Origin of the sequence: Halomonas shengliensis (genome assembly GCF_900104135.1) — a bacterium.
Lineage (GTDB): Bacteria > Pseudomonadota > Gammaproteobacteria > Pseudomonadales > Halomonadaceae > Halomonas > Halomonas shengliensis.
The window spans coordinates 1-54,199 of the sequence record NZ_FNIV01000008.1 but is presented as its reverse complement, the minus strand read 5'-3'; the positions used below and the strand labels follow the sequence as shown (position 1 = coordinate 54,199).

55 protein-coding genes and 1 other RNA gene (1 of these 56 cut by a window edge) are annotated in these 54,199 nt (G+C 71.0%); 38 read left to right on the top strand and 18 right to left on the bottom strand.

What is annotated here, in order from left to right:
- Positions 1 to 3,478, top strand: the 3' portion of a protein-coding gene (locus tag BLP95_RS12205; protein WP_089679781.1) for a YhdP family protein. 347 nt of this gene lie to the left of the window's left edge; the window shows 3,478 of its 3,825 coding nt (coding positions 348–3,825); its start codon lies off the left edge, out of view; it ends in the stop codon at positions 3,476 to 3,478.
- Positions 3,475 to 4,923: a metalloprotease TldD gene (tldD, locus tag BLP95_RS12200; protein ID WP_023005910.1), complete on the top strand. Its 1,449-nt coding sequence runs from the start codon at positions 3,475 to 3,477 to the stop codon at positions 4,921 to 4,923. The genes BLP95_RS12205 and tldD overlap by 4 nt, the downstream gene beginning before the upstream one ends.
- A gap of 136 nt (positions 4,924 to 5,059) precedes the next feature.
- Here tldD and yjgA read toward each other — a convergent pair whose 3' ends face one another.
- A complete protein-coding gene (yjgA, locus tag BLP95_RS12195) occupies positions 5,060 to 5,596 on the bottom strand; it encodes a ribosome biogenesis factor YjgA (RefSeq protein ID WP_023005911.1) in 537 nt (178 codons plus the stop codon).
- A 110-nt stretch (positions 5,597 to 5,706) separates the two neighbouring features.
- Between yjgA and pmbA the strand changes: the two genes are divergently transcribed.
- Positions 5,707 to 7,047 (top strand): metalloprotease PmbA, encoded by a 1,341-nt coding sequence (gene pmbA / locus BLP95_RS12190; protein WP_023005912.1) that lies wholly within the window; start codon positions 5,707 to 5,709, stop codon positions 7,045 to 7,047.
- On the opposite strand, the gene BLP95_RS12185 is transcribed toward pmbA, so the two are convergent.
- The 11 genes from BLP95_RS12185 to BLP95_RS12135 form a co-directional block, all read right to left on the bottom strand.
- Positions 7,044 to 7,313, bottom strand: coding sequence for an HPr family phosphocarrier protein (locus BLP95_RS12185; protein WP_023005913.1), 270 nt, complete (start codon positions 7,311 to 7,313; stop codon positions 7,044 to 7,046). The genes pmbA and BLP95_RS12185 overlap by 4 nt on opposite strands.
- 2 nt (positions 7,314 to 7,315) lie before the next feature.
- Complete coding sequence (rapZ, locus tag BLP95_RS12180; RefSeq protein WP_089679779.1) at positions 7,316 to 8,212, bottom strand: RNase adapter RapZ; 897 nt, start codon at positions 8,210 to 8,212, stop codon at positions 7,316 to 7,318.
- Between the two features lie 25 nt (positions 8,213 to 8,237).
- On the bottom strand, positions 8,238 to 8,702 hold the full coding sequence (gene ptsN, locus BLP95_RS12175; RefSeq protein ID WP_089679777.1) for a PTS IIA-like nitrogen regulatory protein PtsN: 465 nt from the start codon (positions 8,700 to 8,702) through the stop codon (positions 8,238 to 8,240).
- 7 nt (positions 8,703 to 8,709) lie between these two features.
- The gene (gene hpf, locus BLP95_RS12170; protein WP_023005916.1) at positions 8,710 to 9,018 is read right to left on the bottom strand and encodes a ribosome hibernation-promoting factor, HPF/YfiA family; all 309 of its coding nucleotides are present in this window, start codon (positions 9,016 to 9,018) and stop codon (positions 8,710 to 8,712) included.
- Between the two features lie 287 nt (positions 9,019 to 9,305).
- Entirely contained in the window at positions 9,306 to 10,718 is a 1,413-nt protein-coding gene (locus tag BLP95_RS12165; RefSeq protein WP_089679775.1) for an RNA polymerase factor sigma-54, read from the bottom strand.
- 154 nt (positions 10,719 to 10,872) lie between these two features.
- Positions 10,873 to 11,598 (bottom strand): LPS export ABC transporter ATP-binding protein, encoded by a 726-nt coding sequence (lptB, locus tag BLP95_RS12160; protein WP_089679773.1) that lies wholly within the window; start codon positions 11,596 to 11,598, stop codon positions 10,873 to 10,875.
- 8 nt (positions 11,599 to 11,606) lie between these two features.
- Entirely contained in the window at positions 11,607 to 12,122 is a 516-nt protein-coding gene (gene lptA / locus BLP95_RS12155; protein WP_089679771.1) for a lipopolysaccharide transport periplasmic protein LptA, read from the bottom strand.
- On the bottom strand, positions 12,122 to 12,703 hold the full coding sequence (gene lptC, locus BLP95_RS12150; protein WP_089679769.1) for an LPS export ABC transporter periplasmic protein LptC: 582 nt from the start codon (positions 12,701 to 12,703) through the stop codon (positions 12,122 to 12,124). Before lptC ends, lptA begins: the two co-directional genes overlap by 1 nt.
- Positions 12,704 to 12,707: 4 nt before the next feature.
- On the bottom strand, positions 12,708 to 13,265 hold the full coding sequence (locus BLP95_RS12145; protein ID WP_089679767.1) for a KdsC family phosphatase: 558 nt from the start codon (positions 13,263 to 13,265) through the stop codon (positions 12,708 to 12,710).
- A 38-nt stretch (positions 13,266 to 13,303) separates the two neighbouring features.
- Complete coding sequence (locus BLP95_RS12140; protein ID WP_089679765.1) at positions 13,304 to 14,293, bottom strand: KpsF/GutQ family sugar-phosphate isomerase; 990 nt, start codon at positions 14,291 to 14,293, stop codon at positions 13,304 to 13,306.
- 32 nt (positions 14,294 to 14,325) lie between these two features.
- Positions 14,326 to 15,282: a calcium/sodium antiporter gene (locus BLP95_RS12135; RefSeq protein WP_089679763.1), complete on the bottom strand. Its 957-nt coding sequence runs from the start codon at positions 15,280 to 15,282 to the stop codon at positions 14,326 to 14,328.
- A gap of 153 nt (positions 15,283 to 15,435) precedes the next feature.
- Between BLP95_RS12135 and BLP95_RS12130 the strand changes: the two genes are divergently transcribed.
- The 9 genes from BLP95_RS12130 to hisD all read left to right on the top strand — a co-directional run bounded on the left by BLP95_RS12130 (position 15,436) and on the right by hisD (position 22,243).
- Positions 15,436 to 16,248, top strand: coding sequence for an ABC transporter ATP-binding protein (locus BLP95_RS12130; RefSeq protein ID WP_089679761.1), 813 nt, complete (start codon positions 15,436 to 15,438; stop codon positions 16,246 to 16,248).
- A complete protein-coding gene (gene mlaE / locus BLP95_RS12125) occupies positions 16,245 to 17,027 on the top strand; it encodes a lipid asymmetry maintenance ABC transporter permease subunit MlaE (RefSeq protein WP_089679760.1) in 783 nt (260 codons plus the stop codon). Before BLP95_RS12130 ends, mlaE begins: the two co-directional genes overlap by 4 nt.
- A 36-nt stretch (positions 17,028 to 17,063) precedes the next feature.
- Entirely contained in the window at positions 17,064 to 17,528 is a 465-nt protein-coding gene (mlaD, locus tag BLP95_RS12120; RefSeq protein WP_089679758.1) for an outer membrane lipid asymmetry maintenance protein MlaD, read from the top strand.
- Positions 17,529 to 17,634: 106 nt separating this feature from the next.
- The gene (locus BLP95_RS12115) at positions 17,635 to 18,228 is read left to right on the top strand and encodes an MlaC/ttg2D family ABC transporter substrate-binding protein (protein WP_425402564.1); all 594 of its coding nucleotides are present in this window, start codon (positions 17,635 to 17,637) and stop codon (positions 18,226 to 18,228) included.
- Positions 18,225 to 18,560: an STAS domain-containing protein gene (locus BLP95_RS12110; RefSeq protein ID WP_089679756.1), complete on the top strand. Its 336-nt coding sequence runs from the start codon at positions 18,225 to 18,227 to the stop codon at positions 18,558 to 18,560. The genes BLP95_RS12115 and BLP95_RS12110 overlap by 4 nt, the downstream gene beginning before the upstream one ends.
- A gap of 115 nt (positions 18,561 to 18,675) precedes the next feature.
- A complete protein-coding gene (locus BLP95_RS12105; RefSeq protein WP_023005929.1) occupies positions 18,676 to 18,930 on the top strand; it encodes a BolA family protein in 255 nt (84 codons plus the stop codon).
- Positions 18,931 to 18,943: 13 nt separating this feature from the next.
- Positions 18,944 to 20,206 carry a UDP-N-acetylglucosamine 1-carboxyvinyltransferase gene (gene murA, locus BLP95_RS12100; protein ID WP_089679754.1) on the top strand — a complete coding sequence of 421 codons (1,263 nt, stop codon included), beginning with the start codon at positions 18,944 to 18,946 and terminating at the stop codon, positions 20,204 to 20,206.
- 25 nt (positions 20,207 to 20,231) lie between these two features.
- The gene (gene hisG / locus BLP95_RS12095; protein WP_023005931.1) at positions 20,232 to 20,885 is read left to right on the top strand and encodes an ATP phosphoribosyltransferase; all 654 of its coding nucleotides are present in this window, start codon (positions 20,232 to 20,234) and stop codon (positions 20,883 to 20,885) included.
- Positions 20,886 to 20,923: 38 nt separating this feature from the next.
- The gene (hisD, locus tag BLP95_RS12090) at positions 20,924 to 22,243 is read left to right on the top strand and encodes a histidinol dehydrogenase (protein ID WP_176760284.1); all 1,320 of its coding nucleotides are present in this window, start codon (positions 20,924 to 20,926) and stop codon (positions 22,241 to 22,243) included.
- Between the two features lie 66 nt (positions 22,244 to 22,309).
- Here the strand turns inward: hisD and BLP95_RS12085 are convergent, their stop codons facing one another.
- Entirely contained in the window at positions 22,310 to 23,560 is a 1,251-nt protein-coding gene (locus tag BLP95_RS12085) for a Do family serine endopeptidase (RefSeq protein ID WP_089679750.1), read from the bottom strand.
- 113 nt (positions 23,561 to 23,673) lie between these two features.
- Here BLP95_RS12085 and BLP95_RS12080 point away from each other — a divergent pair, with 113 nt between their 5' ends.
- Positions 23,674 to 24,435: a Nif3-like dinuclear metal center hexameric protein gene (locus tag BLP95_RS12080; RefSeq protein ID WP_089679748.1), complete on the top strand. Its 762-nt coding sequence runs from the start codon at positions 23,674 to 23,676 to the stop codon at positions 24,433 to 24,435.
- Positions 24,436 to 24,523: 88 nt separating this feature from the next.
- On the opposite strand, the gene BLP95_RS12075 is transcribed toward BLP95_RS12080, so the two are convergent.
- Positions 24,524 to 24,985 (bottom strand): Z-ring associated ZapG family protein, encoded by a 462-nt coding sequence (locus BLP95_RS12075; protein ID WP_176760283.1) that lies wholly within the window; start codon positions 24,983 to 24,985, stop codon positions 24,524 to 24,526.
- A gap of 231 nt (positions 24,986 to 25,216) precedes the next feature.
- Between BLP95_RS12075 and zapE the strand changes: the two genes are divergently transcribed.
- The 8 genes from zapE to BLP95_RS12035 all read left to right on the top strand — a co-directional run bounded on the left by zapE (position 25,217) and on the right by BLP95_RS12035 (position 31,491).
- Entirely contained in the window at positions 25,217 to 26,350 is a 1,134-nt protein-coding gene (gene zapE, locus BLP95_RS12070) for a cell division protein ZapE (protein WP_176760282.1), read from the top strand.
- A 147-nt stretch (positions 26,351 to 26,497) separates the two neighbouring features.
- On the top strand, positions 26,498 to 26,926 hold the full coding sequence (gene rplM, locus BLP95_RS12065) for a 50S ribosomal protein L13 (protein ID WP_023005937.1): 429 nt from the start codon (positions 26,498 to 26,500) through the stop codon (positions 26,924 to 26,926).
- A gap of 13 nt (positions 26,927 to 26,939) precedes the next feature.
- Positions 26,940 to 27,329, top strand: coding sequence for a 30S ribosomal protein S9 (gene rpsI / locus BLP95_RS12060; protein WP_023005938.1), 390 nt, complete (start codon positions 26,940 to 26,942; stop codon positions 27,327 to 27,329).
- Between the two features lie 218 nt (positions 27,330 to 27,547).
- The gene (gene petA, locus BLP95_RS12055; protein ID WP_089679742.1) at positions 27,548 to 28,147 is read left to right on the top strand and encodes a ubiquinol-cytochrome c reductase iron-sulfur subunit; all 600 of its coding nucleotides are present in this window, start codon (positions 27,548 to 27,550) and stop codon (positions 28,145 to 28,147) included.
- The gene (locus BLP95_RS12050) at positions 28,147 to 29,406 is read left to right on the top strand and encodes a cytochrome b (RefSeq protein WP_023005940.1); all 1,260 of its coding nucleotides are present in this window, start codon (positions 28,147 to 28,149) and stop codon (positions 29,404 to 29,406) included. Before petA ends, BLP95_RS12050 begins: the two co-directional genes overlap by 1 nt.
- Positions 29,406 to 30,173: a cytochrome c1 gene (locus BLP95_RS12045; RefSeq protein WP_031218109.1), complete on the top strand. Its 768-nt coding sequence runs from the start codon at positions 29,406 to 29,408 to the stop codon at positions 30,171 to 30,173. Before BLP95_RS12050 ends, BLP95_RS12045 begins: the two co-directional genes overlap by 1 nt.
- A gap of 173 nt (positions 30,174 to 30,346) precedes the next feature.
- Positions 30,347 to 30,973 carry a stringent starvation protein SspA gene (gene sspA, locus BLP95_RS12040; RefSeq protein WP_031218110.1) on the top strand — a complete coding sequence of 209 codons (627 nt, stop codon included), beginning with the start codon at positions 30,347 to 30,349 and terminating at the stop codon, positions 30,971 to 30,973.
- A gap of 50 nt (positions 30,974 to 31,023) precedes the next feature.
- Positions 31,024 to 31,491: a ClpXP protease specificity-enhancing factor gene (locus BLP95_RS12035; protein WP_023005943.1), complete on the top strand. Its 468-nt coding sequence runs from the start codon at positions 31,024 to 31,026 to the stop codon at positions 31,489 to 31,491.
- Between the two features lie 109 nt (positions 31,492 to 31,600).
- On the opposite strand, the gene BLP95_RS12030 is transcribed toward BLP95_RS12035, so the two are convergent.
- From BLP95_RS12030 to BLP95_RS12015, 4 genes are read right to left on the bottom strand one after another with little or no spacing between them, the layout of a single operon-like run.
- Complete coding sequence (locus BLP95_RS12030; protein ID WP_023005944.1) at positions 31,601 to 32,179, bottom strand: BON domain-containing protein; 579 nt, start codon at positions 32,177 to 32,179, stop codon at positions 31,601 to 31,603.
- A 5-nt stretch (positions 32,180 to 32,184) separates the two neighbouring features.
- The gene (locus BLP95_RS12025; protein WP_023005945.1) at positions 32,185 to 32,778 is read right to left on the bottom strand and encodes a phosphoheptose isomerase; all 594 of its coding nucleotides are present in this window, start codon (positions 32,776 to 32,778) and stop codon (positions 32,185 to 32,187) included.
- A 25-nt stretch (positions 32,779 to 32,803) separates the two neighbouring features.
- Positions 32,804 to 33,172: a YraN family protein gene (locus BLP95_RS12020; RefSeq protein WP_089679740.1), complete on the bottom strand. Its 369-nt coding sequence runs from the start codon at positions 33,170 to 33,172 to the stop codon at positions 32,804 to 32,806.
- On the bottom strand, positions 33,156 to 34,910 hold the full coding sequence (locus tag BLP95_RS12015; RefSeq protein WP_089679738.1) for a penicillin-binding protein activator: 1,755 nt from the start codon (positions 34,908 to 34,910) through the stop codon (positions 33,156 to 33,158). Before BLP95_RS12015 ends, BLP95_RS12020 begins: the two co-directional genes overlap by 17 nt.
- Before the next feature lie 47 nt (positions 34,911 to 34,957).
- On the opposite strand from BLP95_RS12015, the gene rsmI reads away from it, so the two are divergent.
- The 17 genes from rsmI to lpxC all read left to right on the top strand — a co-directional run bounded on the left by rsmI (position 34,958) and on the right by lpxC (position 53,787).
- Entirely contained in the window at positions 34,958 to 35,815 is an 858-nt protein-coding gene (rsmI, locus tag BLP95_RS12010) for a 16S rRNA (cytidine(1402)-2'-O)-methyltransferase (protein WP_089679736.1), read from the top strand.
- A 48-nt stretch (positions 35,816 to 35,863) separates the two neighbouring features.
- An RNA gene (gene rnpB / locus BLP95_RS12005) (RNase P RNA component class A) lies at positions 35,864 to 36,216 on the top strand.
- Between the two features lie 54 nt (positions 36,217 to 36,270).
- On the top strand, positions 36,271 to 37,224 hold the full coding sequence (gene rsmH / locus BLP95_RS12000) for a 16S rRNA (cytosine(1402)-N(4))-methyltransferase RsmH (RefSeq protein WP_089679734.1): 954 nt from the start codon (positions 36,271 to 36,273) through the stop codon (positions 37,222 to 37,224).
- A gap of 11 nt (positions 37,225 to 37,235) precedes the next feature.
- A complete protein-coding gene (gene ftsL / locus BLP95_RS11995) occupies positions 37,236 to 37,559 on the top strand; it encodes a cell division protein FtsL (protein WP_089679733.1) in 324 nt (107 codons plus the stop codon).
- A complete protein-coding gene (locus BLP95_RS11990) occupies positions 37,556 to 39,277 on the top strand; it encodes a peptidoglycan D,D-transpeptidase FtsI family protein (RefSeq protein ID WP_089679731.1) in 1,722 nt (573 codons plus the stop codon). Before ftsL ends, BLP95_RS11990 begins: the two co-directional genes overlap by 4 nt.
- A gap of 11 nt (positions 39,278 to 39,288) precedes the next feature.
- Complete coding sequence (locus BLP95_RS11985) at positions 39,289 to 40,803, top strand: UDP-N-acetylmuramoyl-L-alanyl-D-glutamate--2,6-diaminopimelate ligase (RefSeq protein ID WP_089679729.1); 1,515 nt, start codon at positions 39,289 to 39,291, stop codon at positions 40,801 to 40,803.
- Positions 40,800 to 42,167: a UDP-N-acetylmuramoyl-tripeptide--D-alanyl-D-alanine ligase gene (locus BLP95_RS11980; RefSeq protein WP_089679727.1), complete on the top strand. Its 1,368-nt coding sequence runs from the start codon at positions 40,800 to 40,802 to the stop codon at positions 42,165 to 42,167. The genes BLP95_RS11985 and BLP95_RS11980 overlap by 4 nt, the downstream gene beginning before the upstream one ends.
- A gap of 9 nt (positions 42,168 to 42,176) precedes the next feature.
- A complete protein-coding gene (mraY, locus tag BLP95_RS11975; RefSeq protein ID WP_023005954.1) occupies positions 42,177 to 43,259 on the top strand; it encodes a phospho-N-acetylmuramoyl-pentapeptide-transferase in 1,083 nt (360 codons plus the stop codon).
- The gene (gene murD / locus BLP95_RS11970; RefSeq protein ID WP_089679725.1) at positions 43,259 to 44,665 is read left to right on the top strand and encodes a UDP-N-acetylmuramoyl-L-alanine--D-glutamate ligase; all 1,407 of its coding nucleotides are present in this window, start codon (positions 43,259 to 43,261) and stop codon (positions 44,663 to 44,665) included. Before mraY ends, murD begins: the two co-directional genes overlap by 1 nt.
- Positions 44,662 to 45,864: a putative lipid II flippase FtsW gene (gene ftsW / locus BLP95_RS11965; protein WP_089679723.1), complete on the top strand. Its 1,203-nt coding sequence runs from the start codon at positions 44,662 to 44,664 to the stop codon at positions 45,862 to 45,864. The genes murD and ftsW overlap by 4 nt, the downstream gene beginning before the upstream one ends.
- Complete coding sequence (gene murG, locus BLP95_RS11960) at positions 45,861 to 46,952, top strand: undecaprenyldiphospho-muramoylpentapeptide beta-N-acetylglucosaminyltransferase (RefSeq protein ID WP_089679721.1); 1,092 nt, start codon at positions 45,861 to 45,863, stop codon at positions 46,950 to 46,952. The genes ftsW and murG overlap by 4 nt, the downstream gene beginning before the upstream one ends.
- A 49-nt stretch (positions 46,953 to 47,001) precedes the next feature.
- A complete protein-coding gene (gene murC, locus BLP95_RS11955; RefSeq protein WP_089679930.1) occupies positions 47,002 to 48,414 on the top strand; it encodes a UDP-N-acetylmuramate--L-alanine ligase in 1,413 nt (470 codons plus the stop codon).
- A complete protein-coding gene (locus BLP95_RS11950) occupies positions 48,411 to 49,340 on the top strand; it encodes a D-alanine--D-alanine ligase (RefSeq protein ID WP_089679719.1) in 930 nt (309 codons plus the stop codon). The genes murC and BLP95_RS11950 overlap by 4 nt, the downstream gene beginning before the upstream one ends.
- Positions 49,337 to 50,062: a cell division protein FtsQ/DivIB gene (locus BLP95_RS11945; protein ID WP_089679716.1), complete on the top strand. Its 726-nt coding sequence runs from the start codon at positions 49,337 to 49,339 to the stop codon at positions 50,060 to 50,062. The genes BLP95_RS11950 and BLP95_RS11945 overlap by 4 nt, the downstream gene beginning before the upstream one ends.
- 194 nt (positions 50,063 to 50,256) lie before the next feature.
- Positions 50,257 to 51,546: a cell division protein FtsA gene (ftsA, locus tag BLP95_RS11940; protein ID WP_089679714.1), complete on the top strand. Its 1,290-nt coding sequence runs from the start codon at positions 50,257 to 50,259 to the stop codon at positions 51,544 to 51,546.
- Positions 51,547 to 51,581: 35 nt separating this feature from the next.
- Positions 51,582 to 52,763, top strand: a complete 1,182-nt coding sequence (gene ftsZ, locus BLP95_RS11935) for a cell division protein FtsZ (RefSeq protein ID WP_023005962.1) — start codon at positions 51,582 to 51,584, stop codon at positions 52,761 to 52,763.
- A 112-nt stretch (positions 52,764 to 52,875) separates the two neighbouring features.
- Positions 52,876 to 53,787: a UDP-3-O-acyl-N-acetylglucosamine deacetylase gene (gene lpxC / locus BLP95_RS11930; RefSeq protein WP_023005963.1), complete on the top strand. Its 912-nt coding sequence runs from the start codon at positions 52,876 to 52,878 to the stop codon at positions 53,785 to 53,787.
- Positions 53,788 to 54,199: the final 412 nt, after the last annotated feature.

The following is a 54,199-nucleotide window of genomic DNA, read 5'->3' as shown; positions in this document are numbered from 1 at the left end:
GGGGCTGACCCTGCACCTCTACCAGGCCGCCGATGGTGGCTGGCACTGGCCCCCACCCGCCGATCTGCCGCCCGTGCTGCAGCCCGACGAGCCCTTCGACCTGGAGCGGCTCGACTTCTGGGTCGGCGTGCTGCTGCGCCAGCGCGCCTGGGCCGAGGAGGTGCGGGTGGTACTCCACGGCCGCGACCGGGAGGTGGCCTTCGAGGCGCCGCGGCTGCTGATGACCGGGGATGCCCGCCGCGCCCATCTCGAGGGCACCCTGCGCCTGGTCGGCGACCGTGACATCGCCATGCAGGTGGTCCTGGAGGTGCTGCCGGGGCCCCGGGGGCTCGGCGACTTCAACGCCGCCCTGCAGGCCGACATGCGCCTCGATAGCCTGGTGGCGCTGGCCGCGGTGCTGGGGCGCGACCAGCCGCTGCGCCTCGACGAGGCCAGCGGCGAGGCGCGGCTGTGGGGGCGCTGGCATCGCGCCGCCCTGGAGGACGTGCGCCTGGCGCTGGACGTCGAGCGCCTGGCGGTGAGCCATGCCGACTCGGCCGGCGAGCGCCATGAGCTGGCCCTGGAGAGCGTCACCGCCCGTGGCCAGTGGCTGCGCCGCGAGACAGGCTGGGAGGCGTGGCTCGAGGGCGACGCCGAGAGCCGCGACGCCAGCGAGCCGGACGACCTGGCGGGACGCTGGGGGCCGGCGCTGCCCTATCGCTGGCACCTGCGCGGCGACGATGCCGGCTGGTGGCTGACCACCGGCGCCTTCGACCTCGGTTCCCTGGCCGCCTGGCGGGACCGGGTGCCGTTGCCCGAGGCGCTGGGCCGGGCCGTGGAGAGCCTCGACCCGCGCGGGCGGGTGATGGGCTTCGCGCTGGGGCGGCGCGACGGCGAGTGGGAGGCCCGGGCCGCGCTGCGCGGCGTGGCGGTATCCCCCTGGCAGCAGGCCCCGGGAGGTGGTCCCCTGGACATGTGGGTGGAGGCGCGCGGCGGCAACGGCCGGGTGCGCTTCGTCGGCGACGACGCCGCCACGCTGCATTTTCCCGAGGTCTTCGCCGGCCCCATGGCCCTCGAGCGCGCCTCGGGGGAGGTGCACTGGTCCTACGATGGCCCGCGCAGCATGGTCAGCGGCCGCGATCTCGAGGTGGTCTGGAACGGCGCCACGGTGCGCGGCGGCTTCGGCCTCTCCACCGGGCGCGGTGCCCGGGGCGGCTTCGGCCTGACCCTGGCCCTGGAAGAGGTGGACGCCGTGGCGACGCCGCTGGTCGAGTGGCTGCCGGTCAAGATCCTCGGCGACGAGCTGCGCGCCTGGCTCGCCGAGGGCGTGGCCGGCCGGGTCCCCGAGGGCTCGCTGCGCCTGCACGTGCCGCTCTCCGGCGGCAGTGGCGAGCGCCTGGCGCCGAGCTTCGGACTCGACCTGGCGATCCGCGATGGCCGGTTGCCCATCGCCCCGGGCTGGCCGGCCCTCGACGGTGTCGAGGGGCGGTTGCGCCTCGACGACGGCGTGCTCGACGCCGAGGTGACGCGGGCCGAGAGCCTCGGCGTCCAGGCCGGTGAGGGACGTGTGCGCCTGGCCGACGAGCGCCTTCAGGTGGAGGGCGCCGTCGCGGCCGACGCCGAGGCCCTGCGCGACTTCCTGCGGGCGATGCCGGTGGCCGGCATGGAGGCACTCGACGACTGGTGGGCCGAGGGGCGCGCCGAGGGCGACCTGAGCCTTGCGCTACCCCTGGACGACCCGGAGGCCATCGCGCTCACGGTCACCACCCAGGCCGCCTTCCCGCGCCTCGAGTACGCCCCCCTGGGGCTCGCCTTCCGTGACCTCGAGGGGCCCTTGACCTGGCGCCAGCAGGGCGCGGCGGGCGGCCTCGAGGGGCGCCTCGAGGGGCGGGCACTGGGTGGCCCGGTGCGTGCCGAGATCGACACCGCCGCCGGCGGCCTCGACCTTTCCGGACGCGCCGAGATCGCCCCCCTGCTGGCGCTGGGCGATATCACCTCGCTGTCGGGGCCGCTCGCGGGGGCCGTCGACTGGCAGGGCCGCCTGGCGATCGCCGAGGCGAGCGTCAGCCTGGGCCTTGCCAGCGACCTCACCGGCCTTGCCATCGACCTGCCGTCGCCCCTGGGCAAGGCGGCCGGTGAGGTTCGCCCCCTGCGACTCGACATGGACCTGACCCGGGGCCGGCTGGAGGGGCGGCTGGGCGAGGCGCTGGCACTGCGCTGGCGGCGGCTCGATGGCACCTCGGGGCAGGGCCAGGTGTGGCTGGGGCGCCCGGCCGGCGGCGACTGGCCGGCCGGCGAGGGCTGGTGGCTGGATGCCTACCTGCCTCGCCTGGCCCCGGCCGAGTGGGCCGCCGCCCTCGGCGGCCAGGTCGGCGGCGGCGGGACCCGTACCCAGGCGCTACGCGAGGTGCGTCTGGAGAGCGACTGTCTCTCCCACGAGCAGCGCTGCCTGGGCTCGCTCCAGACCCGGGCGCGTCCCCAGGCCGGTGGCGGCTGGCGCCTGGGGCTGGAGGGCAGCCTGCTGGCGGGCCAGCTCGACTACCGGCCGGGACTGGCCGAGCCACTGGACATCGGCCTGACCCGCCTGGCGCTGGACCCCCTGACGCCCGCCACCGCCCGGGTCGGGTCGCTGCTCGACGAGGTCGCCACGCCGCCGGCCCCCGAGCCGCTGCCCGACTGGGTGGCGACGCTGCCCGCCGGGCGGCTGCGCATCGCCGAGATCACCCGCCAGGGGCAGCGCCTGGGGCCCCTCACCGCCCGCTGGCGGGCCACCCCCGAGCGGCTCAGCATCGTGCCGCTGGGGCTGACCCTGGGCCAGGTCAGCGCCCGGGGCGAGCTGGTCTGGGAGGCCGCCGGCCCCGAGGCCAGCCTGACCCGGGCGCGGCTCGACCTGGACGGTCGCGACCTCGGCACGGCGCTGGAGCGCCTCGGCCAGCCCCCCGCCATCCGCAGCGCCGAGACCCGGGTCAGGAGCCAGCTGGCCTGGCCCGGCACGCCCTGGCAGTTCGCCCTGGAGCGCTCCCGGGGCAGCGTCGAGGCACAGCTTCGCGACGGGCGCTTCGTCAACCTGGAGTCGGCCCCGGCACGGCTGGTCGGCCTGCTCAACCTGGACAACCTGGTACGCCGGCTGCGCCTGGACTTCTCCGACGTGACCGGCCAGGGCACCGCCTTCGACCGTGTCAGCGGCGCGGCGACCCTGTATGGTGGCACCCTGGAGACCCGCGGGCCGGTGGAAGTCGAGGGGCCCGCCACCCGCTTCACCCTGGATGGCAGCGTCGACCTGGCGCGGCGGGAACTCGACATGGGCCTGGGGGTCACGGTACCCATCAGCCGCAACCTGCCGCTGGCCGCGGTGATCGCCGGTGCCCCGGTGGTGGGGGGGGCCCTGTTCATCGCCGATCGCCTGTTCGGCGACGCCATCGACAGCGTGACCCGAATTCATTACCGCGTGCGCGGCCCCTGGACCGCGCCGCAGATCTCAGTGGAAAGCGCCGAATGACCCGACACGCACAGCTAGACGAAGCCGCCGGCATCCTGCTCGCGCCCGGCGGGCTCTCCCTGGAGGACCTGGAGTCCGGCCTGGGCCACGCCCTGGGGCCGGGTATCGACTACGCCGACCTCTACTTCCAGCGCAGCTGGCACGAGGGGTGGGTGCTCGAGGATGGCGAGGTCAAGGAGGCCAGCTACAGCATCGACGGCGGGGTGGGCGTGCGCTCGCTGGCCGGCGAGAAGACCGGCTTCGCCTACTCCAACCAGATCACCGCCGACGCCCTGGCCGAGACCGGGCGCACCGCCGCCGGCATCGTGCGCCACGGCAGCCGTCTGACCGCCGGCGTGCCGGTGGCGGTGGCGCCCGCCGCCCGCTATGCCGGGGTCGACCCGCTCTCCGGGCTCTCCGCCGAGGAGAAGGTCGCCATGCTCAAGGCGGCGGATCGCGCGGCGCGCGCCGCCGACCCCGCGGTGAGCCAGGTCAGCGCCTCGCTCTCCGGGGTCCACGAGGTGGTGCTGGTGCGCGGCAGCGACGGCACCCTGGCGGCGGACATCCGCCCCCTGGTGCGCTTCAACGTCAGCGTGATCGCCGTGCGTGACGGCCGCCGCGAGCGGGGCAGCGCCGGCGGTGGCGGCCGCTACCCCATGTCGCGGCTGCGTGACGAGGGGGTGGCCGAGCGCTATGCGAAGGAGGCAGTACGCCAGGCGCTGGTCAACCTCGAGGCGGTCGACGCCCCGGCCGGCCAGCTGCCGGTGGTGCTGGCGCCGGGCTGGCCCGGCATCCTGCTCCACGAGGCGGTGGGCCACGGCCTGGAGGGCGACTTCAACCGCAAGGGCAGCTCGGCCTTCGCCGGGCGCATGGGCCAGCGCGTCGCCGCCCCCGGGGTGACGGTGGTGGACGACGCCACCCTCGCCGACCGGCGTGGCTCGCTCTCCGTGGACGACGAGGGCACCCCGGGCCAGGCCACCACGCTGATCGAGGACGGCATCCTCACCGGCTACATGCAGGACAAGCTCAACGCCCGGTTGATGGGCATGGCGCCCACCGGCAACGCCCGTCGCGAGTCCTTCGCCCACCTGCCCATGCCGCGCATGACCAACACCCTGATGCTGGCCGGCCAGGACGACCCCACCGACATCATCAGGAGCGTGCGCCGAGGCCTCTTCGCGGTGAGCTTCGGCGGTGGCCAGGTGGACATCACCTCGGGCAAGTTCGTGTTCTCGGCCAGCGAGGCCTACCTGATCGAGGACGGGCGGATCACCGCGCCGGTGAAGGGCGCAACCCTGATCGGCAACGGCCCCGAGGCGATGGGGCGGGTGTCGATGATCGGCCACGACATGGAACTCGATACCGGCATCGGCGTCTGCGGCAAGGAGGGGCAGGGCGTGCCGGTGGGCGTCGGCCAGCCGACGCTCAAGCTGGACGAGCTGACCGTCGGCGGCACGGCCTCGTGAAGGAACGTGCCTGCGCTCGCCCATACGGCGTTGGCGTTCGGCTCGCCATGCTCATTTAGGGCCCCTAAACTCCGCTGTCTCGCCGAGCGCCGCCTTGTCTGGCCTTCGCTCGGCGACGTTCCGCGAGGGAGGAGGTCTACAGCCCCGCGGTATCGCGGATCAGCCTGAACAGCTTGCGGGCGCTGGCCGGGGGCTTGTGGTGATCACGCTCGCGGCGGGCATTGCGGATCAGCTGGCGCAGCGCCTGGCGGTCGGCGTCGGGATAGTCGGCGACGAAGGCCTCGACGGCGGGGTCGCCCTCCTCGACGAGGCGGTCACGCCAGCGCTCCAGGCGATGGAAGGCGTGGTCGCGGCGGAGCTTCTCCTGCTCGATCTCGTCGTGGACGGCGCGGATCGCCGCCAGGTCCTCGCGGCGCATCAGCTTGCCGACGTACTGCATGTGGCGCCGGCGCCCCTCGTGGGAGCGGATGCGTGCGGTCTCCTCGACGGCGGCCAGCATGTCGTCGGAGAGCGGGAAGCGGGCCCGCTCGGCGGGGGTCATGGCGATGATCTGCTCGCCCAGCGTCTGCAGCGCATGCATCTCGCGCTTGAGCTGGGACTTGCTGGGACGCTCGTCGTCGTCCGCCTGGGCCAGGAGCTGGTCGAGCAGCTCGCGGGGAGATTCCTGGGACATGCCGCTTCCATCGGTTGGGGCTGGGATGTCCCGCAGTATACCAGCCCGCCCACCGGGGCCGGGAACCAAGATCGCGGGCGCCGCCTGGCGCCCGGCAAAGGAGGAACGAGATGACACAGGCGTTCGATGCCGAAGCCCAGCAGGCGCTGCTGGAGAGCCGGGCCCGGCAGGCCGTGGAGCTGGCCGGGAAACTGGGTGCCGATGCCTGCGAGGTGGGCGCCAGCGTCGACCAGGGGGTCGGGGTCAGCGTCCGCGAGGGCGAGGTGGAGACCGTGGAGCTCTCCCGGGACCAGGGCATCGCGGTGACCGTCTACGTGGGGCGCCGCAAGGGCAGCGCCTCCTCCAGTGACGCCGGCGAGGCCTCGATCCGCTCGGTGGTGGAGAAGGCCATCGCCATCGCCCGCTACACCGGCGAGGATCCCGCCGCGGGGCTCGCCGATGCCGAGCTCATGGCCACCCGGCTGCCGGACCTCGAGGTCCACCACCCCTGGCCGCTCTCCACCGAGGAGGCGATCGCGCTGGCCCAGGCCTGCGAGGCCGCCGGGCGCGCCCGGCCGGGCATCAAGAGCTCCGACGGCGCCTCGCTCTCCAGCGGCGAGGGGGTTCGGGTCTACGCCAACAGCCACGGCTTCCTGGGCAGCCAGCGCGGCAGCCGCCACTCGCTCTCCTGCATGCTGATCGCCGAGGACGCCGCTGGCATGCAGCGCGACTACGATTTCACCACCGCCCGCGACCCCCGCCAGCTGCTCGCCCCCGAACGGGTCGGCGAGAGCGCCGCCGAGCGCACCCTGCGTCGCCTGGGCGCCCGTCGTCCGGCCACCGGGCGCCTGCCGGTGCTCTTCGACCCCAACCTCGCCGCCGGGCTGGTGGGCTCGCTGATGGGCGGCATCGCCGGCGGGGCGCTCTTCCGCCAGGCCTCCTTCCTCTGTGACCGCCTGGGCGATGCGCTCTTCCCCGAGTGGTTCGGCCTCAGCGAGCGCCCCATGGAGGTCGGCGCCATGGCCAGCTCCCCCTTCGACAACGACGGCGTGCAGACCCGCGACAACGTCTTCATCGACCAGGGGCGTCTGGCCAGCTATATGCTCTCCGCTTACAGCGCCCGGCGGCTCGGCATGCAGACCACCGCCAACGCCGGCGGGGCGCGCAACCTGCGCATCGATGCCCCGCTCACGCCGCGCGACGAGCTCTTGTCGCGCATGGGCCGCGGGGTGGTGGTGACCGAGCTGATGGGGCAGGGGGTCAACGCCGTGACCGGGGACTACTCCCGCGGCGCCGCCGGCTTCTGGGTGGAGGACGGCGAGATCCAGTACCCGGTGGAGGAGTTCACCATCGCCGGTAACCTGGAGGCGATGTTCCGGGGCCTCGCCGGCATCGGCAGCGACACCGACACCCGCGGCAGCATCCATACCGGCAGCTGGCTGATCGACGAGATGACCGTCGCCGGGAGCTAGGCTTCCTCGTCGAAGTTGGCCGCGAACAGCGCCTCCACGGCGTCCAGCGCCGCCTCGGCGTCCTCGCCCTCGGCGCTTACCGTGAGCGTGGTGCCGCAGGGGGCGGCCAGCATCAACAGCGACATGATGTTGTCGGCATCGCCCGCCAGGGCGCCGTTGGCCACGCTGACGCGGGCGGTGAAGGGCTGGCAGCACTGTACCAGCCGGGTAGCGGCGCGGGCGTGCAGCCCGCGCTTGTTGGTGAGGGTCAGCTGGCGTTGCGGCACGCTTATCGTCCTTGATCGGCGGGGGCGGCGAGGGTGTCCTGGAGGCCCATTTCGCGGTGGCGCAGCCTGACATGGGGGTGGGCAGCCGCCAGTCGCCTGGCCAGGCGTTCGGCGAGGTAGACCGAGCGGTGCTGGCCGCCGGTGCAGCCGATGGCCACGGTCAGGTAGCTGCGATGGCTGGCGCGGTAGGCGGGCAGCCAGCGCGTCAGCCAGCCCTCGATGTCGTCGAGCATCTCGGCCACCACCGGGTAGCCCTCGAGGAAGGTCACGATCGCCTCGTCGCGGCCGTTGTAGGGGCGCAGGCGTGGGTCCCAGTAGGGATTTGGCAGGCAGCGCGCATCGAACACCAGGTCGGCGTCCAGCGGCACCCCGCGCTTGAAGCCGAAGGACTCCACGGTGAGGGTCAGCTGCTCGGGGCGGTGGCCGGCGACCTGGTCGCCGATGCGCCCGCGCAGTTCGTGCACCGAGAGACGCGAGGTATCGATCACCAGGTCGGCCAGGTCGCGGATCTCCGCCAGCGCCCGCTCCTCGGTGTCGATCGCCTCGGCGAGCGTCATCTCGCTGTCCCGGGTCAGTGGGTGACGGCGGCGGGTGGCGGAGTAGCGCTCGATCAGGATGCGGGCATCGGTGGTCAGGTAGATCACCTGGCAGTCGATGCCGCGTCCGCGCACCTCGGCGAGCAGGCTGGGGAAGCGCTGGAGTGCCTGGGGCAGGTTGCGGGCATCGACGCTGACCGCGATGGAGGAGCGCGGCGAGGCGGGGTCACCCAGCTCGTCCACCAGCGAGCCCAGCAGCATCGCCGGCAGGTTGTCGATGGCGTAGTAGCCGAGGTCCTCCAGGGCCTGCAGCGCGATCGACTTCCCCGAACCGGAACGGCCGCTGATGATCACGAGCTGCATGGGGGTCTCCTGGTCGGGGGTGGCCTCAGCCCTGTCGTCGGATCGCCTCGATCAGGCGCTCGTGGAGGTCGCGCTGGCTGTGGCTGCCGCGCAGCCGCGAACGGGTCTCGGCATCGTTCATGATGCCGGCGACCTCGGCCAGCAGCGCCAGGTGGGCGGCGTCGGCCTCCTCGGGGACCAGCAGCACGAACACCAGGTCCACCGGTTCGCCGTCGATGGCGTCGAAGTCCACCGGCTCGGCGAGCCTGAGGAAGGCGGCGACGGGTTCCTTGCAGTGGGGGCTGCGGGCATGGGGGATCGCCACGCCGTTGCCGATCCCCGTGCTGCCCAGGCGTTCACGGGCGATCAGGCGCGCGAAGACTTCCTGGCTGTCGAGGCTGGGGGTGTTCTGGGCGATGAAGGTGCTGAAGAACTCCAGCACCCGTTTCTTGCTCCCCCCGGGCACATCGAAGAGGGTGCGCTCGGGGGGCAGGATGGCTTCCAGTGACATCGTGGGCTCAGCGGGCGCCGGCGCCCTGGGCGCGGGCCTGGGCCTTCTCCTTGTGCTTCACCAGCTGACGGTCCAGCTTGTCGGCCAGGGCGTCGATGGCGGCATACATGTCATTCTCCTGCGCCTCGGCGTGCAGGTCGGCACCGGCGGCATGCAGGGTGCAGGCGGCGGACTGGCGCTCCTTCTCCACGGACAGGGTCACCTGCACGGTGGTGATGTTGTCGTAGTGGCGCTCCACGCGAGTCAGTTTCTCGTTCACATAGTCACGCAGGGCATCGGTCAGTTCCACATGATGGCCGGTGATATTGACTTGCATGACACGCTCCTTGCTCGTTGGTTGTGATTCGATTGTAACCCTTTTTCCTGCCTTGCATACCCCCCGCGCCAGGCGCGTGGGGCGGCATCTTGACCCGGGTCAGCGAAGCCGCCTGCGCTCGCTGGAGGAGGGGATACCCATCGCCTCGCGGCTGAACCTTGGAGAGCGCCACCGTGCGCCGCCGCGCCAGGGGGTACCGGAGCCGCTTGCGCTCGCCGGAGGAGGGGATGTCCATCGCCTCGCGGCTGAACCTTGGAGAGCGCCACGGTGCGCCGCCGCGCCAGGGGTTACCGGAGCCGCTTGCGCTCGCTGGAGGAGGGGATGCCCATGGCCTCCCTATACTTCGCCACGGTCCTGCGCGCGACCTTGATGCCGGCCTCGTCCAGCAGGGCGACCAGCTTGCTGTCGGAGAGCGGCTTGCGCGGCGGCTCCTCCTGGATCAGCTTGCGGATACGGGCACGGATGGCGGTGCTGGAGTGGGCGTCGCCGTCGCCCTCGCCACCCACCTGGCTGGAGAAGAAGTACTTGAGCTCGAAGACCCCGCGAGGGGTATGGATGAACTTCTGGGTGGTGACCCGGGAGATGGTCGACTCGTGCATCTCCACCGCCTCGGCGATGTCGGCCAGGATCAGCGGCTTCATCGCCTCCTCGCCCTGCTCCAGGAAGTCGAGCTGGCGTGCCAGGATCTCACGCCCGACCCGCAGCAGGGTGTCGTTGCGGCTGGCCAGGCTCTTCATCAGCCAGCGCGCCTCCTGCAGGTGGTCCTTGAGGAAGCGGTTGTCGTCGCTGGTGTCGGCGCGACGGATCAGCGCCGCGTAGTCGGGCTGGATGCGCAGCCGCGGCAGCGCCTCGGGGTTGAGCTCGACCCGCCAGCCATGACGGTCGTGGTAGGCGACCAGGTCGGGGACCACGTAGTCGTCGGTGACCCCGGCGAAGGCGCTGCCGGGGCGTGGGTCCAGGGCGCGCACCAGGGCGATGGTGGCGTCCAGGGCGGCGTCGTCGAGCCCCAGGCGGCGCTTGAGCAGGCGGCGGTCGTCGCCGGCCAGCGCCTCCAGGAACTGGCGCACCAGGCGCCGCGCCTGGGGCAGGCAGGGGGTGTCGTCGGGGAGGGCGGCGAGCTGCAGCGCCAGGCACTCGCGCAGGTCCCGGGCGAAGACCCCGGTGGGTTCGAATTGCTGGAGTCGCAGCAGCACCGCCTCCACCTCGCGGCTGCGCAGCCCGGTCAGTCCCTGCGCCCTGAGCCCCTCGCACTGCTCGTCGAGGGGGCTGGACAGGTAGCCGGCGTCGTCCACGGCATCGATCAGGCTCTCGGCGATCTGGCGCTCGCGCGGGGCCAGGTCGCTCATCGCCAGCTGCCAGGCGAGGTGGCCGCGCAGGCTCTGGCCCTCGGCCTGACGCTCGAAGTCGGGCCCCTCGCCGCCCGCCGGGGCGGCCAGGTCCGTGTAGGTGTCGGACCACTCGCTGTCGGTGCTCAGCTCCGCGGGGATCTCGCTTGCCCACTCCTCCTCGGGCGTCTCCACGACGGCCTGCTCGCCGAACTCCTCGTCGAGCTCCAGCAGGGGGTTGGACTCCATCGCCTGCTGGATCTCCTGGCGCAGGTCCAGGGTGGAGAGCTGCAGCAGAGCGATGGCCTGCTGCAGCTGGGGCGTCATGGTCAGCTGGGTGCCGACCCGCAGCTGCAGGGAAGCCTTCATGGCCATGGGAGGCGTCCTCCTGGCGTGTCGGAAAGCCTCACCCTAGCGCCTGGCGACGACGCGCGCAAGCGTGGCTAAAGCAACTTCCGTGCCAGACGCGCGAAGCGTGCCACAAGCCAATAACGATATGGTGGTCAGCGGCTTGGCGCGCATGTCCGCTTCAGAGCCGGAAGTCCTGCCCCAGGTAGACCTCGCGAACCCGCTGGTTGGCGAGGATCGCCGCGGCGTCCCCCTCGGCGATGATCTTGCCGTCGCCGACGATATAGGCGGTGTCGCAGATGTCGAGGGTCTCGCGGACGTTGTGGTCGGTAATCAGCACCCCGATGCCGCGGGCCTTGAGCTGGCGGATTATCCCCTTGATCTCGCCCACCGAGATGGGGTCGACCCCGGCGAAGGGCTCGTCGAGCAGGATGAAAGCGGGTTCGGTCGCCAGGGCGCGGGCGATCTCGACCCGCCGGCGCTCGCCGCCGGAGAGGCTCATGCCGAGGTTGTCGCGGATGTGGGTGACGTGGAACTCCTCGAGGAGCTCCTCCAGGCGGGCGTGGCGGGCGGCGCGGTCAAGGTCGCGGCGGGTCTCGAGGATCGCCAGGATGTTGTCGGCCACCGACAGCTTGCGGAAGATCGAGGCCTCCTGGGGCAGGTAGCCGATGCCGGCCCGGGCGCGCTCGTGCATGGCCGCGCGGGAGAGGTCCTGGTCGTCGATGGCCACCGTCCCGGCGTCGGCGCGCACCAGGCCGACGATCATGTAGAAGGAGGTGGTCTTGCCGGCGCCGTTGGGGCCCAGCAGTCCGACGATGCTGCCCTGGCGGATCGACAGGCCGATGTCCTGGACCACGCGGCGGCGCTTGTAGCTCTTGGCGAGGTGGCGGGCGTGAAGGGTCTTCATGGACTCCCTTACTGCTGTTCCGGCTGGAGCGTCATGCGGATGCGCTGGCTGCCCTCGACGCCCTCGGCATCGGCACGCGCCTGGACCACGCGGCGGTCGAGGAAGTACTCGAGGTAGCCGCCCTGGAAGATGTCGCCGCCCTGGTGCAGCTCGGCGCGGTCGATCAGCTCCACGCGGCGCTCGGCGACATGGTAGACCACCGTGCGCCCCCAGCCCTTGACCACCGGCTCGGCGGGGTCGGGCTGCTGCTCCAGGTAGGCCCGCTCGCCGGTGGCGGTGGCCAGGGAGAGTTCGCCGGCGTCGTTGCGGCGGATCTCCACGCGATCGCCGGTGAGGCGCATGCTGCCCTGGCGGATGTCCACGTTGCCGGTGTAGACGGCGGTGCCGGCGCGGTCGTCGAGGTCCAGGCGGTCCGCCTCCACCAGGATGGGGGCCTCGGCATCGCCCTGGGCCTGGACGACCGGGACGGCGCCGAGGGTGAGCAGCAGGGCGCAGGCGAGGGGGGCTAGGGACGGTCGCTTCATCACGGGGACTCCTCGGCGGTCTCGGGCGGGTGGTGGCCGCGCACATTGTCGGTCAGCCGGGCGCGGTTGTCATCGAGCCAGGCATCGAAGCGCTCGCCGCTCATGCGCTGGGGGGGCTGGCGCAGCGTGGCCGGGGTGGTGCTCCAGGCGTGGCCGGTGTCGGCGTCGTAGTGCAGGGTCTCGGTGGTCAGCACCCAGCGCTCGGCGGGGGCCTCGAGGCGGGCGTCGCCGTCGAGGCGCAGCGGGTTGCCGCCGGGGCCGAGCTCACCATGGTCGGCCTCGGCCAGCCACAGGCGACCCTCGCGATCGACCAGGCGCGAGCGGGGCGCGTCCAGCCGGGTGACGTCGTCCTCGGGGGTGTGCACCAGGCGCGGGGTGGTGACGCGCTGGTGGGGCCGGCCCTGGGCGTTGAAGCGGGTGAGCCGGGCGTTCTCGAGGTAGAAGTCCGGCTCGCCGGCGGCATCCCGGGGCACCCGACCGCCGGAACCGGGCCCGCGCAGGTCGAGCAGCGCCATGCCGCCGCCCAGCGCCAGCAGCAGCAGCACCAGGCCGGTGCGAAAGCCCGGGCGCGGCAGGGCCATGGGCTCAGCCGGCCCCGTGGAGGTAGGTGTCGAGGACCGCGTCCCAGTGGCCCTGGGCGCGCAGCAGGGTGTCGGCGATCTCGCGGGCCGCGCCGTGGCCGCCGGCGCGCTCGGTGACCCAGTCGGCATGGCGCTGGATGTAGTCGGGGGCGTTGGGCACGCTGATGCCCACCCCGGCGCGGCGGATGGCGCCGACGTCGGGCATGTCATCGCCGCAGTAGGCGACCTGGTCGAACTCCAGCCCCAGCCGGCCGACCAGCTCGCGCAGCACCGGCAGCTTCCGCTCGACGCCCTGGAAGACGTGCTGGATGCCCAGCGCCGCGGCGCGGCGGCTGACGGTGGGGGAGTCGCGGCCGGTGATCAGCGCGACCTGGAGGCCGGCGCGCTTGAGCAGCTTGAGGCCGTGGCCGTCCTGGACGCTGAAGGCCTTGATCTCGATGCCGTCGGCCTGGAAGTAGAGCTGGCCGTCGGTGAGTACGCCGTCGACGTCCAGCGCCAGCAGGCGGATGCGGCGCAGGCGGTCGGTGAGCTCGGGGTCCTGCAGGGGCGAGGTGAGGGGCATGTCGGGCTCCGTGGGGTGGGTTCGGGTCACGCCGGGCGTCAGATCACGCCGCTGGCGAGCAGGTCGTGCATGTGCAGGGCGCCCACCGGGCGGCCCGCCTCGTCGACCACGGCCAGGGCGGAGATGCGGTGGTCCTCCATCAGGCGCACCGCCTCGGCGGCCAGGGTCTCCGGCGACACGCGCTTGCCGGGGCGGGTCATCACCGCGTCCACGCTCAGGCCGGAGAGGTCGCTGTGCTGGTCGAGGGTGCGGCGCAGGTCGCCGTCGGTGTAGACGCCGGCGAGGGTGCCGTCGGGCGCCACCACGCAGGTGAAGCCGAGCCCCTGGCGGGTGATCTCCAGCAGGGCGTCGCGCAGCGGGCTGCCCAGCGCCACCCGGGGCAGCCGCTCGCCGGAGTGCATCAGGTCGCCGACGCGCAGCAGCAGCCGCTTGCCCAGGCTGCCGCCGGGGTGGGAGAGGGCGAAGTCCTCGGCGGTGAAGCCGCGCGACTCCAGCAGCGCCACCGCCAGGGCATCGCCCAGCGCCAGCGCGGCGGTGGTGGAGGCGGTGGGGGCCAGGTCCAGGGGGCAGGCCTCGCGTTCCACCCCGGCATCCAGGTGCGCCTCGGCATGGCGCGCCAGGGTCGAGGCGGGGCGGCCGGTCATGCTGATCAGCGGCACCTTCATGCGCTTGAGCAGCGGCAGCAGGGCGGTCACCTCGGCGGTCTCGCCGGAGTTGGAGAGCGCCAGCACCACGTCGCCCGGGGTGATCATGCCGAGGTCGCCGTGGCTCGCCTCGCCGGGATGGACGAAGAAGGCCGGGGTACCGGTGCTGGCCAGGGTGGCGGCGATCTTGCCCGCGACATGGCCGGACTTGCCCATGCCGGTGACCACCACGCGCCCCTGGCAGGCCAGGATCAGCTCGCAGGCGCGGTCGAAGCCGGCGTCGAGGCGCTCGACAAGGGCGGCGATGGCCTGCTGCTCGAGGCGCAGGGTGCGACTGGCGCTGTCACGCAGGGCCGAGCGGGCCTCGGGGGTATCGGAAGTCATGGCGATGATTGTTGCCTGTTAACGGGGTTCACTCAAGCACCGGTGCCGAGGCTTGCGACGCCGAGCCAGGCCAGGTAGGCCACATAGGTGCCGGCCAGCGCCGCCCCGGGCAGGCGCCCCAGGTGGTTGCGGCGATGCCACAGCAGCAGCGCGCCCAGCGCCAGGGTCAGCCCCAGCATCACCGGGTAGTCGCGTTCGCCGGCCGCGGCGTCGGCGACCCCCGGGGCCAGCAGGCCCGGCACCGGCAGCACCGCCAGCAGGTTGAAGAGGTTGGAACCGATGATGTTGCCGATGGCCAGGTCGTGGTGGCGCTTCAGGGCGCTGGCCACGCAGGCCACCAGTTCCGGCAGGCTGGTGCCGATGGCGACGATGGTCAGGCCGATCACCAGCTCGCTGACCCCGGCGGCGCGGGCCAGCTCGCTGGCGCCCCATACCAGGCCGCGGGAGCCGGCCACCATCACCGCCAGGGTGAGGGCCAGCATGCCCAGGGCGCGACCCAGCGGCAGGTCGGGGATCTCGCCGGCCACCTCCTCCTCGGCGTCGGGGGTGTCGGCGCGGAACAGCCACCACAGGCTGAACACCAGCAGGGCGACCAGCAGCAGCGCATCCAGGCGTCCCAGGTGGCCGTTGGCCAGGGCGTAGCCGGCCAGGCCCGTGGCGCCCAGCAGCAGCGGCAGCTCGCGGCGCACGATGGAGAAACGCACCGGGATCGGCACCACCAGGGCGGTGACCCCCAGCACTAGCCCGATGTTGGCGATGTTGGAGCCCAGGGCGTTGCCGGTGGCGAGGTCGGGGATGCCGTCCAGCGAGGCCATCAGCGAGACCACGATCTCGGGGGCCGAGGTGCCCAGGGCGACGATGGTCATGCCCACCAGCATCGTGCTCATGCCGGCACGGCGGGCGGTGGCGGCCGCCGCGCCGACGAAGTGGTCGGCGCTCCACAGCAGGGCCACCAGGCCCAGTGCGACGGCGATCAGCGGCAGCAGCATGGCGAGTCTCGACTCCTCGATGGGCGGCGGGAAGGGGCGCCATTAAACGCGCTGCCCCGCCGTCATGCAAGCCGGCAAGGGGGCCCGGGCTGGCGCCGCCAGGGGCGGTTAGGATACGATGTTCGATAATCTTTCCCTGGGACGATGGATCCGATGAGTGACACTCCCTTCGTGGCGGTGGAGGGGCTGCATTTCGCGCGTGGCGACAGCGAGATCTTCCGCGGCGTCGAGATGACGATCCCGCGGGGCGCCATCACCGCCATCATGGGCCCCAGCGGCACCGGCAAGACCACCCTGCTCAAGCTGATCGGCGGCCAGCTCACCCCGGACGCCGGGCGCGTGCTGATCGACGGCCAGGACGTGCACCGCCAGTCGCGCCGCGCATTGTTCGCCATGCGCCGGCGCATGGGCATGCTGTTCCAGAGCGGGGCGTTGTTCTCCGACTTGAGCGTGTTCGAGAACGTGGCCTTCCCGCTGCGGGTGCACACCGACCTGCCCGAGGCGATGATCCGCGACCTGGTGCTGATGAAGCTCGAGGCGGTGGGGCTGCGCGGCGCACGCGCACTGATGCCCGCGGAGCTCTCCGGCGGCATGGCGCGGCGCGTGGCGCTGGCCCGGGCCATCGCCCTGGACCCCGAGCTGATCCTCTACGACGAGCCCTTCGTCGGCCAGGACCCGATCTCCATGGGCGTGCTGGTGCAGCTGATCAAACGCCTCAACCAGGCGCTGGGGCTCACCTCCATCGTGGTCTCCCACGACATCAAGGAGACCCTGACCATCGCCGACTACGTCTACGTGATCGCCGACGGTGAGGTGATGGCCCACGGCACCCCGGCGGGGCTCGACGTGGACCAGGACCCGCGGGTGAGCCAGTTCGTGCACGGCGAACCGGACGGCCCGGTGCCTTTCCACTACCCGGCGACGGACTTCGCCGCCGACATCCTCGGTGCGGGAGGGGCACGATGATCCAGCGAATCCGCCGCCTGGGGCGTGCCGGCTGTGACCTGCTGGAGGCGCTGGGGCGTGCCGGCGTCTTCCTGGCCCAGGCCGGGGTGGGGTTGCCGGGCCGCGAGGGGTGGCACCTGTGGCTGCGCCAGATGCACTTCGTCGGCGTGCTGTCGCTGGCCATCGTGCTGGTCTCGGGGCTCTTCATCGGCATGGTGCTGGCGCTGCAGGGCTACACCATCCTGGTGGACTTCGGCGCCGAGGAGGCGCTCGGGCAGATGGTGGCGCTGTCGCTGCTGCGCGAACTGGCCCCGGTGGTGGCCGCGCTGCTGTTCGCCGGCCGTGCCGGCTCGGCGCTGACCGCGGAGATCGGCCTGATGAAGGCCACCGAGCAGCTGACCAGCATGGAGATGATCGGCGTGGACCCCCTGCGCCGGGTGGTGGCGCCGCGCCTGTGGGCCGGCTTCGTGGCCCTGCCGCTGCTGACGGTGGGGTTCAGCGTGGTGGGCATCTACGGCGGCTACCTGGTCGGCGTCGACTGGCTGGGCGTCTTCGAAGGCTCCTACTGGAGCAACATGCAGGCCAGCGTCGACTTCCTCGACGATATCGGCAACGGCATGGTCAAGAGCCTGGTGTTCGCGCTGGTGGTGACCTGGATCGCGGTGTTCCAGGGCTACGACCTGGTGCCCACCTCGGAGGGCATCTCCCGGGCTACCACCCGCACCGTGGTCTACTCCTCGCTGGCCGTGCTCGGCCTCGATTTCGTGCTCACCGCCGTGATGTTCGGCGGCCTCGCCTGACCGGCGACCCTCTGCCCAGATGTTCGGAGATACGTGATGAAACGCAGTAAAACCATGGAGCTCGGGGTGGGGCTGTTCATGCTCGCCGGCATCCTCGGCCTGGTGTTCCTCGGCCTGCGGGTCAGCGGCCTGACCCTGCAGGCACCCAGCGATACCTTCCGCCTGGAGGCCAGCTTCGCCAACATCGGCGGCCTCAAGCCGCGCGCCCGGGTGACCATGGCCGGCGTCACCGTCGGCCGGGTGGCGGACATCGAGCTCGACCGCGAGTGGTACGACGCCCGGGTGGTGCTGGAGCTCGACGAGAGCCTCGAGGGGCAGCTCTCCCGCGACACCACCGCGGCGATCCTCACCGCGGGGCTGCTCGGCGAGCAGTACGTCGGCCTGACCGTGGGCGGCGACCCCGAGACCCTGTCCGACGGCGATGCGATTCGCGATACCCAGTCGGCGGTGGTGCTCGAAGAACTCATCCAGCAGTTCGTGTCCAACATGGTCAGCGACTAGCCCCGGGCCTTCGCCGTCGCCGACCCCGAATCCCCTTGACCCCGACATGGAGACGTTGCCCATGACCCGCCTTCCCCGACTCCTCGCGATCCTGCTGCTGGCCCTGATGGCCGGCGTCACCGCCCAGGCCAGCGCCGAGCGCTCCCCGGAGCAGATGATCCGCGACAGCATCGATGAGCTGACCGGCCAGATCGAGGGTCGCCGCGACCACTTCGCCCAGAACATGGACGAGCTCGAGGCGCTGGTGGACGACAGCCTGGAGCAGATCGCCGACTTCCGTTACATCGGCGCCAGCGTGATGGGGCGCTACTTCGCCAACGCCACCCCGCAGCAGCGCTCGCGCTTCGTCGAGACCTTCCGCCAGACCCTGATCGACACCTACGCCAAGGGGCTGGTCACCTTCGACTACCGCGAGCTGCGCGTGCTGGAGAACCAGCAGTCGCGCCGCTACGAGGACCAGGCCAGCGTCGACATGGAGGTGGTCGCCGAGGATGGCAGCGTCTACCCGGTGAGCTACACGCTGCGCCTCTCCGACGGCCAGTGGAAGGTGGTCAACGTGATCGTCAATGGCATCAACCTGGGCCTGACCTTCCGCAACCAGTTCGACCAGGCGATGCGCGACAACGGGCGCGACTACGACGCCGTGATCGACGGCTGGTCCCCCGAGGTAGGGGTCGAGGAGCTGGAGCAGGGGGCGTGAGCGACCTGCTCGCCCTGGAGGGCCTGCGTCTCGAGGCGGACGATGCTCGCCTGGTGGTGGTCGGCGAGGTGGGCTTCGAGCATGCCGCCGCCCTGGCCGAGGCCGGCAGCCGCTGGCTCGCCGGCCGTGCGGCCGGGGAGGGCGTGGGCTTCGATCTCACCGGCGTCGCCGGCGTCAGCAGCGCCGCGCTCTCGGTGCTGCTGGAGTGGGCGCGGGCCACGCGTCGGGCCGGGCTGACCCTCGAGCGGGTGCGCCTGTCGTCCCCGCTGCAACGCCTCACCGAGCTGGCCGGCCTCGACCGCCTGCTGCCCGTGGTGCCGGGCGACGCCTGAGCGGTGATCGCCAAGCGCGATGCTTTTCATTACCATGGGCCATCCCCGTTTCGTGCCACCGGTCGCACCGCGTCCGGTGGCCTCACCGTCTTTTGCATCATAGGAGTGCCGCACCATGCAACCCAGCGAGGTCAAGGAGCTGCTCGAGTCGCGCGTCGAGGGCTGCGAGTTCCATATCCAGGGCGAGGGCTGCAACTTCCAGGTGGTGGCCGTTGGCGAGGTCTTCGCCGGCCTGTCGCCGGTCAAGCGTCAGCAGCTGATCTACGGCGCGCTCTCCGAGGAGATCGCCTCGGGTGCCCTGCACGCGGTGAGCATCAAGACCTATACCCCGGCGCAGTGGGACGGCGCGCCGGAGAACGCCGGCGCCTGAGACGCGAAGCCCCATGGACAAGTTGATCATCACCGGCAGCGGGCCGGTCGACGGTGAGGTGTGGGTCAGCGGCGCCAAGAACGCCGCCCTGCCCATCCTCTGCGCCACCCTGCTGGCCGACGAGCCGGTGACCATCGGCAACCTGCCGCACCTGCAGGACATCACCACCACCCTGGAGCTGCTCGGCCATCTCGGCGTCGAGCCGGTGATGGGCGAGAAGATGTCGATCCAGCTCGATGGCGCCCAGGTCAAGCACTGCGATGCGCCCTATGAGCTGGTCAAGAAGATGCGCGCCTCGATCCTGGTGCTGGGGCCACTGCTGGCCCACTTCGGCCACGCCGACGTCTCGCTGCCCGGCGGCTGCGCCATTGGCTCGCGGCCGGTGGACCTGCACCTGCGTGGCCTCGAGGCCATGGGCGCGGAGATCCGCGTCGAGGGCGGCTACATCCGCGCGCGGGTCGAGGGCCGCCTCAAGGGGGCCACCATCTTCTTCGACACCGTCACCGTCACCGGCACCGAGAACCTGCTGATGGCGGCGGCGCTGGCCGAGGGCACCACGGTGCTCGAGAATGCCGCCCGCGAGCCGGAGGTGGTCGACCTGGCCGAGCTGTTGATCAAGATGGGCGCGCGGATTACCGGCCATGGTAGCGACACCATCACCGTCGAGGGGGTGGAGCGTCTCCACGGCGCCTACCACGACGTGATGCCCGACCGCATCGAGACCGGCACCTTCCTGGTGGCAGCGGCCCTCTCCCGGGGGCGCGTCAGGGTGCGTCGCACCCGCGCCGACATCCTCGAGGCGGTGCTGGCCAAGCTCGAGGAGGCCGGCGCGGAGATCACCACCGGCGACGACTGGATCGCGCTCGACATGCACGGCAGGCGTCCCAAGGCGGTCAACATCCGCACCGCCCCCTATCCGGCCTTCCCCACCGACATGCAGGCGCAGTTCGTGGCCATGAACGCGGTGGCCGAGGGCACCTCCCGGGTGGTGGAGACCATCTTCGAGAACCGCTTCATGCACGTCCAGGAGCTCAACCGCATGGGCGCCCGGATCGCCCTGGAGGGCAACACCGCGGTGATCGAGGGGGTCGAGCGGCTCTCCGGCGCCCCGGTGATGGCCACCGACCTGCGCGCCTCGGCGTCGCTGGTGATCGCGGCGATGATGGCCGAGGGCGAGACCCTGGTGGACCGCATCTACCATATCGACCGCGGCTACGAGTGCATCGAGGAGAAGCTGCAGCTGCTCGGTGCGCGCATCCGGCGCGTGCCGGGCTAGCCCGCATTCCGACCAAGGCGAGAGCATGAGCAAACAACTGATCCTGGCCCTCTCCAAGGGCCGCATCCTCGACGAGACCCTGCCGCTGCTGGCCGACGCCGGCATCGAGCCCGCCGAGGACCTGGGCAAGAGCCGCAAGCTGCTGTTCGACACCAACCTGCCCGACGTCAAGCTGGTGGTGATCCGCGCCACCGACGTGCCCACCTACGTGCAGCTGGGCGCCGCCGACCTGGGCGTGGCGGGCAAGGACGTGCTGCTCGAGCATGGTGCCGCGGGGCTCTTCGAGCCCCTCGACCTGGAGATCGCCCGCTGCAAGCTGATGACCGCCGGCATCACCGGGGCCGAGCCGGCCCATGCCCGGCGCCGCGTGGCCACCAAGTTCGTCAACGTGGCGCGACGCTGGTACGCCGAGCAGGGCATCCAGGCCGAGGTGATCAAGCTCTATGGCGCCATGGAGCTGGCGCCGTTGATGAACCTGGCCGACGAGATCGTCGATATCGTCGATACCGGCAACACCCTGCGCGCCAACGGCATGGAGCCCCGCGAGCTGATCGCGCCGGTCTCCACCCGCCTGGTGGTCAACAAGGCGGCGATGACCATGAAGCATGCGCGCATCAAGCCGCTGCTCGAGCGCCTCGCCCAGGCGGTGGCCCGCCGCCGCGAGGGCGTCGCCGGCTGACGCCCCTTCCTCCGACCCGATTCGCTATGGATGCTGCCATGAACGAGACCACTGTCACCTCCGGGATCGCCCGCCTCGCCACCGCCGACGCCGACTTCGCCGAGCGGCTCGACCACCTGCTGGCCTGGGAGGGGGTCTCCGACGCCGAGGTCCAGGCGCGGGTCGCCGAGATCCTGGCGGCGGTGAAGGCGCGCGGCGACGCCGCCGTGGTGGAGGCGACCAACCGCTTCGACCGCCTGGCGGCGAGCGGCATGCAGGAGCTGATCCTCACCGCCCCGCGCCTGCGCCAGGCCTATGACGGCCTGCCCGAGGCCCAGCGCGAGGCGCTGGCCCAGGCCGCCGAGCGGATCCGCCTCTACCACGAGCGCCAGAAGCCCGAATCCTGGCACTACACCGAGGCCGACGGCACCGTGCTGGGCCAGCAGGTGGCGCCGCTGGATCGGGCCGGCATCTACGTGCCCGGCGGCAAGGCCGCCTACCCCTCCTCGGTGCTGATGAACGCCATCCCCGCCCATGTGGCCGGGGTGCGCGAGATCATCATGGTGGTGCCCACCCCGGACGGCATCCTCAACGAGCTGGTGCTGGCCGCGGCCCACCTGGCCGGGGTCGACCGGGTCTTCACCATCGGCGGCGCCCAGGCGGTGGGGGCGCTGGCCTACGGCACCGAGAGCGTGCCGCGGGTGGACAAGATCGTGGGGCCGGGCAACATCTACGTGGCCACGGCCAAGCGGGCGGTGTTCGGCCAGGTGGGCATCGACATGATCGCCGGCCCCTCCGAGATCCTGGTGGTCTCCGACGGCGGCACCGATCCCGAGTGGCTGGCCATGGACCTCTTCTCCCAGGCCGAACACGATGAGGATGCCCAGGCGATCCTGGTGAGCTGGGACACCGAGCACCTGGCGGCCGTCGAGGCCGCCATCGAGCGCCTGCTGCCGACGCTGGAGCGCGAGGCGATCGTGCGCGAGTCCCTGGCCCGGCGCGGTGCGCTGATCGCCTGCCGCGACCGTGCCGAGGCGGTGAGCCTGATCAACCGCATCGCCCCCGAGCACCTGGAGCTCTCCGTGGCCAACCCCGAGGGGTGGCTGCCCGAGGTGCGCCATGCCGGCGCCATCTTCATGGGCCGCCACACCGCCGAGGCGCTGGGTGACTACTGCGCCGGTCCCAACCATGTGCTGCCCACCTCCGGCACCGCGCGCTTCTCCTCGCCGCTGGGGGTCTACGACTTCCAGAAGCGCTCCTCGATCATCCACTGCTCCGCCGAGGGGGCCTCCCAGCTGGGGCGGGTCGCCTCGGTACTGGCCCGGGGCGAGTCGCTGACCGCCCACGCCCGCAGCGCCGAGTACCGCATCCGGGATTGAGCGAGGGCCAGTGATCCGGAAACGCTACGGGCCCCGCCAGTCGGCGGGGCCCGTGGCGTTGTGGGGTCACTCGCTGGGGCGGGTCTCGGGGGGAGGGCGCTCGCCCACCTCCACGCTCAGGGCGAGCCGTTCGCCGCCGCGTACCACCGTCAGCGGCAGGGTCTGTCCGGGTTCCACCGCCGCGATGTCGCTCATGGTCTCCCGCGCATCGAGGATGGGGCGGCCATCGATGGAGAGCAGCACATCACCGGGCCTCAGGCCGGCCTGGTCGGCGGGGCCCCCGGGCACCACGTCGGCGATGATCACCCCGCGGGGCACCTGCAGGCCGAAGGAGTTGGCCAGGGCGGCGTTGAGCTCCTGGGCCTCGACCCCGAGCCAGCCGCGGATCACCCGGCCATGGGTGACCAGCTCCTCGAGGATGTTACGGGCCAGGTTGGCGGGGATCGCGAAGCCGATCCCCTGGGAGCCGCCGGAGCGCGAGAAGATGGCGGTGTTGATGCCGACCATGGCGCCCTCGGCGCTGATCAGGGCGCCGCCGGAGTTGCCCGGGTTGATGGCGGCATCGGTCTGGATGAAGTCCTCGTAGGCGTTGAGTCCCAGGTGGCTGCGGCCGGTGGCGCTGATGATGCCCATGGTCACCGTCTGGCCGACCCCGAAGGGGTTGCCGATGGCCAGCGCCACGTCGCCGATGGCCACCTGGGTGGAGTCGGCGAGCTCGATCACCGGCAGCGCGTCGAGGTCGATGCGCAGCACGGCGAGGTCGCTCTCCGGGTCCGTGCCGACCACCCGGGCGAGGGTCTCGCGGCCGTCGCGCAGCGCCACCTGGATCTGGTCGGCGCCACCGATCACATGGTGGTTGGTGAGCACGTAGCCCTCCTCGCTGACGATCACCCCCGAGCCGAGGCTCGACAGCATGCGCTGGCGGGCGGGCATGTCGTCGCCGAAGAACTGGCGGAAGAAGGGATCGGACATCAGCGGATGCTGCTCGCGCTCCACCACCCGCGAGGAGTAGATGTTGACCACCGCGGGGGCGGCCCGCTCCACCGCCTCGGCGTAGCTCACCGGCCCCTGCTCGCGGCTCAGCGGGGGCGCCTGGCGCAGCTCGGGGGCGGGACGTTCGGCCTCGTCCAGCGGCGCCTCCACCGCCAGCGGGGTCGAGGGTGCGGGGGCCGGGGGGGGCTCGGGGGCGGCGGCGTCGCGACCCGCCAGGCGGGGAAAGGCGTTGAGCAGCACCACCGCCAGGAGTACCCCGATCAGCACCGGCAGCAGGTAGGGCAGGAGCGGGCGGAGGCGGTGGCGGGGCGTCGGGCTCGGCATGCGCGGGCGGCGTCCTCTTCGGTTGCGGGCGACCACGGTCGCCGGCGGTGGCGGGCGACGGTTACAATCGTCCGATGGTAACACCTTCATTCCCCTGACGTGCGGAGGAGACGATGGCTGAACGCGATGCGCTGGTGGCGGCCTGCGACCGCCTGCTGGCGGCCGAGGGCTTCAAGGACTACACCGTCAACGGCCTGCAGGTGGAGGGGCGCGGCGAGGTGAGCCGGGTGCTTAGCGGGGTCACCGCCAGCCAGGCGCTGCTCGACGAGGCGGTCGCCTGGCAGGCCGACCTGGTGCTGGTGCACCACGGCTACTTCTGGAAGAACGAGCCGGTGGCGATCACCGGCATGAAGCGGCGTCGGCTGCAGACGCTGCTCGCCCAGGACATCAGCCTGCTCGCCTACCACCTGCCGCTGGATGCCCACGCCGAGCTCGGCAACAACGCCGAGCTGGGGCGTCGGCTCGGCTTCGCGGTGACCGGCTGCGCCGACGGCGAGCTCGGCGAGGGGCTGCTCTGGCTGGGAACGCCGCCCGGCGGCCTCGACGCCAGCGGGCTGGCGAACCACGTGAGCGAGCGGCTGGGTCGCGAGGCGCTGCTGGTGGAGGCCCCGGGGAAGGGCGCCATCGAGCGGGTGGCCTGGTGCACTGGTGGCGCCCAGGACATGATCACCGCGGCCTGGGAGGCGGGCGCCGACGCCTTCATCTCCGGCGAGATCTCCGAACGCACCACCCACCTGGCGCGGGAGCTGGGCATCCACTACCTGTGTGCCGGCCATCACGCCACCGAGCGCGATGGCGTCCGGGCGCTGGGCGAGTGGCTCGCCGACGAGTTCGGCGTCGAGCACCGTTTCGTGGATATCGACAACCCCGCCTGACGCAGGCCCATACGCAGGCGCCCCGGCCGCTGGCCGGGGCGTTCGGAATCGGCCGCCATGGCACGGCCTAGCGGTGCATGGCGGGGGACTAGTAGCGCGGGGCCTGGGGCTCGCGGGCCTCGTCGTCGTCACGCAGGCCGAAGTCCTCGGAGAGGGTGCCGCCCGAGCCATCGGCGTAGTCACGCGGCGCCGGCGGGGCCGACTCGCCGGCCACCTCGGCCTCCTCGCTCGGGGCGGCGGGTGCCGCCACGGCCAGGCCGTGGCGGGGCGTGCCCTGGCCGCCCAGCGCCTGGGCATCCTCGCCCAGGCGTCGCGCCAGGGCCTCGGCGTCGTGGCGCAGGGTCTCGGTGAGGCGGGTCACCTCGGCGAAGTGGTCCTGCATGCCGTCGCGCAGGGCCGCCAGCTCGCGGTCACGCTCGGCGAGGCGCTGGCGCAGACGCTGTACGCCGGCGGCGCCGGCGTTGAGCAGGTGGTAGCCCAGTGCTCCGATGCCGATCCCGGCCAGCAGGCAGGCGATGGCCAGAATCCAGTTGATGCTGCTAGCTTCCACGTCGATCTCCCTGCGGCGGTGGAGTGCCCCTGGCATGGTCGGCCCCGGGCGGTTCAGGATGCGGCCTATTATAGGGCCGAGCCGAGGCGGACGGTCAACGCGGTGGGGAAGGGCGGCGGCCCCGGCGATGCGCTTCGTCGTTCAGGCGCGTATAATATGCAGCCTGTCGAAGCCGCCACAGGCCCCCAACGCCCCATGAGTGCCGCCAATCGAGACGTTCGCCCGAGTCCCATGGCCCGCTACCGGGCCGACCTGGAACGCGACGACTTCCAGTACGATGCCGCCCAGGAACATGCCGTGGAGCATCTGCAGCGCCTCCACGACGACCTGCTGGCCGCGCCACCCGCGCCCCGCTCTCCGGCCCAGGCCGGTGGCGGCCTGGCCTCGAAGGTGGCGGGGCTGTTCGGCAAGCGTGCCCGCAGCCAACCGGCACAGCCGGTGTTGCCCGAGGTTCGTGGCCTCTACCTGTGGGGCGGGGTGGGGCGCGGCAAGACCTATCTGGTGGACGCCTTCTACGAGTCGCTGCCCTTCCCCGAGAAGATGCGCACCCACTTCCACCGCTTCATGCAGCGGGTGCACAACGAGCTCGAGCACTACAAGGGGGAGAAGAATCCCCTGCGCCTGATCGCCGCCAAGTTCGCCGCCGAGGCGCGGGTGATCTGCTTCGACGAGTTCTTTGTCAAGGACATCACCGACGCCATGATCCTCGCCAACCTGCTCGAGGCACTGTTCGAGCGCGGCGTGGTGCTGGTGGCGACCTCCAACATCGTGCCCGACGAGCTCTACAAGGATGGCCTGCAGCGTGCGCGCTTCCTGCCGGCCATCGACCTGCTCAACCGCCACTGCGAGGTGGTCAACGTCGACTCCGGCATCGATTATCGACTGCGCGCCCTGGAGCGCGCCGAGATCTTCCACTCGCCGCTGGACGAGGCCGCCGAGGTGGAGCTGGCCCGCAGCTTCCGCGAGATCGCCGGCCACGAGGGCGAGGCCGACGTCGGCCTGGAGATCAACCACCGCATGCTGCGCGCCCGTCGTCTGCACGACGACGTGGTGTGGTTCGAGTTCCGTGAGCTGTGCGACGGCCCGCGCAGCCAGAACGACTACATCGAGCTGGCCCGCGAGTTCCACTCGGTGCTGGTCTCCAACGTGACGCGCATGGATGGCCGCACCGACGACCAGGCCCGGCGCTTCATCAACATGGTCGACGAGTTCTACGACCGCGGCGTCAAGCTGCTGATGTCCGCCGAGGTGCCGGCCGAGGCGCTCTATGCCGACGGGCGTCTCGAGTTCGAGTTCCAGCGCACCCTGTCGCGTCTGCAGGAGATGCAGTCCCACGAGTACCTGGCCCTGGCCCACAAGCCCTGAGCGGCATTGCCCTGGCCGGCGCCCTCGTGTAGACTTCGCGCGCTCTACTCGTTGTCCCCGCCCGTCGGGGGCAACCAAGAAGAATAGGGATGGTTCCCGCCGGACCCGCCGGCGGCAGAACCCAACACACTTGATTGGTGAGATTCCATGAAGACGTTCACTGCCAAACCGCAGACCGTCCAGCGCGACTGGTATGTCGTCGACGCCGCGGACAAGACGCTCGGCCGTCTGGCCACCGAGATCGCTCGCCGCCTGCGTGGCAAGCACAAGCCCGAGTTCACCCCCCACGTGGATACCGGCGACTACATCGTCGTGATCAACGCCGAGAAGGTGAAGGTGACCGGCAACAAGGCCAAGGCCAAGACCTACTATCGTCACACCGGCTATCCGGGTGGCCTGCGCTCCATGAGCTTCGACAAGCTGGTCGAGCACGCTCCCGAGCGCATCATCGAGACCGCCGTCAAGGGCATGCTGCCCAAGGGTCCCCTGGGCCGCGCCATGTACGCCAAGCTCAAGGTCTACGCCGGCGCCGAGCACCCGCACGCCGCCCAGCAGCCGCAAGAACTGAACATCTGAGGGAGTCTTCGCCATGACACAGCAGTATTACGGTACCGGGCGCCGCAAGACCTCTACCGCCCGCGTCTTCCTGAAGCCGGGCACCGGCAAGATCACCGTCAACAGCCGTGATCTCAACGACTACTTCGGTCGCGTCACCGGTCGCATGGTGGTGCGCCAGCCCCTCGAGCTGACCGACACCCTCAGCCAGTTCGATGTCTACGTCACCGTCAAGGGCGGCGGCGGCTCGGCCCAGGCCGGTGCCATCCGTCACGGCATCACCCGCGCCCTGATGGAGTACAACGAGGACTTCCGCAGCCAGCTGCGCGAGGCGGGCTACGTGACCCGTGACGCGCGCCAGGTGGAGCGCAAGAAGGTCGGCCTGCGCAAGGCGCGCCGCCGTCCGCAGTTCTCCAAGCGCTGATTCCACGCCGTCTTGGATGCCGCGACGCCCGGGTTACTCAACCCGGGCGTTTCTTGTTCTGGGTCAACGATTTGGGTTCGCCATGCCACCTTGGTCAAGGTCCTTTTCCTTGTGCGGGGCGGCGCGATTTCTTAACATGTACCGCATTTGGTGTCCGTGGTCGCGGGAAATGTTACCCGTGATGGATCAACGGGTAAGCTGATGGGAGAAACCTTGAAATGGCAGATAACGGCGTGAACAAGGGTCGGCGCCGTTTCCTCGTGGGTGCTACCACCGTCGTGGGTGGGGTTGGTGCCGTCGGGGTTGCGGTCCCCTTTGTGGCTTCCTGGCAGCCGAGTGCCAGGGCGAGAGCGGCGGGCGCGCCGGTTCAGGCAGACGTATCGAAGCTTGAGCCGGGGCAGCAGATGACCGTGGAGTGGCGCGGCAAGCCCGTCTGGATCGTCAACCGCACCCCGGAGATGGTCGAGCGCACCGAGTCCTTCGATGTCGAGCGGCTGGCAGACCCGAATTCCGAGGTCCCGCAGCAGCCGGCCTACATCGAGGGGCCCCTGCGTTCGATCCGCCCCGAGATCGGCGTCCTCATCGGTATCTGCACCCACCTGGGCTGCTCGCCCCTGTTCAAGCCGGAGCCCGATGCCGAGGGTGTGGGCACCGACAACTGGCCGGGTGGCTACTTCTGTCCTTGCCACGGTTCGCGCTTCGACCTGGCGGGTCGGGTGTTCCGCAACGTGCCGGCCCCCACCAACCTGGAGGTGCCGCCGTACCGCTTCGAGACCGACGAGATCATCGTCGTCGGCGAAGATGAGGAGACTGCCTGATGGGTAACCCGAACAAGGCGATGGCGGAAAAGGGCTTCATGCGCTGGGTCGACGAGCGCTTTCCCGCGACGCAGATGTGGCAGGAACACCTGTCCAAGTACTACGCCCCCAAGAACTTCAACTTCTGGTACTTCTTCGGCTCCCTGGCGCTGCTGGTGCTGGTCAACCAGATCCTCACCGGCATCTGGCTGACCATGAGCTACAATCCCACCGCCGAGGGTGCCTTCGCCTCGGTCGAGTACATCATGCGTGATGTCGAGTGGGGCTGGTTGATCCGCTACATGCACTCCACCGGGGCCACGGCCTTCTTCGTGGTGGTCTACCTGCACATGTTCCGCGGCCTGCTCTACGGCTCCTACAAGGCGCCCCGCGAGCTGGTGTGGATCTTCGGCATGGCGATCTACCTGGCGCTGATGGCCGAGGCCTTCATGGGCTACTTGCTGCCCTGGGGCCAGATGTCCTACTGGGGTGCCCAGGTGATCATCTCGCTGTTCTCCGCCATCCCGGTCATCGGTCCCGACCTGACCCAGTGGATCCGCGGTGACTTCCTGATCTCCGGCATCACCCTCAATCGCTTCTTCGCCCTGCACGTGGTGGCGCTGCCCATCGTGATCCTGGCACTGGTGGTGCTGCACATCATCGCCCTGCACGAGGTCGGCTCCAACAACCCCGACGGCATCGACATCAAGAAGAAGAAGGACGAGACCGGCAAGCCGCTCGACGGCATCCCCTTCCACCCCTACTACACGGTGAAGGATATCGTCGGCGTGGCGGTGTTCCTGTTCGTCTTCGCGGTAGTGATCTTCTACTTCCCCGAGGGCGGCGGCTACTTCCTCGAGAAGCCCAACTTCGAGCCGGCCAACCCGCTCAAGACCCCGGACCATATCGCGCCGGTGTGGTACTTCACGCCCTTCTACGCGATCCTGCGGGCCATCACCTTCTCGCTGTTCGGCCTCGACGCCAAGTTCCTCGGCGTGATCTTCATGGGCGCGGCCATCGCGGTGCTCTTCGTGCTGCCCTGGCTCGACCGCAGCCCGGTGCGCTCGATCCGCTACAAGGGCTGGATGTCCAAGGTGATGCTGGCGCTGTTCGTGGTGAGCTTCATCATCCTCGGGGTGCTGGGCGTGCTGCCGGCCACCGACGGCCGTACCGTGCTGGCCCAGATCTGCACCGCCGTCTACTTCGCCTTCTTCCTGCTGATGCCGATCTACACCCGGCTGGAGAAGACCAAACCCGTTCCGGAGAGGGTGACTGGCTAATGAAAAAGCAACTGTTCGCACTGCTCTTCGCGCTGGTGCCCCTCACGGCGATGGCCGCAGGAGGCGCGAGCGTCCCGTACCACATGACGCCGGACCTCGAGGACAAGGCGTCGCTGCAGCGGGGCATGCAGCTCTTCACCAACTACTGCATGGGCTGCCACTCCCTCGAGCACCAGCGCTATGCGCGGGCCGCCGAGGACCTGAACATGCCCCAGGATCTGGTCGAGGAGAACCTGATCTTCTCCTCCGACCTGGCCTTCAACGACCAGATGCACATCGCCATGGACCGTGGTGATGCCGAGGCCTGGTTCGGCGCACCGCCGCCCGACCTGACCCTGGAGGCGCGCCTGCGCGGCACCGACTGGATCTACTCCTACCTGCTCTCCTTCTACAAGGACACGAGCACCGGCACCGGGGTGAACAACACCGTCTTCCCGCTGGTGGCCATGCCCAACGTGCTGGAGCCGCTGCAGGGGGTTCAGGAGATGGTCTGTGCCGAGACCGACCGCCCGGTGGAGGGCGCCGAGCTGGATCCGCTGACCGGCAAGTACCAGTCCTGCGAGACCCTGCAGGTGACCCAGCCGGGGCAGCTGGAGCCCGAGGAGTTCGAGGCGGCGGTCTATGACCTGACCAACTTCCTCGCCTACGTCGGCGAGCCCTCCAAGCTCCAGGCCCAGGCCATCGCACCCAAGGTGCTGATCTTCATCTTCATCTTCGGCGTGATCGCCTACCTGCTGAAGCGCGAGTACTGGCGCGACATCCACTGACCCACCCGCGGGTGGAGGTGAGGGGGCGCAGGGCCTTGGGCCATGCGCCCCCCTTTCGTTACCGGCAGGGCGGGCCTTTCCGGCAGGGCTTGCGCCTTTGCGCGCGGCGAGGCCCGCAGCCCCCTTGCCTGCCGTGTTATCATGGCCGTTCGATTTGATGCGAGGATTGTTTCATGGGTGTAGTGGCCAAGCGGTCGTCGATGATCTTCTACTCCGGTGGTGCCGATCACTTCAGCCATCGGGTGCGTATCGTGCTCGCCGAGAAGGGCGTGGCGGTGGACATCGTCGAGGTCAGCGATGACCAGCGTCCCGAGGAGCTCGCCGACCTCAATCCCTACAACAGCGTGCCGACCCTGCTCGACCGCGACCTGGTGCTCTACGAGTCCAAGGTGATGATGGAGTACCTGGACGAGCGCTTCCCGCATCCGCCGCTGCTACCGGTCTACCCCGTGGCGCGTGCCCAGAGCCGCCTGTGGATGCATCGCATCGAGCGCGAGTGGTGCCCGCTGGTGGCGCAGATCGAGCAGGGGCCGAAGAAGGAGGCGGACAAGGCGCGCAAGGAGCTGCGCGAGAGCCTGGTGGGTATCTCGCCGATCTTCGAGGACATGCCGTTCTTCATGAGCGAGGAGTTCACCCTGGTGGACTGCTGCCTGGCCCCGATCCTGTGGCGCCTGCCGGCACTCAACATCGAGCTGCCCGAGAAGCAGGTGGCGCCGCTGATCGGCTACATGGAGCGGGTGTTCGAGCGCGACGGCTTCAAGGCCTCGCTGAGCGAGCGCGAGCGCGAGATGCGTAGCTGAACCATTCCCGGCCGCCCGAGCGGGCGGCCTCCAACCAGGAGGGCCAGACGATGCGTTCCAGTCGTCCCTATCTGGCCAGGGCCCTGTACCAGTGGCTGCTGGACAATGACCTCACCCCCCATATCGTGGTGGATGCGGAACATCCCGAGGTGGAGGTGCCGCGGCAGTTCGTCCAGAACGGCCAGATCGTGCTCAACCTCTCGCCGACGGCGGTCAAGGACCTCGCCATGGAGAACGAGGCGATCAGCTTCGGGGCACGCTTCGGCGGCCAGCCCATGCGGGTGATGGTGCCGAGCGCGGCCCTGGTGGCGATCTACGGTCGCGAGAACGGTGTCGGCATGGTGTTCGGCCATGAGCCGGTGATGCCCGAGCCGGTCGACGAGGAGGCCGAGGGTCCGGCGCCGAGCCTCACCGAGGTGGAGCGCGACGATGCCCCGGCCTCCGCGGAGGACGAGCAGACGGGCGACGACGAGCCGCGCCCCCGCCGGGGCAAGCCGTCGCTGCGGGTGATCAAGTAGCCCGCGTCAGGCGAGTCCACAACGCGAAACGGCAGGCCCGAGGGCCTGCCGTTTCGCGTTTCAGACAGGGTGATCGGTGGGACCTGCCCCCCGATCATGTCTGTTCCGGTCAGTCGAGGTAGTCGAACACCTTGACGATGCGCTGCATGCCGCCCAGCTCGGCGACGGCAGAGGCGATGCGCTCGCCCTCGGCGCGGGTCACGATGCCCATCAGATAGACGCTGGCGTTCTCGGTGATGACCCGGATGCGGCTAGTGTCGATGCTCTCGTTGGCCGCCAGGTGGGTACGGATGCGGGTGCTGAGCCAGGTATCCGCGATCTTCTGGGTGGCGGGCAGGTTGCCGGCGACGGTGAGCTCGTTGTGCACCGTGCGCACGTTGCGCACCTGGCGCGCCACCTCGCTGGCCTTGGCCTTGAGCTCCTCGCTGGGCACCTGGCCGGTGAGCAGCACCACGCCGTTGTAGCTGTCGACGTTGATGCGGGCGTCGCCGAGGCGGGCATCGGTGCGGCCGAGGTTGTGGCCGATCTTGGTCTCGATGCTGTGGTCCTCGACCTGGGTGCCGGCGGTGCGCTTGCCGTAGTTCTCGTCGATGGTGCCCTGGTGGGTCACGCTGGTGACGGTGGTACAGCCGGCCAGTCCCAGCAGGGTGGCCAGGAGGAGGGAGGTGAGCAGGGGGATGCGGGTCATGGGGATCACTCGCTGGTTCCGAAGAGCTGTTCGTCGATCAGGTCGCACAGGCAGTGGATCACCAGCAGGTGAACCTCCTGGATGCGCGCGGTGGAGGTGGCGGGGACGCGGATCTCGCAGTCGTCCTGGCCCAGCAGCGAGGCCATGTTGCCGCCGTCGCGGCCGGTCAGCGCCACCACCGTCATGTCGCGGTCATGGGCGGCCTGGATCGCCTGGATGACGTTGGCCGAGTTGCCGCTGGTGGAGATGGCCAGCAGGATGTCGCCGGGCTGGCCCAGGGCGCGCACCTGCTTGGAGAAGACCTCGTTGTAGCTGTAGTCGTTGGCGATGGAGGTGAGTGTCGAGGTGTCGGTGGTCAGCGCCATGGCGGGCAGGCTGGGCCGTTCGCGCTCGAAGCGGTTGAGCAGTTCCGAGGAGAAGTGCTGGCTGTCGCCGGCGCTGCCGCCGTTGCCGCAGGCCAGGATTTTGCCCTCGTTGACCAGGCACTGGACCATCATCTGGCTGGCCACCTCGATGAAGGGCGGCAGCACCTCGCTGGCGTAGGTCTTGGTGTCGATGCTGGCGTTGAAGTGGCCGAGTATGCGCTGCTGGAAATCCATGCGGGGTCGGGTTCCTCTGGCGGAGTCAGGTGGCCTCGAAGGCGTTGACCACCCACTGGATGTCGAGTTCGGGCGGCTGGCCGGTCACCGCCACCACGTCGAACCGGCAGGGACATGATAGCCGGTTGCGCTGGAGATAAAAACGCGCCGCCCGGACCAGGCGGCGCTGCTTGGTGGCGGTCACGGTCTCCAGCGGATGGCCGTGACGGCTGTCGGCGCGGTGGCGCACCTCGACGAACACCAGGGTCTCACCGTCGCGCATCACCAGGTCCAGCTCGCCACCCTTGGCGTGCTGGTTGGCGGCCACCGCGGTCAGGCCGCGCGCTTCCAGCCAGGCCGCGACACGGCGCTCGATGGCCGCGCCGCGGGCGCGGGCGTCACGGGGCCCGGTCATCGCCGAACAGGCCCGGGATCAGCACAGGCTGGGGTACGCCGTTGACGAAGCGAGCCCAGGGCAGCAGGCGCTCGACCCGGCCGTCGGGCCGCGGCCGCAGGGTGCCGGTGGCACCATGCAGCTCGCTGCCCGCGACCGCCTGGAGCTGCGGCAGGCGCCGGGCAAGCTCGAAGGCATCGACGCCCATGGCGTGCAGCCGGAAGAGATTGGGGTCGGACTCCTCGCGGAGGCGGCGGTAGCTCTCGGCGTAGGGCAGGGCCTCCTCGCCCCCCACCGCGGCGTCGGGGATCTGCCAGGGGATGTCGAGGAACAGCACGTCGTCGAGGTCGGCGTCGAGGCGCGGCTCCAGCTGGCCGCTGAAAAGGTGGGAGGTGGCATAGACCGGCAGCTCCGGGGCGCCGTAGTAGTCCAGGGTGGGCGGCACCTGGCGGGCATAGTCGGGCAGGGCGAGCAGGAACAGCAGGTCGGGCCTGGCGTTGGCGATGGCGCGGCGAGTGCTCTCGGTGGCGGCGGCCTCGGGGTTGTAGCGCACCGCGTTGGTCACCTCGCCGCCCTGGGCCTGCCACTCGTCCCAGAACGCCTCGCCGACGCGGCGGCCCCAGTCGTTGTCGGGCACCAGCAGGGCGGCGCGGCGATGGCCGTCGCCCCAGGCGCGCCGGGCCGCCTGGCGCGCCTCGTCCTCGGCGGAGAGGCCGTACTGGAAGAGGCCATTGGCCCGGTTGCGCTCGCCCTCGCCATAGTTGAGCGCCAGGGTGGGCAGGGGCACCCGTTCGCCGCGCTCCAGGGCGCTGACGCTACCCTTGTCCAGGGGGCCGAGCACCACCTGGGCGCCGCGGTTCTCGGCCTCGCGGTAGAGCGCCTCGAGGGGGGCGGCGGCGCTGTCGAGGAAGCTCAGGCGTACGTCGGCATCCTGCGCCAGGCGATGGCGGGTGCGGATGCCCGCGGCGATGGCGCCGGCGATGCGCGAGAGCGGGCCGGACTCCGGCAGCAGCACCGCGATGTGGCGCACCTCCTGGCCGCTCAGCTCGCGCAGGGCGAGGAGGTCGGCGGGCAGCCGGCGGGCCGCCGGGTGGCGAGGGTGACGCTCCCGCCAGTCATCCAGGCGCCGGAACAGGCGCTCGATGTCCCCGCCACCGCTGCGCACCGTCTCGGCCAGCGTCACCCAGCCCTGGGTCAGGGCGTCGTCGCGGCTCTCGCCGAGACGGCTCAGGCGACGGCCATCGAGCCCCGCGAGGGCGCGCCAGATGGCGTCATTGAGCGCCTCGTCGTCGGTCACGGCCTGTACTCGCAGCAGCGCCTCGGCCGCCGCCGCGGGCTGCTCTTCCTCGAGCAGGGCCAGCCCCCGCTGCTCGCGCAGGGTCAGGGCCTGCTCCCGGTTCAGCGCCAGGGCGTCGAGGTTCTCGGTGGCGCGGATCACCGCGGCGGGGTTGCCCTCGCTCTCGCCGAGGTCGGCCAGCAGCAGCGCCCAGCGGGTACGTGGCTCGGCCGGGAGGCGGTCGTCCGCGAGCGCCATGGCGATCTCCAGTGCCTGGGTGCGGTCGCCCTGGCGTGCTAAGATGGTGGCCGCCTCGAGCCGGGTGCGGGCCGCCTGGTCCGGTGCCTGCTGCTCGGCCTGGGCCAACAGGCGATCGGGGTCTTCGTCGATGACGCGCTCGACGATGCCCGGCCGGGTGGCACAGCCGGCCAGCAGCAGCGCGAGCAGTGCGTAGGCCACGAGGCCGCGTGTCAGGTTGCCCATGAATCCTTCCTTTATCTGTCCTATCGGGAGCCCGCCGAGGAGGCGACGTGTCTGAACCGAACTCCGCTGCATTGTACGTGGTCGCCACGCCGATTGGGAATCTGGCCGACCTGAGCCCCCGTGCCGCGGCGGTGCTGGGGGAGGTGGCGCTGGTCGCCGCCGAGGATACCCGCCACACCGCGCGGCTGATGCGTCACCTGGGCCTCTCGGTGCCCATGCTCTCCCTGCACGAGCACAACGAGGCGGCGCGCGTGGAGCAGCTGGACGCGCGCCTGGCGGCGGGGGAGTCCATCGCCCTGGTCTCTGATGCCGGCACGCCGCTGATCAGCGACCCCGGCTTCGTGCTGGTGCGCGAGCTGCGCGCCCGCGGGCGTCGGGTGGTGCCGATCCCGGGGGCCTGCGCGCTGGTGGCGGCGCTCAGCGCGGCGGGCCTGCCCACCGACCGCTTCGCCTTCCAGGGCTTCCTGCCGGCCAAGGGGGGCGCGCGGCGTGCGCGGCTGGAGGCGCTGGCGGGGCGAGAGGAGACCCTGGTCTTCTACGAGTCGCCCCACCGCATCCGCGACACCCTGGCGGATATCGGGGCGGCCCTCGGCGAGCGCCGCGTGGTGCTGGCCCGGGAGCTGACCAAGGCCTTCGAGACCTTCCTCTCGGGCAGCGCCGGCGAGCTGCTGGCGCAGCTCGAGGCCGACCCCAACCAGGCACGCGGCGAGTTCGTGGTGATGCTGGCCGGCGCCGCGCCGCGTGCCGCGGAGACGAGCGCCGAGATGGGGGGCGAGGCGCTGCTGGCCGCGCTGCTCGCCGAGGGCGTCGGGGTCAAGCAGGCCGCATCGGTCGCCGCCCGGCTGCTGGGTGGCGCGCGGAAGGCCTGGTACGCCCGTGCCCAGGCGCTCAAGGAGGCGACCTGACGCCGCTCGACATTGAGGGGCGTGCGGGGCGCTGGTATCCTTGCCGCGGGAGTCGGCCAGACAGTCGCCGCCGGAGCGATCCGGGGGAGGAAAGTCCGGGCTCCACAGGGCAGAGTGCCAGGTAACGCCTGGGCGGCGCGAGCCGACGGAAAGTGCAGCAGAGAGTAGACCGCCTACGTCTCCCTCGGGAGGCCGGCAAGGGTGAAAGGGTGCGGTAAGAGCGCACCGCGCGCCTGGTAACAGTGCGTGGCACGGTAAACCCCACTCGGAGCAAGACCAAATAGGAACCCGCTGGCGTGGCCCGCGCCGGGTTCGGGTAGGTTGCTCGAGGGGCGTGGTGACGCGTCCCCTAGATGAATGACTGTCCACGACAGAACCCGGCTTATCGGCCGGCTCCCCCCGTTTTCATTGCGGTGGCGCCACTCCCGCCACCCCCGCCCTGGATCGAGAAGCGCATGCCATCCGCCCCTGAATCTTCCCCGCGCGGTTTCCGTCATGCCAGCGTGCTCCTCGATGGTGCCGTCGATGCCCTGGTGCATGATCCCGCCGGTGCCTACCTGGATGGCACCTTCGGACGCGGCGGCCACTCCCGGGCGATCCTCGAGCGCCTGACGCCCCAGGGACGCCTGCTGGCCATCGACCGCGACCCCCAGGCCATCGCCGAGGCGGAAAGCCTCACTGACCCGCGGTTCACCATCGAGCAGGGCGAGTTCGCCCGGCTCGGTGAGATCGCCCGCACTTACGGCCTGCATGGCCGCCTGTCCGGCATCCTGCTCGATATCGGCGTCTCCTCCCCCCAGCTCGACGACCCCGAGCGCGGCTTCAGCTTCCTGCGCGACGGGCCGCTGGACATGCGCATGGACCCCACCCGCGGCGAGAGCGCGGCGGCCTTCATTGCCCGCGCCGACGAGGGGGAGCTTGCGCGGGTGTTCAAGGAGTACGGCGAGGAGCGCTACGCGCGGCGCCTGGCCAGGGCGATCGTGGCGCGACGCGGCGAGCATCCCTTCGAGCGCACCGCCGACCTGGCCGAGGTGGTCAAGGTCGCGCACCCCGCCTGGGAGAAGCACAAGCATCCCGCCACCCGGGTGTTCCAGGCCCTGCGCATCCAGGTCAACGGCGAGCTCGAGCAGCTCGATGCGGCCCTCGAGGCGGCGCTGGAGGCGCTGGCCCCAGGCGGCCACCTGGTGGTGATCAGCTTCCACTCGCTGGAGGATCGCCGCGTCAAGCGCTTCATTCGCCACCACGTGCGCGGCGATACCCATCTGCCCCGGGGCGTGCCGATCCGCGACGAGCAGCTCGAGCGGCGCCTGGAGGCGCTGGGCAAGGCGCGGCGCCCGGGCGAGGCGGAGGTCAGTGAGAACCCCCGCGCCCGCAGCGCCGTGATGCGGGCAGCCCGCAAGCGATACTAGAAGGAGACGGCATGACGCAGGGAAGGTCGTTCACCGCTCGCCTCGCCTGGCCCTCGGCACTGCGCCTCAACCTGTCGGCGCTGGTGCTGCTGGCGCTGCTGCTGGCCTGCCTGGGCAGCGCCCTCGCCGTGATCGGCATCAGCCACCTCACCCGTGAGCAGTATGCGCAGCTGCAGCGGCTCGAGCGCGAGCAGCAGCAGCTCCAGACCGAGTGGGGCCAGCTGCTGCTGGAGGAGAGTGCCTGGTCGTCGCCGGCGCGCATCGAGCGCCTGGCCATGGAGCGCCTGGAGATGCGGCTGCCCGGTGTCGATGAGGTGGAGGTGATCCGCCCATGAGCAGCGAGGTCAGAAGCGGCGTCTCGCCGCGCCGCCCACCCCCCACCGCCCCCATGGGGCAGTTGCGCTACCGCGTGATGCTGGGCCTGGTCCTGCTGGGCCTGGCGCTGCTGGTGGGGCGCGTGGTGATCCTGCATGTGGTCGACCGCCCCTTTCTGCAGGGGCAGGGGGACGCCCGCACCCTGCGCACCGACCCGCTGCCCGCCCACCGCGGCATGATCGCCGATCGCCATGGCGAGCCGCTGGCCATCTCCACGCCGGTGGTGACCCTGTGGGCCAACCCCCAGGACGTGCCCGAGGATCCCATCCAGCGGGCTCGGCTCGCCACGGCGCTGGGCGTGGCGCCTTCGACGCTCGACGAGCGCCTGGCGCGCTACGCCGACCGCGAGTTCATGTACCTGCAGCGGCGGATGACCCCCGAGGCGGCGCAGCGGGTACTGGCGCTGCGCGTGCCCGGGGTCTATCGCCAGGACGAGTACAAGCGCTACTACCCGGCCGGCGAGGTCGCCGCCCAGCTGCTGGGGGTGACCAACGTCGACGATGTCGGCCAGGAGGGGCTGGAGCTCGCCTACCAGTCGTGGCTCTCGGGCACCCCGGGGCTGCGTCGCGTGCTCAAGGACCGCCGCGGCCGGCTGGTGCGCGACCTCGAGGTGCTGCGCGAGGCCAAGCCCGGCGGCGAGCTGACGCTCTCCATCGACCAGCGCCTGCAGTACATGGCCTATCGCGAGCTCAAGGCGGGCGTCGCCGAGCACGACGCCGACGGCGGCGTGGTGGTGATGCTCGACGCGCGCAGCGGCGAGGTGCTGGCGATGGCCAATCAGCCCTCCTACAACCCTAACGACCGTGCCGGCCTCGATCCCCAGGGGCTGCGCAACCGCGCCATCGTCGACGCCTACGAGCCGGGCTCGGTGGTCAAGCCGCTGGCCATGGCGGCGATGCTCGATGCCGGCGGGCTCTCCCCCGAGACCCTGGTGGATACCTCGCCGGGCTGGATGCGCATCGATCGCTTCACCATCCGCGACATCCGCAACTACGGCGAGCTTGACCTCGCCGGGATCCTCGAGAAGTCCTCCAACATCGGCATGTCCAAGCTGGTACTGCGCTTCGATGAGCCGGTGGTCCCCCAGCTCTACCGTCGCCTGGGCTTCGGCCAGGCCCCGGGCACCGGTTTCCCTGGCGAGGCCACCGGTGAGGTGCCGGCGCCGGTGCGCTGGTCGAGCAGCCAGTGGGCGGCGCTCTCCTACGGCTACGGCCTCTCGGTCACGCCGCTGCAGCTGGCCAGCGCCTTCACCGCCATCGCCAACGAGGGGCGCCGGGTGCCGCCCTCCCTGTTGCGCCAGGACGCGCCCGTCCAGGGGGAGCAGGTCATCTCGCCCGAGGTTGCCCGCCAGGTACTGGACATGATGGACGAGGTGGTCGAGCCCGGCACCGGGGCGCGGCGCGCCGAGGTGCCGGGGTACCGAGTCGCCGGCAAGACCGGGACGGTGCGCAAGACCGGTACCGGTGGCTACCAGGAGGATGCCTATCGCGGCTTCTTCGTGGGCATCGCGCCGGTCTCCGACCCGCGCATCGTTGTGGTGGTGATGATCGACCACCCGCGTGGCGACGCCTACTATGGCGGTGCGGTGGCCGCGCCGGTGTTCTCTCGCCTGGCCGGCAGCGCCCTGCGCCTGCTCGATGTTCCCCCCGACCAGACCGTCGTCGAGGCCTCCCCATGACACGTGACCCCATGACCGTATCGCTCACCCGCCTCGGCGAGACCCTGGCGCGCCTCTGGCCCGGTAGCGACACGGGGCTGGACGGCGATGGCATGACCCGGCTGCAGACCGACAGCCGTCGCCTGGCACCGGGAGAGGTCTTCGTGGCGGTGCCCGGGGTGGACGGCGACGGCCGCGACTTCATCGCCGCGGCGCTGGCCGCCGGGGCGGCGGCGGTTCTCTGCCACGCCGGCGACGGGCGTCCCTGCCCGGAGCAGTCGCGCGTGGTGCCCCTGGCGGGGCTGCGCGAACGGCTGGGCGAGCTTGGTCGCGAGCTCTACGGGGTACCCGAGACGCTGGAGCTGATCGGCGTCACCGGCACCAACGGCAAGAGCTCGGTGACCCACTACCTCGCCGAGCTGAGCCAGGCAGCGGGCGTCGAGGCCGCGGTCATCGGCACCCTGGGCAGCGGCCGTCCAGGGGCACTCGTCGAGAGTGGCCTGACCACGCCCGGGCCGCTGTCCCTGCAGGCGACCCTGGCGGGGCTCGCCGCCGACGGCATCGGCCGGGTGGCCATGGAGGTCTCCTCCCATGCCCTGGAGCAGGGCCGCCTCGACGGCTGCCGGGTGAGCGCCGCCGTCTTCACCAACCTCAGCCGCGACCACCTCGACTACCACGGCAGCATGGCCGCCTATGCCGCCGCCAAGGCGCGGCTCTTCCGCCGCCCGGAGCTGCGGCTGGCGGTGGTCAACGGCGACGACCCCCTGGCGCGGCTGATGCTGGCCGGGCTGCCAGGGGGGCAGGAGGGGCCTGTCCGGGTACTGGCCACCGGCAGCGACGAGGCGGTGACCCTGCGGATGCTGGAGCGCTTCCCCCATGCCGGCGGCCAGCGCGCCCTGGTGGCGACCCCCGAGGGGGAGCGCGAGCTCGACCTGCCGCTGGTGGGGCGCTTCAACCTCGACAACGTGCTGCTGGCCATCGCCACCCTGCACGGCCTGGGCCACCCCCTCGAGCCGCTCTTCGAGGCGGCCCGCCGGCTGACCCCGGTGCCCGGACGCATGGAGGTGCTGACCCGGCCCGGGGCCCCTACCGTGGTGGTCGACTACGCCCATACCCCCGACGCCCTGGACAACGCCTTGGGCGCGCTGCGCGACCACCTGCCGGGGCAGGGGCGCCTGTGGTGCCTGTTCGGCTGCGGTGGCGATCGCGACCCCGGCAAGCGCGGGCCCATGGCCGCCGCCGCCGAACGCCACGCCGAGCGGCTGGTGATCACCGATGACAACCCGCGCGGCGAGGACCCCGCGGCGATCCGCGAGCAGGTGCGGGCCGGGCTCACCCCGGCCGGGCGCGAGCGCGCCCGGATGGTCGCCGGGCGCGGCGCGGCGATCGCCACGGCGCTGGCCGAGGCGGCCCCCGAGGACGTGGTGCTGATCGCCGGCAAGGGACACGAGACCTACCAGGAGGTGGCGGGGGAGCGCTACCCCTTCGATGACCGTGAGGTTGCCCGCCAGGCGCTGGCCGCGCGCGGCCGGGAGGCCAACCGATGAACCGCTGTGGACTCGCCACCCTGGCCGAGGTGGCCCGTGCGCTGGGGGTTGCCGCCCCGGCGCGTGACCTGCCTCTCGCCGCCATCGAGACCGACACGCGCCGGCTGGGTCCGGGCGATCTCTTCGTCGCCCTGCGCGGCGAGCGCTTCGATGCTCACGACTTCCTGGCCCGGGCCCGCGAGGCCGGGGCCGCGGCCGCCGTGGTAGAGCGCGCGGTGGACGATCCCCTGCCGCAGCTGGTGGTGGCCGACAGCCGACTGGCCCTGGGCCTGTTGGGTCGCGCGCGTCGCGAGGCCTGGGGCGGGCCGCTGGTGGCGGTGACCGGCAACAGCGGCAAGACCACCGTCAAGGAGCTTCTCGCCGCGCTGCTCGGTCGTCGCGGGGTGACCCTGGCCACCCGCGGCAACCTCAACAACGACATCGGCGCGCCGTTGACCCTGCTGGAACTGACCCCGGCCCATCGCCAGGCGGTGGTGGAGCTGGGCGCCAACCACCTGGGCGAGATTGCCTGGACGGTGGGCCTGGCCCGGCCTCGGGTGGCGGTGATCACCAATGTCACCGGTGCCCACGTCGGCGAGTTCGGCGGCATGGGTCGGATCGCCCAGGCCAAGGCGGAGATCCTCGCCGGCCTGCCCGCCGACGGGGTGGCGGTGCTCAACCGCGACGATGCCTACTTCGCCACCTGGGCGCGGCTCGCCGCGCCCCGCGAGGTGCTCGACTTCGGGTTGGGCGAGGGCGCCCGGGTCACCGCCCGGGACCTGGCCGCGGACGCCCTCGGGCGCTATGCTTTCACGCTTGTCGTCGACGGCCGGCCGCTCGGTCGGGTCGCCATGCGGCTGATGGGACGCCACAACGTGGCCAACGCCCTGGCGGCGGCCGCCGCCGCCCTGGCCGTGGGCCTGGCGGGGGAGGCGGTGGTGGCGGGGCTCGGCGCGGTGGCGCCCATGGCCGGTCGCCAGGCGGTGGTGGCCGGGGTGCGCGGCTCGCGCCTCATCGATGATACCTATAACGCCAACCCCGGGGCGGTGAAGGCGGCGCTGGCGCTGCTGGCGGCGCTGCCCGCCCCGCGCTGGTGCCTGCTGGGCGCCATGGGAGAGTTGGGAGAGGCGTCCGAACGGCTGCATGCCGAGGTCGGGCGCCACGCGCGGGAACTGGGGATCGACTTCCTGGGCACCCTCGGCGAGGCGGCGCGTCCCGCCAGCCGCGCCTTCGGCGACGGCGGGTGCCATTTCGACGACCGCGAGGCGCTGACACGCCACGTGCTCGACCATCTTCCCCCCGGGGCCAGCGTGCTGGTCAAGGGGTCGCGCAGTGCCGCCATGGAGCGCGTGGTGGCGGCGCTGCGCGATGACACCACAGGGTAAACGCGATTCATGCTTCTGCATCTTGCCGACTTCCTGGCGCAGTACTTCAGCGCCTTCCATGTGTTCAACTACCTCACGCTGCGGATGATCCTCGGCACCCTCACCGCCCTGGTGCTCTGCCTGTGGCTGGGGCCGGTGGTGATCCGCCGCCTGGTCGAGGGGCAGATCGGCCAGGCGGTGCGTGACGATGGCCCCCAGTCGCACCTCTCCAAGGCCGGCACCCCAACCATGGGCGGCGCCATGATCCTGATGGCCATCGCCGTGAGCACCCTGCTGTGGGGCGACCTGACCAACCACTACGTGTGGATCGTGCTGGCGGTGACCCTGGGCTTCGGTGCCATCGGCTGGGTCGACGACTACCGCAAGGTGGTGGAGAAGAACCCCCGTGGCCTGCCGGCGCGCTGGAAGTACCTCTGGCAGTCGGTGATCGGCCTGGCGGCGGCGGTGCTGCTCTATGTCACCGCCGCCTCGCCGGTGGAGACCAGCCTGATCGTGCCGCTCTTCAAGGAGTTCGTGCTGCCCCTGGGGCTCTTCTACGTGGTGCTCACCTACCTGGTGATCGTCGGCAGCTCCAACGCGGTCAACCTCACCGACGGGCTCGATGGCCTGGCGATCATGCCCACCGTGCTGGTGGCCATGGGGCTGGGGATCTTCGCCTACGCCAGCGGCAACGCGGTGTTCGCCGACTACCTGCAGATCCCCTCCATCCCCGGCGCCGGCGAGCTGGCGGTGTTCTGCGCCACCATCGCCGGCGCCGGTCTCGGCTTCCTGTGGTTCAACACCTACCCCGCCCAGGTCTTCATGGGCGACGTGGGGGCGCTGGCGCTGGGCGCGGCGCTGGGCGTGGTGGCGGTGATCGTGCGCCAGGAGATCGTGCTGTTCATCATGGGCGGCATCTTCGTCATGGAGACGGTGTCGGTGATCCTGCAGGTGGGCTCCTACAAGCTTACGGGGCGGCGCATCTTCCGCATGGCCCCGTTGCACCACCACTACGAGCTCAAGGGCTGGCCCGAGCCGCGGGTGATCGTGCGCTTCTGGATCATCACCGTGGTGCTGGTGCTGATCGGCCTGGCCACCCTCAAGGTGCGCTGATGAGCGAGATCTGCCGTGATGCCGCCGTCGACCGGGTTCCCCCGGGCACCACCCTGGTGGTGGGCCTGGGGCTTTCGGGACGCGCCATCTGCCGCCACCTGGCGCGCCGGGGCGTGCCCTTCATGGTGGCCGATACCCGCGAGGCGCCGCCGGGGCTCGATGACTTCCGCGCCGCCCACCCCGGGGTCGTCGTGTACTTGGGCCCCCTCGACGCCCTGGACCTCGAGGCGGCCGAGGAAGTGGTGCTGAGCCCTGGTATCGATCCGCATGCCGCGGGGCTCCGGGCGCTTGCCGGGCGGATCCGTCCCGCCACCGGCGAGCCGTGCCTGGTCGGCGAGATCGCGCTCTTCGTGCGCGAGGCGCGTGCGCCCATCGCCGCCATCACCGGCTCCAACGCCAAGTCCACCGTGACCACCCTGGTCGGCGAGATGGCCCGCGAGGCCGGGATGCGGGTGGCGGTGGGCGGCAACCTGGGCACCCCGGCCCTGGATCTGCTGCAGGATCATCCCGACGCCGAGCTCTTCGTGCTGGAGCTCTCCAGCTTCCAGCTCGAGACCACGCCCTGCCTGGGCGCCGAGACCGCGGCCTTCCTCAACCTCTCCGAGGACCACCTCGACCGCCACGGCGACATGGCCGGCTATCGGGCCGCCAAGCTTGGGGTCTTCCGCGGCGCACGCCACGCCGTGGTCAACGCCGAGGATCCCGCCACCTGGCCGGACATCGAGGTGCCGGCCCTCGAGCGCTTCACCACCCGCGCCCCGGCGGCGGGGGAGTGGGGCATCGGCCGCCACCGGGGGGCCGAGTGGCTGATGCACGGCGAGGCGCCGCTGATGCCGGTGGCGGCCATGCGCCTGGCGGGGCGCCACCACCAGGCCAACGCCCTGGCGGCACTGGCCATGGGCCATCGCCTGGGCCTTCCGCTCGCCGCCATGCGCGCGGTGCTGATGCGCTTCCCGGGGCTGCCCCACCGCAGCGAGATGGTGGCACAGGCCGACGGCGTGCGCTGGATCAACGACTCCAAGGGCACCAACGTGGGCGCCACCCTGGCCGCCATCGCCGGCCTCGGCCCGACCCTCGAGGGACGCCTGATCCTGCTGGCCGGCGGGGTAGGCAAGGGCGCCGACTTCACCCCCCTGGCCGAGCCGCTGGCGCGCTTCGGCCGCGAGGCGATCCTGTTCGGCGCCGATGCCGAGCGCCTCGAGGCGGCCCTCGCGGGGCACCTGGACGTGACCCGGGTGGCGGACCTCGCGAGCGCCCTGGCGCGTGCGGCGACGATCGCCGCGCCGGGCGACGCCGTGCTGCTGTCGCCGGCCTGCGCCAGCCTCGACCAGTTCGCCAATTACGCGGCCCGCGGCGACGCCTTCCGCGCCTGGGTCGAGCGGCACCTGGCGGAGGTCTCCCCATGAGCCGGCTGGCACGCCTGCGCGAGGCGCTCTCCACCCGCGATCACCCCTTCGACGGCTGGCTACTGGTGGCGGCCCTGTCTCTGCTGCTGGTGGGGCTGGTCATGGTCACCTCCGCCTCCACCGGGGTGGCGGCGAGCCTCACCGGCAACCCCTGGTACTTCGGTCTGCGCCACGGGACCTTCCTGGTCGGCGCCCTGGTCATCGCCACGCTGGTGCTGCGGGTACCTCTGGGCTGGTGGAAGGCCAACGGGCCGCTGCTGCTGCTGGTAGGCATCCTGCTGTTGGTGCTGGTGCTGCTGGTGGGGCGTGAGGTCAACGGCAGTCGACGCTGGCTCTCGGTGCCCGGAGTCCCCTTCAACCTCCAGGCCTCGGAGCTCGCCAAGCTGTTCCTGATCGTCTACTTGGCGGGCTACCTGGAGCGCTTCCTGCCCCAGGTGCGCCGCGACTGGGGCGCCTTCATGCGCCCACTGGTGGTGCTCGGCGTGTTCGGTGTGCTGCTGATCCTCGAGCCGGACTACGGCGCCGTGGTGGTGATGACCGGCTGCGTGATGGGGATGCTGCTGATGGCTGGCGCCCCCTGGGGCCGCTTCCTGCTGCTGGCGCTGCTGGTGGCGGCGGGCGGTGCCGCCCTAGCCGTGGCCGAGCCCTACCGGATGGCGCGGCTGACCAGCTTCATCGACCCCTGGGCCGACCAATTCGCCAGCGGCTACCAGCTCACCCAGGCGCTGATCGCCTTCGGCCGCGGTGGCTGGCTGGGCATGGGGCTGGGCAACAGCGTACAGAAGCTCTTCTATCTGCCCGAGGCGCACACCGACTTCGTCTTCGCGGTACTCGCCGAGGAGCTGGGGCTTCTGGGCGCGGTCGGCGTCATCGGCCTCTTCGCCCTGCTGGTGTGGCGGGCCATGGCGGTGGGGCGGCGTGCGGAGCTCGCCGGGCTGGCCTTCGCCGCCTACCTCAGCTATGGCATCGCCCTGGTGCTGGGCGCCCAGGCCTTCATCAATATCGCGGTGAGCAGCGGCATGCTGCCCACCAAGGGACTCACCCTGCCGCTGCTCAGTTACGGCGGCTCGAGCCTGGTGGTCAGTGCCACCATGGTGGCGCTGTTGCTGCGGGTGGACATCGAGACCCGCCGGGCCTGGCGCCGCCGGCAGTCGGCGGCGCCCCGGCAGGCCCCGCTCGGCCAAGGAGGGACGTCATGAACGACACCACGACACGCCGCCGGGTCCTGATCATGGCCGGCGGTACCGGCGGCCACGTGATTCCCGCGCTCTCCCTGGCCCGCGCCCTGCGGGCGCGGGGTGTGGAGGTGGCCTGGCTGGGCAGCCCGCGTGGCATCGAGAATCGCCTGGTGCCCGAGGCGGGCATCGTGCTGCACCGCATTCGCGTGGCCGGCCTGCGCGGCAACGGCCTGGCCGGCTGGCTGCTGGCGCCGATCAACCTCACCCGTGCCGTCTGGCAGGCCTGGCGGGTGATCCACGAGTTCGACCCCCAACTGGTGGTGGGACTGGGCGGCTTCGCCAGCGGCCCCGGCGGGCTCGCCGCCTGGTTCTCGCGGCGCCCGCTGGTGATCCACGAGCAGAACGCCGTGGCCGGGCTGACCAACCGGGCCCTGGCGCGCCTGGCGCGGGGGGTCTATGCGGCCTTTCCCCAGGCCTTCCCCGGCCGCGCCGAGGTGGTAGGCAACCCGGTGCGTGCCGAGATCGCGGCCCTGGGGGAGACCCCCCGCGACGGCGCCGGGATGGCCGGTCGCCCGCTGCGCCTGCTGGTGGTGGGCGGCTCCCTGGGCGCCCAGGCGCTCAACCGGGGGCTGCCCGAGGCGCTGGCCCGCCTGCCCGCGGAGCGGCGGCCGGAGGTGCGCCACCAGGCGGGGCGCGACAAGGAGGCCGCCACCCGCGACGCCTACGCCGAGCATGGCGTGGCCGCCGAGGTGTCGCCCTTCATCGACGATATGGCCGAGGCCTACGCCTGGGCCGACCTGGTGGTGTCCCGGGCGGGCGCCCTGACGGTGGCCGAGCTGGCCGCCGCCGCCAAGCCGGCGCTGTTCGTGCCCTTTCCCCACGCCGTGGACGACCACCAGACCGCCAACGCCCGGGCGCTGGTGGAGGAGGGCGCGGCGGAGCTGCTGCCCCAGTCCCGGCTTTCCGCGGCGACGCTGGCCGAGCGGCTGGCGGCGCTGCTCGACCCCGACACTCTCGCCACCATGGCGTCGCGGGCCCGTGCCTGCGCCCATCTCGACGCCGTCGAGCGCCTGGTGGCCGGTTGCATGGAGACAGGCTTTGAGCGATAGCAGAACCGCAGAGGTGCCCGAGGCGGCCCGCCACGGCCGCGGCCTCGGCATGCGCCGCATCCGCACCATCCACTTCGTGGGCATCGGCGGCGCCGGCATGTGCGGCATCGCCGAGGTGCTCGCCAACCAGGGTTACAGGGTCACCGGCTCCGACCTGCGCGAATCGGCGGTGGTCGCCGGGTTGCGCGACGCCGGCATCCGCGTGGCGATCGGCCATGCCGCCGAGCACGTGGCGGGCGCCGACGTGGTGGTGGTCTCCACCGCGGTGGACGAGGGCAATCCCGAGATCGAGTGGGCCCACGACCACCGCGTGCCGGTGGTGCGCCGCGCCGAGATGCTCGCCGAGCTGATGCGCTTTCGCCACGGCATCGCGGTAGCCGGCACCCACGGCAAGACCACCACCACCAGCCTGACCGCGACGCTGCTCGGCGAGGGCGGTCTCGATCCCACCTTCGTGATCGGCGGCCGGCTGACCAGCGCCGGCAAGAACGCGCGGCTGGGGGAGGGCGACTACCTGGTGGCCGAGGCCGACGAGTCCGACGCCTCCTTCCTCCACCTGCAGCCCATGGTGTCCATCGTCACCAACATCGATGCCGACCACATGAGCACCTACGGCGGCGACTTCGAGCGCCTCAAGGGTACCTTCGTCGAGTTCCTGCACAACCTGCCCTTCTATGGCCTGGCGATCCTGTGCATCGACGACGAGCATGTGCGCGGCCTGCTCGACGCCGTCAGCCGCCAGTTCGTCACCTACGGCTTCAGCGAGGACGCCGACTACCGCATCGAGGACTTCGTCCAGGCCGAGGGCGAGGTGCGCTTCACCGCGCTGCGCCCCGGTGGCCTGGCGCCCCTGCCGGTGCGCCTGGCCATGCCCGGGCGCCACAACGCCCTGAACGCCCTGGCCGCCATCGCCGTGGCCAGCGATGCCGGCGTCGAAGATGCCGCCATCCTGCGCGGCCTGGCGGGCTTCCAGGGGGTGGGACGGCGCTTCCAGGTGCATGGCCGCTTCCCGGCGCCCGGTGGCGAGGGCGAGGTGATGCTGGTGGACGACTATGGCCACCACCCCCGCGAGGTGGAGATGGTGATCGCCGCGGTGCGCGCCGGCTGGCCCGAGCGGCGCCTGGTGATGCTCTACCAGCCCCATCGCTACTCGCGTACTCGTGACCTCTTCGAGGACTTCGTGCGGGTGCTGGGCGGGGTCGACACCCTGCTGCTGCTCGACGTCTACGGCGCGGGCGAGGCGCCGATCCCCGGCGCGGAGGGGCGCACCCTGGCGGGCTCGATCCGCCAGCGTGGCGCCATCGACCCGATCTTCGTCCAGGACAAGGCCGAGCTGCCCGAGCTGCTTGGGCGCGTGCTGCGTCCCGGCGATATCCTGATCACCCAGGGGGCAGGGGACATCGGCGGCATCTCCCTGGCGCTGGCCGAGGCCGCCCTGGATCTCGACGAGGTGGGCCTATGAAGCGGGTGAGCGAACTGGGGCGGGTGGCGGTGCTGTTCGGCGGCAGCTCCGCCGAACGCGAGGTGTCGTTGAAGAGCGGCCGGGCGGTGCTCGCCGCGCTGACACGAGCCGGGGTCGATGCGGTCGGCTATGACCCTGCCGACGGCGGCCTGGTGGGGCTCGAGGCGCTGGCCCCCGACCGCGTCTTCATCGCCCTGCACGGGCGTGGCGGCGAGGACGGCACCCTGCAGGGGGCGCTGGAGCTGCTCGGCATCCCCTATACCGGCAGTGGCGTGCTCGCCTCGGCGCTGGGCATGGACAAGCAGCGCACCAAGCTGGTGTGGCAGGCCCTGGGGCTGCCGACCCCGGCAGCGGAGATGCTCGGCCCCGACGCCGATTGGCGGGCGGTGGTGGAGCGCCTGGGGCTGCCGCTGATCGTCAAGCCGGTGCACGAGGGCTCGACGCTGGGCATCAGCGTGGTGAGAAGCGCCGAGGCGCTGGCCGAGGCCTACCACGCGGCGGCCCGCTACGACGCCAGGGTGATGGCCGAGGGCTTCATCGAGGGGGAGGAGTACACGGTGTCGCTGCTCGGCGACGAGGTGCTGCCGGCGATCCGCGTCGAGGCCGCCGGGGGCTTCTACGACTACGCAGCCAAGTACCTCTCCGACGAGACTCGCTACCACCTCCCGTGTGGCCTGTCGGCGGAGGAAGAGGCCGAGCTCGGCGAGCTCTGTCGCCAGGCCTTCGCCGCGGTGGGCGGCGAGGGCTGGGGACGGGTCGACGTGATGCGTGACGCCGAGGGACGCTTCTGGCTGATCGAGGTCAATACCTCCCCGGGCATGACCGACCACAGCCTGGTACCCCAGGCGGCAGCCCACGTGGGCATCGACTTCGAGGCGCTGGTGGTGCGCATCCTGGCCACGACCCTGGCGCCCCGGTCGGCATGAGTCAGCGTGGCGGATGGCTCGGCGTCGTGCTGCTGCTGCTGGTATTCGGCGCCGGCGGGCGGGCCCTGTGGCTGTGGCTCGACCGACCCCTGGAGCGGGTCTCCATCGGCGGTGACCTGACCCATGTGAACGCCGACTACCTGCGCGCCGAGCTCACGCCGCTGCTGCGCGGGCGTACCTGGCTGTCGGTGGATGTCGCCGAGTTGCGCCGGGAGGCGCTCGCCATCGACTGGATCGCCGAGGCGCGGGTCAGCCGCGAGTGGCCCAACGCCCTCACCTTCGAGCTGGTGGAGGAGGTGCCGGTGGCGCGCTGGAACGACGACCAGCTGCTCAACCCCGAGGGCGAACCCTTCGCCATCGGCCCGGTGTCGCCGCCCGGCGACCTGCCGGATCTCGCCGGGCCGCCGGGCAGCGGCGCCGAGGTACTCGCCTACCACCAGCGCCTCGCCACGCGCTTCGCCGCGCTGGACCTGCCGCTCACCCAGCTGCGCCTGGAACCGCGGGGCGCCTGGCGCTTCCAGCTCGACGATGGCGTGTGGGTGATGCTCGGTCGCAGCGACCGCGAGGGACGCCTGGCGCGCCTGGTCGCCGCCTGGCAGCGCCAGCTGGAGGGCCAGGCGTCGCATATCCGCTACATCGACCTGCGATATCCCAACGGGGTCGCGGTGGCCTGGCATGGTGAAACCGAACCCCTCGAGGTCGACGACGAGCGCGAGGGGTGATCGCCTTTTTTCTGTGAAACACGCATGTCGAAGGGCATGCGGCTGTTTCTTTCGGAGCAAAATCGCCGTATCGTGGAGGGGCTTTTTGGTTCCGGGGTGGAGGAACTCGACCCGTTGTTCCTATAATTGGCCCCAGGTTCATTTTCATGTTGCAGGCTCGAGAACGGGCCAGGATCGAGGAGAGTTCCCGACTCATGGCAGGTCCATCCAACGTGTCCAATATGGTAGTCGGGCTGGATATCGGAACGTCCAAGGTGGTGGCGATCGTGGGGCAGCCCACCGATGACGGTGGCATCGAGATCGCCGGTATCGGCTCGCACCCCTCCCGAGGAATGAAGAAGGGCGTGGTGATCAACATCGAGTCCACGGTGCAGTCCATCCAGCGCGCCGTGGAGGAGGCCGAACTCATGGCCGGCTGCGACATCCATTCCGTCTATGTGGGCGTCGCCGGCAGCCATATCAGCTCCATGAATTCCGACGGGGTGGTGGCCATCAAGGAGCGCGAGGTCACTCCCTCCGACATCGACCGCGTCATCGACTCCGCCCGCGCCCGTGCCATCTCGGAGGGGCAGCGGGTATTGCACGTGCTCCCCCAGGAGTTCGCCATCGATGCCCAGGGCGGCATCCGCGAGCCGCTGGGCATGTCCGGCGTGCGCCTCGAGGCGCGGGTCCACCTGGTCACCGCGGCCCTCAATGCCGTGCAGAACATCGAGAAGTGCGTGCGCCGCTGCGGCCTGGAGGTCGACGCCATCATCCTCGAACAGCTCGCCTCCAGCATGGCGGTGCTCACCGAGGACGAGCGCGAGCTCGGGGTCTGCATGGTCGACATCGGGGGCGGTACCACCGACATCGCGGTGTTCACCGAGGGGGCCATCCGCTACACCGCGGTGATCCCCATCGCCGGCGACCAGGTCACCAACGACATCGCCATGGCGCTGCGCACGCCGACCCAGCACGCCGAGGAGATCAAGGTCAAGTATGCCTGCGCCCTGACCCAGCTCGCCGCCAGCGACGAGATGATCAAGGTGCCCAGCGTGGGCGACCGCCCCGCCCGCGACCTCTCCCGCCAGGCGCTTGCCGAGGTGGTGGAGCCGCGCTACGAGGAGCTCTTCACCCTGGTGCGCGACGAGCTGCGCCGCAGCGGTTACGAGGACCTGGTGGCCGCGGGGGTGGTGCTGACCGGCGGCACCGCCCGCATGGAAGGGGTGGTGGAGCTGGCCGAGGAGATCTTCCATATGCCGGTGCGCATCGCCTGTCCGCAGAACGTGCGCGGCCTGGCCGATGTGGTACGCAATCCGATTTATTCGACCGGAGTCGGTTTGTTACATTACGCTTTGCAGGAGACACGGCAGGGGCACGGTCGACAGGCACAGGGCAGCATGATGTCCGCACAGCCCCGGCGCGAGGACGCCGCCCGACGCGGCGACAGGGAAGGATCCTCCGCGCTGGCGAGGCTGAAGGGCTGGTTGAAAGGAAATTTCTGACAGGATCGCCAGCGGCGGTTCAGGAGACGGGGCAAATGTTCGAACTGGTAGATAGTGCACCCTCAAGCAGCGCGGTCATCAAGGTGATCGGCGTGGGTGGCGGCGGTGGCAACGCAGTCAACCACATGGTCGAGAGCAACATCGAGGGCGTGGAGTTCATCTGCGCCAACACCGATGCCCAGGCGCTCAAGCGCGTGGCGGCCAAGACCGTGCTCCAGCTCGGCAACGAGATCACCAAGGGCCTCGGTGCCGGGGCCAACCCCGATGTCGGCCGCCAGGCGGCCATGGAGGATCGCGAGCGCATCGCCGAGCTGCTCGAGGGTGCCGACATGGTGTTCATCACCGCCGGCATGGGCGGCGGCACCGGCACCGGCGGTGCCCCGGTGGTGGCCCAGGTGGCCAAGGAGCTGGGCATCCTCACCGTGGCCGTGGTGACCCGTCCCTTCCCCTTCGAGGGGCCCAAGCGCATGCGTGCCGCCGAGGAGGGCATGAAGGAGCTCTCCGAGCACGTCGACTCGCTGATCACCATTCCCAACGAGAAGTTGCTCTCGGTGCTGGGCAAGAGCGCCAGCCTGCTCACCGCCTTCAGTGCCGCCAACGACGTGCTGCTGGGCGCGGTGCAGGGCATCGCCGAGCTGATCACCAGCCCCGGCATCATCAACGTCGACTTCGCCGACGTGCGCACCGTGATGTCCGAGATGGGCATGGCGATGATGGGCACCGGCGGGGCGGTGGGCGAGAACCGTGCCCGCGAGGCTGCCGAGAAGGCGATCCGCAGCCCGCTGCTCGAGGACATCGACCTCCACGGCGCCCGCGGCATCCTGGTCAACATCACCGCCGGCCCCGACCTCTCCATCGGCGAGTTTAACGACGTCGGTGCCACCGTCCAGGAGTTCGCCTCCCAGGACGCCACCATCGTGGTGGGTACCTCCATCGACATGGAGATGAGCGACGAGCTGCGGGTCACCGTGGTGGCCGCCGGCCTGGAGGGGCAGCAGCAGCGGGCGGCGGCGAGCCGCGAGAGCGTCAAGCGCAGCGAGGGCGGCGACTATCGCCGCTCCGCTCAGTCCGGGGTGGCGGCACGCCAATCCTCCGCGGCCGTGGCGCGCAGCCCCGAGCCCGAGGAGGCGCCCAAGCCCCGCGCCGAGAAGCGGCGCTCCCAGGAGCTCGACGACTACCTCGACATCCCGGCGTTCCTGCGCCGCCAGGCCGATTGAGGTCGACTATCGGGGTCATCGGCCGTGCCGGACGAGCTTTCTTTGTTGAAACGCTCGTTCGGTGTTATAGTGAACGGTGTTTGATAATCCGAGAACCGCCTGGCCACAGCCCATGATCAGACAACGCACCCTGAAGAACGTCATCCGCGCCACCGGCGTCGGCCTGCACTCCGGCAAGAAGGTCTACATGACCCTGCGGCCGGCGCCCGTGGACACCGGTATCGTCTTCGTGAGGACCGACCTCGATCCCGAGGTGCAGATCCCGGCGCGGGCCGAGCTGGTCACCGACACCACCCTGTGCACCGCCCTGACCCATCAGGGTGCCAAGGTCGCCACCGTTGAGCACCTGATGTCCGCCCTGGCGGGCCTGGGGATCGACAATGCCTACGTCGACCTCAGCGCCGCCGAGGTGCCGATCATGGATGGCAGCGCCGGGCCCTTCGTGTTCCTGATCCAGTCCGCCGGCATCAGCGAACAGAACGCCGCCAAGAAGTTCATTCGCATCCGGCGCGAGGTCACAGTACGCGACGGCGACAAGGAGGCCACCTTCCGCCCGCATCGCGGCTTCAAGGTGGGTTTCTCCATCGACTTCGACCATCCGGTGTTCGAGGATCAAACCCAGACCGCCATGGTGGACTTCTCCACCACCTCCTTCGTTAAGGAGGTCTCGCGGGCGCGTACCTTCGGCTTCATGCGTGACCTGGAGTACCTGCGCTCCCACAATCTGGCGCTGGGCGGCAGCCTCGACAACGCCATCGTCGTGGACGACTACCGCATCGTCAACGAGGGCGGCCTGCGCTACGACGACGAATTCGTCAAGCACAAGGTGCTGGACGCCATCGGCGACCTCTACCAGCTGGGCCACAGCCTGATCGGCGAGTTCCACGGCGTGAAGTCCGGGCATGCCCTCAACAACCAGCTCTGCCGTGCGCTGATGGCGCAGCCCGATGCCTTCGAGGTGGTCACCTTCGAGGACGAGGGTCAGGCCGCCCCGATCTCCTACGCCGCCCCCGCCATGGCCTGACCCCGGCTGCGCCGGGAGCTGTAAGCCATAAGCTAAGCTGTAAGAGAGCCGCCCCCGTGGTCATGCCACGGGGGCGGTTTGCTTGTGCGCCAGGCATGGCGCGCAGCGCCTGACTGGCGCTGTTCCCGAGGGTGGTGCCTCGGGATGACTTGGGGGTGAAAGTCCCCTGCACGCCCGGCAAGGGGAAGTGCTAGCCGACGGCAAGGGTGTCCCCCGCGAGGGGGAATCTGAAGGCAGCCCGAGGCAAAACGCTGGCCTGACGAACAGGAAGCGGATACGAGGCGGCATGGCGGGGTGAGATGGCAAGCATCATCAAAGCCCGATACTTGCACGGATCGCCATGACGTAAATCCGACAGGCATAAGCGGGAAGGTCGCGCGTCTTACCCTGGGAGGTCTGGTGGTCTGCCACG

Bases quoted from the DNA above. Each gene is read 5' to 3' on its own strand.
- tldD (WP_023005910.1), top strand. From the start codon at position 3,475: ATGACCCGACACGCACAGCTAGACGAAGCCGCCGGCATCCTGCTCGCG.
- yjgA (WP_023005911.1), bottom strand. From the start codon at position 5,596: ATGTCCCAGGAATCTCCCCGCGAGCTGCTCGACCAGCTCCTGGCCCAG.
- pmbA (WP_023005912.1), top strand. From the start codon at position 5,707: ATGACACAGGCGTTCGATGCCGAAGCCCAGCAGGCGCTGCTGGAGAGC.
- rapZ (WP_089679779.1), bottom strand. From the start codon at position 8,212: ATGCAGCTCGTGATCATCAGCGGCCGTTCCGGTTCGGGGAAGTCGATC.
- ptsN (WP_089679777.1), bottom strand. From the start codon at position 8,702: ATGTCACTGGAAGCCATCCTGCCCCCCGAGCGCACCCTCTTCGATGTG.
- hpf (WP_023005916.1), bottom strand. From the start codon at position 9,018: ATGCAAGTCAATATCACCGGCCATCATGTGGAACTGACCGATGCCCTG.
- BLP95_RS12165 (WP_089679775.1), bottom strand. From the start codon at position 10,718: ATGGCCATGAAGGCTTCCCTGCAGCTGCGGGTCGGCACCCAGCTGACC.
- lptB (WP_089679773.1), bottom strand. From the start codon at position 11,598: ATGAAGACCCTTCACGCCCGCCACCTCGCCAAGAGCTACAAGCGCCGC.
- lptA (WP_089679771.1), bottom strand. From the start codon at position 12,122: ATGAAGCGACCGTCCCTAGCCCCCCTCGCCTGCGCCCTGCTGCTCACC.
- lptC (WP_089679769.1), bottom strand. From the start codon at position 12,703: ATGGCCCTGCCGCGCCCGGGCTTTCGCACCGGCCTGGTGCTGCTGCTG.
- BLP95_RS12145 (WP_089679767.1), bottom strand. From the start codon at position 13,265: ATGCCCCTCACCTCGCCCCTGCAGGACCCCGAGCTCACCGACCGCCTG.
- BLP95_RS12140 (WP_089679765.1), bottom strand. From the start codon at position 14,293: ATGACTTCCGATACCCCCGAGGCCCGCTCGGCCCTGCGTGACAGCGCC.
- BLP95_RS12135 (WP_089679763.1), bottom strand. From the start codon at position 15,282: ATGCTGCTGCCGCTGATCGCCGTCGCACTGGGCCTGGTGGCCCTGCTG.
- BLP95_RS12130 (WP_089679761.1), top strand. From the start codon at position 15,436: ATGAGTGACACTCCCTTCGTGGCGGTGGAGGGGCTGCATTTCGCGCGT.
- mlaE (WP_089679760.1), top strand. From the start codon at position 16,245: ATGATCCAGCGAATCCGCCGCCTGGGGCGTGCCGGCTGTGACCTGCTG.
- mlaD (WP_089679758.1), top strand. From the start codon at position 17,064: ATGAAACGCAGTAAAACCATGGAGCTCGGGGTGGGGCTGTTCATGCTC.
- BLP95_RS12115 (WP_425402564.1), top strand. From the start codon at position 17,635: ATGGCCGGCGTCACCGCCCAGGCCAGCGCCGAGCGCTCCCCGGAGCAG.
- BLP95_RS12105 (WP_023005929.1), top strand. From the start codon at position 18,676: ATGCAACCCAGCGAGGTCAAGGAGCTGCTCGAGTCGCGCGTCGAGGGC.
- murA (WP_089679754.1), top strand. From the start codon at position 18,944: ATGGACAAGTTGATCATCACCGGCAGCGGGCCGGTCGACGGTGAGGTG.
- hisG (WP_023005931.1), top strand. From the start codon at position 20,232: ATGAGCAAACAACTGATCCTGGCCCTCTCCAAGGGCCGCATCCTCGAC.
- hisD (WP_176760284.1), top strand. From the start codon at position 20,924: ATGAACGAGACCACTGTCACCTCCGGGATCGCCCGCCTCGCCACCGCC.
- BLP95_RS12085 (WP_089679750.1), bottom strand. From the start codon at position 23,560: ATGCCGAGCCCGACGCCCCGCCACCGCCTCCGCCCGCTCCTGCCCTAC.
- BLP95_RS12080 (WP_089679748.1), top strand. From the start codon at position 23,674: ATGGCTGAACGCGATGCGCTGGTGGCGGCCTGCGACCGCCTGCTGGCG.
- zapE (WP_176760282.1), top strand. From the start codon at position 25,217: ATGGCCCGCTACCGGGCCGACCTGGAACGCGACGACTTCCAGTACGAT.
- rplM (WP_023005937.1), top strand. From the start codon at position 26,498: ATGAAGACGTTCACTGCCAAACCGCAGACCGTCCAGCGCGACTGGTAT.
- rpsI (WP_023005938.1), top strand. From the start codon at position 26,940: ATGACACAGCAGTATTACGGTACCGGGCGCCGCAAGACCTCTACCGCC.
- petA (WP_089679742.1), top strand. From the start codon at position 27,548: ATGGCAGATAACGGCGTGAACAAGGGTCGGCGCCGTTTCCTCGTGGGT.
- BLP95_RS12050 (WP_023005940.1), top strand. From the start codon at position 28,147: ATGGGTAACCCGAACAAGGCGATGGCGGAAAAGGGCTTCATGCGCTGG.
- BLP95_RS12045 (WP_031218109.1), top strand. From the start codon at position 29,406: ATGAAAAAGCAACTGTTCGCACTGCTCTTCGCGCTGGTGCCCCTCACG.
- sspA (WP_031218110.1), top strand. From the start codon at position 30,347: ATGGGTGTAGTGGCCAAGCGGTCGTCGATGATCTTCTACTCCGGTGGT.
- BLP95_RS12035 (WP_023005943.1), top strand. From the start codon at position 31,024: ATGCGTTCCAGTCGTCCCTATCTGGCCAGGGCCCTGTACCAGTGGCTG.
- BLP95_RS12030 (WP_023005944.1), bottom strand. From the start codon at position 32,179: ATGACCCGCATCCCCCTGCTCACCTCCCTCCTCCTGGCCACCCTGCTG.
- BLP95_RS12025 (WP_023005945.1), bottom strand. From the start codon at position 32,778: ATGGATTTCCAGCAGCGCATACTCGGCCACTTCAACGCCAGCATCGAC.
- BLP95_RS12020 (WP_089679740.1), bottom strand. From the start codon at position 33,172: ATGACCGGGCCCCGTGACGCCCGCGCCCGCGGCGCGGCCATCGAGCGC.
- BLP95_RS12015 (WP_089679738.1), bottom strand. From the start codon at position 34,910: ATGGGCAACCTGACACGCGGCCTCGTGGCCTACGCACTGCTCGCGCTG.
- rsmH (WP_089679734.1), top strand. From the start codon at position 36,271: ATGCCATCCGCCCCTGAATCTTCCCCGCGCGGTTTCCGTCATGCCAGC.
- ftsL (WP_089679733.1), top strand. From the start codon at position 37,236: ATGACGCAGGGAAGGTCGTTCACCGCTCGCCTCGCCTGGCCCTCGGCA.
- BLP95_RS11990 (WP_089679731.1), top strand. From the start codon at position 37,556: ATGAGCAGCGAGGTCAGAAGCGGCGTCTCGCCGCGCCGCCCACCCCCC.
- BLP95_RS11985 (WP_089679729.1), top strand. From the start codon at position 39,289: ATGACCGTATCGCTCACCCGCCTCGGCGAGACCCTGGCGCGCCTCTGG.
- BLP95_RS11980 (WP_089679727.1), top strand. From the start codon at position 40,800: ATGAACCGCTGTGGACTCGCCACCCTGGCCGAGGTGGCCCGTGCGCTG.
- mraY (WP_023005954.1), top strand. From the start codon at position 42,177: ATGCTTCTGCATCTTGCCGACTTCCTGGCGCAGTACTTCAGCGCCTTC.
- murD (WP_089679725.1), top strand. From the start codon at position 43,259: ATGAGCGAGATCTGCCGTGATGCCGCCGTCGACCGGGTTCCCCCGGGC.
- ftsW (WP_089679723.1), top strand. From the start codon at position 44,662: ATGAGCCGGCTGGCACGCCTGCGCGAGGCGCTCTCCACCCGCGATCAC.
- murG (WP_089679721.1), top strand. From the start codon at position 45,861: ATGAACGACACCACGACACGCCGCCGGGTCCTGATCATGGCCGGCGGT.
- murC (WP_089679930.1), top strand. From the start codon at position 47,002: ATGCGCCGCATCCGCACCATCCACTTCGTGGGCATCGGCGGCGCCGGC.
- BLP95_RS11950 (WP_089679719.1), top strand. From the start codon at position 48,411: ATGAAGCGGGTGAGCGAACTGGGGCGGGTGGCGGTGCTGTTCGGCGGC.
- BLP95_RS11945 (WP_089679716.1), top strand. From the start codon at position 49,337: ATGAGTCAGCGTGGCGGATGGCTCGGCGTCGTGCTGCTGCTGCTGGTA.
- ftsA (WP_089679714.1), top strand. From the start codon at position 50,257: ATGGCAGGTCCATCCAACGTGTCCAATATGGTAGTCGGGCTGGATATC.
- ftsZ (WP_023005962.1), top strand. From the start codon at position 51,582: ATGTTCGAACTGGTAGATAGTGCACCCTCAAGCAGCGCGGTCATCAAG.
- lpxC (WP_023005963.1), top strand. From the start codon at position 52,876: ATGATCAGACAACGCACCCTGAAGAACGTCATCCGCGCCACCGGCGTC.